The sequence below is a fragment of the Acinetobacter sp. MYb10 genome, assembly GCF_002980175.2.
GTDB lineage: Bacteria > Pseudomonadota > Gammaproteobacteria > Pseudomonadales > Moraxellaceae > Acinetobacter > Acinetobacter guillouiae.
Map to the genome: position 1 here is coordinate 115343 of NZ_CP058272.1, position 57552 is coordinate 172894.

Sequence of the window (57552 nt, forward strand, 5' to 3'; positions counted from 1 at the left end):
CGCATCTTGCTTCTGAGCCTGAACGAGCTTTGGTTGCTGAGCAGCATGGTTTGGCGGATATTGAACATATTGTTCAGCAAGGTAAAAAATGGTTGGCGATTCAAGGTTGGATCGTACTTGAGCATGGTTATGATCAAGCTGAAGCGGTACAAAACATTTTTAAAGGTGCTGGTTTTAAACAGGTCAGAACTGTTAAAGACTATGGCGGTAATGATCGTGTCACGTTAGGTCAGTGGCCAAATTAGTTTTGCATTGCTATATCTAAAAAGACTTTGTTCGATGGCGGTGGTTGCGCTTATCCAACAAAGTCTTTTTTATTGGCGAATAAATAGTATTAAAAGAATTTGACCTATTCAAAATTTTAAAGATTGGGTTGAAATATAGCCTTTAGAAAAACCAGCTAAGTCAAATTACTTTTCACCAATTGAATCGGCTCTAAGAGTTTTTCACCCAGGGAGCTGTGCATTTCTCTTTCAATTAAACGGGTAATTGAATCTAATGGTAAATCATTTTCTTGTAGGCCAAATGGTTCTTCAAGCTGAGCACTCAAAGCATCTAGTCCCAAAAATAAATAAGCAATTAAACTGACGATGACGGGTGTCCAAATCCCTAAACTTGCTTCTAAACTAAACGGCAAAATCAAACAAAAGCAATATACTGTGCGATGTAATAAGACTGAATAAGAATAAGGCAATGGGGTGGTTAGAATGCGATCACAGCCAGCCTGAATATTACCCATTGCAACAATATGATGATTTAAACCTTGATAGATAATGTCAGAAATTTCACCTGATTTAAGTGATTGCACTAAAGATTTTTGGATTTCTTCTAAAACAAATTGTGCAGCATTAATGTGGTTTGCCAGTTGGCTAAAGCTTAATTCATCTAAATCAACTTTATTTTTATAAAATTCAATGGACTGATTTTGATTGCGTAAACGATTTCTTAATAAACGGGTAAATAGCATCACACGATACATTAAAACTTTACGCTGGTTTTCTTGCAAAACATGCGTGTCACGAGAAAGATGGCGTGAGGTTGCAATCAAAGCACCCCAGAGTTTACGACCCTCCCACCAACGATCATAACATGCAGTATTTCTAAAGCTTAAGAAAATAGAAAGGATAATCCCGAACACGGTAAACCCAATTGCAGGTACAGCAGGAATTGTAAAATAGTGATGTGATGATAGGTAAACCAGAACTGTCGAGATCAGCACAACAAAAGTTAATGCGGGTAAGACTTTGGGAAGAATGGTGCCGTGCCAAGCAAAGAGAAGTGCGAAGCTGTTACTTTTATCACGAATGATCATACTGTCTACCTTACTATTACTGTGACAGTGTTTCATAGAGAAAAGCAGAAATGCAAGTTGCAAATAAGCAATTTAAAAAATACGGCTGATCAAAAGCCGTATTTTGAGCGGTTTATGTTCTCCAACGTAAAAACCAGTTTTCAATCAATTTCATCAGATTGTCAGTGAGTTTACCAAGGACAGCCAGCAAGATAATCGCAATAATCACAATATCGGGCCTTGAGGTTTCTCGACCATCACTGAGTAGATAACCGATACCTTGTGTCGCTGCAATCAGTTCTGCTGCAATCATAAACATCCACGCTAGGCTTAAACTGTTTCTTAGTCCAACGAGAATTCCAGGAGATGCAGCAGGCAGAACAATTTGGAAGATACTTTGTAGATAGGTCAGACGGTATACTTTTGCCACTTCTAACAACTTTGAATCAACACCATGTATGGCAGATACGCTATTGGTATAGGTGGGAAAGAATGCACCAATCGCGATTAAGGTAATTTTTGAGGCTTCATCAATGCCTAACCACAAAAGCAATAACGGAATCCAAGCAAGGCTTGGAATAGACTTGATCGCTGAAAATGTGGGTTCTAAAAAATCTTCAATGTGTTTGTTTAAACCCACTGCAATTGCAAAAATGAGTCCCAATAGGCTACCAATAAAAAATCCTAAAAATACACGCCAAGTACTGGTATAGATATGGGTAAATAAATCACCTGCGGCAAGCTCCTTGAATGAGTCAACTAAGCTACTTGGGGCAGGGAGCAGATAAGACTCAATCCATCCAAAACGAACTAAATACTCACATAATAAAATGAGCAACAACGGAATCGTAATTCCTTTTACCCATTTTAAAACATTGGCCTTAAAGGCAGGTTTGTTTAAACCCGCCTGCGTTATACGTACATTTGATTCGCTTTGCGTCGATTGAGCATGTGTAGACTTTGTCATTACTTCTCAGCAACCTTGCCAATGACCTTTTGCGCATATTTGCTGTCAAATAGTTGATCCACAACTTGATTTACATTGGTGCCTTTTCGAACCAGTTCTTCTTCAGTCAAAATAGTCCCTGCTTTCTTTAGCGCATTAAGATGTTTCGCGGTTGGAATGTTTTGATCTAGATTGGTTCGGCTCAATTGCAACTTCGCCACTTCAAGTGGTAACTTTGCTTCACGTGCTAATAATTCTGCAAGTTTATCTGGATTGGCTTTTGCCCATTTACGTGCTTGTTCATAAGCTTTAATTACAGCCTCAACTGCTTCTGGACTTTGAGTGCTAAATTGATCTTTTACACTTAACACACTGTAACTATTAAAAGCGATATTGCGATAGAGCAGTTTTGCACCTGATTGCAATTGTGCAGATGCCATCAGTGGGTCAAGCCCAGCCCAAGCATCTACCTGACCACGTTCTAAAGCTGTTTTTCCATCTGGATGTTGTAGATGTACCAATTGCACATCGCGTTTATTTAAGCCAACGGTTTCAAGTGCTTGAAGTGTAAATAAGAATGGGTCTGTCCCTTTGGTTGCAGCAATTTTTTTCCCTTTGAGATCTTTTAAGGATTTGATTGCTGAGTTTTTTGCAACGACTAATGCAGTCCATTCTGGCTGGCTTTGGATATAAACCGTTTTAATCGGACTGCCATTGGCACGACTTAATACTGCTGCTAAACCTGCGGTAGAGGCGAAATCGATACTGCCACTGTTTAAATATTCAAGTGAACGGTTACTGCCTTGGCTAAACACCCATTTGACCTCTGTTTTGGGTAATGCTTTTTCTAACAGCTTTTGTTCTTTAACCACTAAACTTGTTGGGGCGTAATAGGCATAGTCTAATTTCAATGTTGTTGGGATGGCTGCAAAAGAAGACATTGCGGTTAAGCTTAAGGCTAAGGTGGAAACTAAGCGCGTCATTTTTTTGCTAAAAACTTTCATACATACCCCATAAAATTCAAAGAGAAACACAGAGCTAGATATGTATATTTTTTAGGGTGAAAGTACAAAAAAGAAAAACAGATATTCACTTCTTAAAATATGAAATGTAAAAAATATTAGTTTAACTATATGAATAAATTTATGTTTTTAAAGTATGCATATTTGCTTGTTGAATAGATGATTATTGAAATGAGTTATAAAAAAATATCCTAATTAAATTTTAGTCATTAGACATAAAAAATGCCTCTATACAGAGGCATTTTTGGATTGGGCAAATTAAACTGGATAATCTTCCAGACTGTCTGCAATTTCAACTTGGTCTAATGCATTGGTTTCAAGTGCCAGACAAAGCGCAACAATTTTTGCAGTATCAGCAATGTTTTCTTTTTTCATTGCTAAGCCTGATTGAATTGCATCTAATCGCTCTTGGTGAATATCAAGCGCTTGTGCGACTTCTGCAGCATCATTGGTTTTGAAAAAATCATTCATGGCATGTTCAAAGTCATGATCTGAAGCTTTTAAAATACCTTCGATAAGCTCATCTAAATGTTCAGTTTGAGCCGAAAGGGAATGGATAAAGTTTTGAACTAGATTTTGCTCTAGTACATCAATCATCTTAATCATGTTAGTGACCTAAAAGTGATTAAAGGGGAGGAGGGTACCACAGGAAATAAGCAGAAAACCTGCTTTAAATTGGGTAATAAATATACCATTATTGATTAATTTGCAACCTTATTCAGATAAGCTGTAAATATCGAGCTTGCATTTATATTGACATGTTTTTTATTATAATTTTGATTTTAAATAAATTTTCCTAAAGACTGAGATTTTGTTTAACGATGTTATCAAGGTTGTTTGGGTTCTCTATAAGCACCTGGACTTACCCCAGTCCACTTTTTAAATGCGCGATGAAATGCACTGGCATCCTGAAAGTTCAACAGCTCACTGATGTCTTGTAAGGTATGTGAGGTTTTGCCAAGCAGTTCAATCGCCATATCTCGCCGTATATCATTTTTGAGTTGTTGGTAACTGCTGCCTTCATTTTTTAAACGGCGTTGTATAGTGGCTTCTGAAATATTGAGCTGTGCTGATAGTTCACCGAGTTCTAACCATTCAGCAGGAGCAATAGAAAGTAATTGCTTACGAATCATTGAACTTAAAGCCAAAGGATTCTTAAATCTTAATAGTAGATTTTCAGGGGTATTTTTAATAAAACCATACCAAGACTTTTGATCGCGTTTGATTTGAATGTTTAAGTAGTTTGCATCGAATTGCAGATAATTTTCATCTGTTTGGTAAGTAATATTTTCACAGAATCGCACGCGATAATCGCTGTCATCTTCAGGGGGCGTGCATTTTAATTGTAATTGATTGAGTAAAATTCTTTGATCTGCTAACCAACAGATTAAACTGTGAATCAACATAATATAAGTGGCATAGCAGAACATATGCTTGGTTTGTAATTTGTCTGTAATGACAATGTATGCATAATTTTCATCTATAATTAGCTTGCTGGAGAAGTCATCCAAGACAAAATTAAAATATTGCAAAATTTGTTCAATTGCTGTGTGTAGCGTATCCGATTGCATGACCATTTTAGACAATAATTTATAACAACCGCGTCGCATCTGATGTGAGTCCATGCCAAAGAACTCATCATTCATATGGTCTGCTATTTTAGTCCACAGTTTTGCATAAGCTGAAACAGCAATACGTGATTTGGCTGCATGAAATATTTCCAGTGGTATTTCTGCATCATGCAAAATCTGCTGTATATCATAGCCCTTATCTTGGGCACGGCTCAGCGCTTCATGTACCAGCGCAATTGAAATTGTGCCTTTGCTTTCACTGAATTGTTGATTGTTCACAGTGTATTCCATTATCTTGTGATACGTGTTTTGTGACTAAAGTTTTCCAAAAAGATGTTTAAATTGTCCAAATACATCATACAGGATGCAACTTTTGGAAATTGTACTCAAGCTTGACTATGTTTACTCTGCATCTTAAGTCGAAAGTGGGTTTAATTCATCATTTAAACTGCTCTATTCAAACAATGAACTAGGAAAATAAAATGAAAATTGAAGGAAAAGTTTTTGTTGTGACTGGTGGTGCATCTGGATTAGGTGCCGCGACAGCCACACATTTGATTGGTCAAGGTGCGAAAGTGATCATGGTGGATATGAATCACCAGCTTGGCGAAGAAATGCAGAAGCGCTTAGGTGAAAAGTCCAAATTTGTTCAACTTGATGTGACCGATGATGTTGCTGTTGAACAATTCTTTAAAAATGTGGAGCAGGATTATGCTCAATTAAATGGCTTAATTAATTGTGCAGGGATTGGCCCATCCGCCAAAGTACTAGGTAAAAATGGCATCCATGCTTTAGACGCATTTCAAAAAGTATTGAATATTAATGTCGCAGGAACATTTAACATGCTACGTTTTGCCGCAGATGTCATTTCTCGTTATGCGTTACCAGCAGGTGAAGAAGATCGTGGTGTGATTATTAACACTGCTTCAGTGGCTGCGTTTGATGGTCAAATTGGTCAATCCGCTTATGCTGCATCTAAAGGTGCTGTTGTTGCAATGACATTACCTTTGGCGCGAGAACTTGCGCAACATGCCATCCGTGTGATGACCATTGCACCAGGGATTATGGAAACCCCAATGTTGAAATCATTACCACAAAATGTTCAAGATGCGCTGGGTGAAATGGTGCCTTTTCCTAAACGCCTTGCGAAGCCTGAAGAGTTTGCACAGCTTGTTGGTCATATTTGTGAAAATAGCTATTTAAATGGTGAAACAATTCGATTAGACGGCGCAATCCGTATGCAGCCAAAGTAACCTGGTCTAATCCATCTGCTTATTTCTAACTTTGCTTTAACACAAGCAATAGCAAACTTTTAAAAAATTGAATACTGCCTGACATGATCTAAACCATCATGTTAGGCAGACTTTAGCCTAAATTTATACAAACAACGAGATTTTGATTGGTCGCTGATCATGATTGCAGTGATTTAAAATTTAAAAGTGCTGAGAGGGATGCTCAAATGATTCTCAATGATGAACAAAAAATGGTTCAGGAAATGATGCGAAATTATTCGCAGAATAAACTTAAACCCACAGCTGCTGAACGTGATAAAACTGCAAAATTTCCTCAGCAAGAACTCAAAGAGTTGGGTGAACTGGGTGCATTAGGCATGACTGTGTCTGATCAATGGGGTGGCGCAGGTTTGGACTATATCTCCTTGGTGACGGCAATTGAAGAAATTGCTGCAGGAGATGGTGCAATTTCAACCATTGTCAGCGTACAAAATTCTTTGCCTTGTGGAATTATCCAAAAATATGGGACAGACCGACAAAAACAAGACTACTTAATGCCATTGGCAACAGGTCAATGGCTTGGTTGTTTCTGTTTAACGGAACCACAGGCGGGTTCAGACGCAGGTGCTTTGCTATGTAAAGCAGAACGTGATGGCGATTCGTGGGTAATTAATGGAACCAAACAATTCATTACTTCTGGACAGCATGCACAAGTGGCGATTGTGTTTGCAGTTACGGATAAATCCGCAGCAAAGAAAGGCATTTCTTGTTTTATCGTTCCAACCAATATAGAAGGTTATATCGTTTCTCGAATTGAAGATAAAATGGGACAACATTGCTCAGATACCGCAACAATTGTTTTTGAGAATTGTCGGATTCCTGCTGAGAACATATTAGGAAATGAGGGTGAAGGATATAAAATCGCCTTGTCGAATTTAGAGTCAGGTCGTATTGGTATTGCCGCTCAATGTGTGGGAATGGCACGAGCAGCGTTGGATGCTGCGGTTGAATATGCCAATCAGCGTAAAGCTTTTGGAGTGGAGTTGGTACAACATCAGGCTGTGGCATTTCGCTTAGCCGATATGGCCACTCAAATCGAAGCAGCACGGCAGTTGATTTACCATGCCGCAAGTTTAAAAGATGCAGGTTTAGCTTGTCTAAAAGAAGCATCAATGGCGAAGTTATTTGCATCTGAAATTGCTGAAAAAGTCTGTTCAGATGCGATACAAATTCATGGTGGTTATGGCTATGTCGCAGATTTTCCAGTAGAGCGAATCTATCGAGATGTTCGAGTCAGCCAGATTTATGAAGGCGCTTCCGATATTCAACGTTTAGTTATCGCAAGAGCGGTGATTCAGTAAGTTCAATTGTAGATTAGCGTATCAAAACTCTATCTCAAGACCAGCTTCGCACTGGTCTTTTTTATTTTAAAGCCTTACACCATGACAGGAAAAGCAGATGTTCAAAAACCGCAATATAATTGAGGTATTTGGAAATTGTGTGTGATTTCTAATCATGGTTATCTATAAGCATAGAAACACATGTTGAATGATTCAACATTTTTAGAAAAGCTAGAAAGCAAAATATGGAACTGCACATCGAGATGATTTGTGCTGAAAATACAAGGATATTGCCATGAAAACATTGGAACAAGCCTATCAAGAATTCGATTATGAAAAACTAATCAATGAGCAACTGGTTGGCAACCCACAGTCAATCAATGCCTATATCGAGTGCTGCGAGCGTTTTGTCGGTTTAAATAAAGTGGCTTTGATCTGGGAAGGCAAAAACGGTGAGTCTTCACAATGGACCTTTGAACAACTGGCACAAGCATCAGGAAAATTAGCCAATTATTTACACTCGTTAGGCTTAAAAACAGGTGATTGTATTGCTGGCTTATTACCACGGACTCCAGAATTATTGATCACCATATTGGCAACTTGGCGTATCGGAGCAATTTATCAGCCCTTATTTACCGCCTTTGAATCAAAAGCGATTGAGCATCGCGTAGCAACAGCCAATACACAACTGATCATCACCAACACTGAACAACGTGCCAAACTAAACGGGATTGAACTTCCGCATATTCTCACTGTTCATCCACAAGATTTTGCAACAACAAAAGATGCAGATTTTTGGCAAGAACTAGCAGGTCAATCAGCTGAATGTGCACCCGTCATGTTGAGTTTTGCTGATGATTTTTTAATGATGTTTACCTCTGGAACAACAGGTTTGGCAAAATCCGTTCCAGTGCCATTAAAAGCAATTTTGGCCTTTAAAGAATATATGCGTCACGCTGTTGATTTACGTGAAGATGATTCATTTTGGAACCTTGCGGATCCAGGTTGGGCATATGGTCTATATTATGGTATTGCTGGCCCATTGGGATTGGGACACAGTATTATCATGGATGAACGTGCATTTAGTGTCGACAATGCTTTGGAAATTATTCAAGAATACCAGGTCAGTAATCTTACGGGTTCACCCACAGCATTTCGTATGTTCTTCGGCTTTAAAGAAAAATTTAATATTTCGATCAAAGCACATTTACGTGCAGTCAGCAGTGCAGGTGAACCTTTAACACCTGAAGTGATTCACTGGTTTAATCATGACTTGAATGTCAATATTTATGACCAATATGGGCAAACAGAATTAGGTATGGTGATTGGTAACCATCATGCTTTAGCACATGCAATAAAAGTCGGCTCAGCAGGTTTTGCTAATCCTGGTCATCGTTTTGCAGTGTTAAATCAAGACAACCAAGAAGTTGAACGAGGTGAGATTGGAACGCTAGCAATTGACTTCTCTCAATCGCCACTCACATGGTTTAAAGGTTATGGTGGAAATAATCGTAAATCCTTTGTTGGTCATTATTACTTAACTGGGGATACGGTTCGTTTGAATGAATTAGGTGGGGTTGATTTTATTGGTCGTGCAGACGATGTCATTACAACTTCAGGTTATCGTGTTGGGCCATTTGATGTAGAAAGTACACTTTTGGAGTGTGTTGAAGTTTTAGAATCTGCCGTGATTGGTAAACCTGATCCAGAAAGAACAGAGATCGTAAAAGCTTTTGTTGTGCTCAAGCCTCAGTTCACGGGTTGTCACCAATTGAATGCTAAATTACAAGAATATGTACGTTCACGATTATCTAAGCATTCTTACCCACGTGAAATTGAGTTTGTTGAAAGCTTACCCAAAACATCGAGTGGCAAAATTCAACGTAATTTATTGAAGCAACAAGAAGTGGCTAAATTACAGCAAATGCAATTGCAGGCTTAATATTTTAATATCTTTTAAAGTTCCATGCTTTGCACCCGAAAGGGTGCTTTTTTTATGCTCAGCATAAGATCTCGTATTTCTAAGGTCCTTATAACAATTTTAGTCCACTTTGCCTGTGATATATTTTGTCTAAACAATAAATGGATTAAATAGAATGATTCAAATTCACGATATTGTCATTAATAAAAATTAATCTGCTTTAAATTTCAACAAACGTTAAAAATTATGCAAAATTTAAAACCACATACACTTTGTTTAAGCCTTGCATTATTGGGCTGTTCATTTCCAAGCTATGCACAATTGATGTTTAGCCAATACATCGATGGCACAGTAAATAGAAAAGGATTAGAAATTTATAATCCAGATGGCAGCACTGTAAATCTTGCAGATTATCAAATTGAACAATATACCAATGGGGCAACGAGTAAAACAGCAACTTACACCTTAGAGGGAAATTTAGCCAGTAAGGCAAAATTTATTATAGGTCGTACCGAATTACAGGCAGAACTTGGCACTAAAGTGAATCAGGTTGCTGGTTTGTCATTTAATGGCGATGATGCCTTGGTCCTTGTGTATAAAGGAACAGCTGTAGATCGTTTTGGGCGGATTGGGGAAAGACCTGCAAATGGCGGTTGGGGAACCACAATCACCAGTGCTGGAAATAGCCTAAGCAGAATAAAAAATAAAAATGATGTCAGCGCTGTAGATCCAAATAGTGCCTTTGATTTGGACAGTGAGTGGAGCAAATGGTCAGATCGTAATGCATTCAGTAGCTATTTAGGTACTGGTACAACGACACCGCCAATCACTGCAATCAGTTGTAGTACTGCTGATACTGCGATTGCAGATTTACAATCTGCGGCACAAAACCAGCAATATGTGGTTCGAGGTGTCATTACAGCGGATTATCGCTATCAAAATGGTTTTTCAGGTTTCTATATTCAAACTCCTGACAGTAAAGCTAAAGCAAATTTAAGCAATGCGATCTTTGTCTATCTCCCTGCTGCAAGCACAATCACTGGCGGTAAAGTGGGTGAAGAAGTGATTCTGAAAGGGCGTTTAACCAATTATGAAAATCAATTGCAAATTGATCAACTGAGCAGCAATATTCAAACCTGTAATAATCAAGCCGCAAGTTTGGTGAGTTCTACTCCGATTCAACTGCCATTTTCAAGTTTAACCGATGCTACAGGCAATGCACCTAAGCGCTATCAAGGCATGTTGGTGAAAATTCCTCAAACCCTAACGGTTAGCGAGAATTATGATTATGGTCGATATGGTCAATTATCTTTAAGTTTGGGACGCTTATATATCCCAACCAATTTATATCCTGCGAAATCCAATGAAGCGGTTGCTTTAGCAAAACAAAATTTATTGTCTAAGATTATCTTGGATGATGGTTATAACAATCAAAACAGAACACCATGGTTGCCACAAACATTTAATGCGGCAAACACTTTACGTACAGGCTATCAGCTTAAAAATGTTGAAGGGATTTTGGAATACCGTTTTAATGCTTGGCGTATTCAACCGATTCAAAACAAAGCTTTGCCTGAGGTTGTCAAAGACAGTAATCTGCGGAATTCAACCGTCTTGGCAAAAGAGAGTAAACAGGTTCGTGTTGCCGCATTTAACGTCTTAAATTATGACAATTCGCCGCTGATTGGTGTTAAACCAGATCGTGGTGCAAACACCGAGACAGAATTTAATCGTCAACATGCCAAAATAGTCAGTGCGATTAAAACCATTGATGCAGATGTTTATGGCTTAATGGAAATTGCCAACAATGGTTATGGCGAAAAAAGTGCTGTGAATTACTTAACCAAAGCTTTAGGTGCAGATTGGAAATATGTCATCCCACCGAATATGGATAAGTTAGGTACTGACGTGATTGCAGTTGCGATTATTTATAATAGCAAACGTGTAAAAACTGTTGGTAATCCTGTGGTATATGATGATTTGACACAGAAAAACCGAGTCACGATGGCACAAAGCTTCCAAGCGGTAACGGGAGGAAAAACCTTTACTGTTGTACCAAATCACTTAAAGTCTAAAGGTAGTTGTCCTGAGGATAAAACCTCACCAGAAGCAAACCAAGGTGATGGTCAAGGCTGTTGGAATCCGACTCGTGTCACTGCAGTACAAAAATTGATTCAGTGGATTGCAACCAACCCAACCAAAGCTGAAAAGCCAAATTATTTATTGGTCGGGGATATGAACAGTTATGCCAAAGAAGATCCAATCTTGGCATTTGAAAAAGCCAACTACAAAATATTGCTAAATGATGAAAAAGTAGGGCAAGGTAAAGCTGCATATAGCTATGTGTTTGGTGTGGCCAGTGATGCAACCGGGAATGGTGGTGCGGGTAATTTAGATCACGCAATTGCAGATGCAAACTTATACCCAATGGTTAAACGTACTTTTGCATGGCATATCAATGCTGATGAACCAACAGCATTAGACTACAATGAAGAATATAAGACTGAAGAACAAATTGCTTCTTTCTATGCGCCAGATGCTTTCCGTTCTTCTGATCACGATCCAGTTATTGTTGATTTAGATTTAAATGAATCAAGTGCTACTACAGGTGGGCATAAGAGCAGTGGGGGCAGTACGGGACTGTGGTCTTTATTTGGACTGATGTTGCTTACAGCGAGCTCAGTATTAGCGCGTTCTAAAAAGAAATCCTAATACGCTGATATCTTTTTTAAAGAGAGACTAGTGATCTAGTTTCTCTTTTTTTATGCTTTTATAAAACTATAGAACATAAAAAATTGCACCAACTGATTTAAGACTGAATCTCTCCATAGATCAAGCGAATGATATTGGTCGGAATTCTATATCATCCATCCAAATCATTCAGTTTTATCTTTCAGCGGTACAGTGGCACGGATCACGGTAAAACCATGCTGAGAATGGATTTCAAAACTACCTCCAATTCTTTTTACTCGCACTTGCATACTCTGCAAACCCACATGCAAACCAGCTTGAACCTGATCTACTTCAAAGCCAATGCCATTGTCTTGAATCGTTAAAACGAGTTGTTGTCGTTCATCTTCAACCAACGAAACTTCGACATCAGTTGCATGACTATGTTTTACAATATTGGTTAAGGCTTCTTCTGCGACACGAGAAAAGGTTAAACAAATCAATGCAAGAGGTTTATGTTTCCATTTTTCTGCAAAAATCCAAGTCGATTCAATCTCCATTTCTTCGAAAATTTGTATAAAACGATGACGCAATGGCGCAACCCACATCACTGGGCTTTCTGGTATTTTTGCCCCAGCACTGCTTCCTGAGTCAATCACTTGGCGTAAGTCATTTCTTAACAGTTTAAACATAGAGATCACTTGCTGTTTTTCAATATGCTCACTGTGATCCAGTATAATCATCGAGCGAACAATTGAACCACCCAGTCCATCATGTAATTCATGAGACAGGTTTAGACGCTCTTGCAACCGCATATTATCAATTTCGAGTTGGTACTTTTTATCTAAAGATTGCTCTAAGTCAAACGTGACTTTTTCAATAGTTTCTTCAAGTGTCTGATTAAATTTTTCAATACGTCCGACATTCTGTGAAATACGATAAGCCAAGATAAACGAGATTGCTAAGCTAGTAATTGGTGCGGCCAATGGCGTCCAATAGAGCGTCTGATCCAGATGATGGATCATGCTATAAAAATCATGAACAATAATAAGTAAATAGATGAGGAAAATAAACGCAAGCAGGAGAATGTCTATCTTTCTACGTTTAAAAGCAATCCATTGAAAAAACAAGCAATTAAAAATAAATACCATGCCAGAATAGAAAAAGACAGAGGATAAGCTACGTTCTAGATAATTGATCGGTGTCAACAGTAATGCCGCAATCGCGATTGTAGACGTCAATAAAAGTAAACGTTCTAAATACGGATAATGGCGATTGGCAAAACGCCAAGCAAATAAACAGAGGCAATAGGTATATCCAACTAAAAACACGAGATTTAGACGTGCTGTTACGATACTGTCGGTAAAAGGAATAGGGATGGTCGAAATAATATTATAAGCAAACAATGCCCATAAAAATGAAGTTAAACCAAACCAACCAAAGGCTTTTTCTTGGCGTCGAAATAGCCAAATGGTAAAACCTGTAGTTCCCACCACAAAGGTAATAATAATATTGATAAAAAATAAAGTTCGCCGTTCAAAAACCAACTGATCTTGCTGATTGGCGATATCTTCGGCCTGACCAAATTTAATTTTTCCTAGACCTGAATGTTGTGATGCAACCCCTACAACACGGACTAAAATTTCATTTTGCTGGTTTTGAATAGATGTAGCAGGAAGCACCCAATATCTTGGCATATTCCAACTTCTAGACAATGGCTCTACTAAGGATTTGTCTTTCCATAACAGTTCATTATTGCTATAGACAGTCCCTGCAATATTGATTCGTTCAATCAGTAAGGCGACAGGTTGATTTTCCTGATCACACTGATATTGCCATTTGATTTTATACCAAGCAGTGCCTGTGTAGTTTTTCCAGCGCGTTTCCCAGTCATCTGGCAACGTGACTGTTTCCCATCCCTGTTGGGGAACCTGTTCAAGATTTGCAAGCGCTTGAGCAACTTGTATGCTTTGGATTTGAAAATGGCAGGCTGCATCTGTTGTATTGGACTGACCTGTTAAGGCTGCACCAGCAAAAGCAAAATGCTGGGTCAAACTTAGCATAAGACCGAACAACCCGATTAATTTTAGAATTAGTCGAGTAATCCTAAGTTGCGTGCTGTATCGATGGCTTTGGCTCTGTTGCATACCGCAAGTTTCCGATAAATATGTTTAATATGAGATTCAACGGTATAACGGGATAAATTGAGTTGATCTGCAATTTCCTTATTGCTTAAGCCTTGAGAAACCAGTTCTAAAATTCCCAATTCTCTTTTGGATAATACACTGTCCTGATCAGGGAATTTCTGACAGGGTGCAGTTTTATTTGAATTATTTTTTTCATTAAAATGTAGTTGTTTTAAAATTTTTTGGGCAATAAATGGATCAATCGGCGCTCCACCGCGTAAGACACTTTTGATCGAAAGAGAAACTTCTAAGTCATCTCTTTCTTTGAGCACATAGCCTGTTGCACCTGCACTTAGTGCATTGAGGATCGCATCTTCAGTGCTCCATGCAGAGATCACTAAAATCATGATGGTTGGATCATAGCTTTTTAAAATTTCAATAAACTCAATTCCATTTCCATCAGGCAAGCCTAAATCAACCAATGCAAAAGAGGCTGAGTGTATACTGAGTTGTTCTTTGGCTTGAGCTAAACTTTGGGCAAAACGTAAATCTGCAATTGAGTATCCTAGATTAATTAATATGTCAGTCAGTCTTTTTTGTATAAGCGGCTCATCTTCTACGATGATGACTGGAACAGGTAAACTTAACTCATTGTTCATGATGTAAAAAACTCGCCCATGTCTATTGGACTTAGTTTTTCAGATATTGATGGCTTAATCTATACCTGATAATAGGTATTTTTAGTATTTAATTCAGTGATTAGGAATGAATATTCAGTTTATTACAATCGAGTTTTAATGCACTTACTGAGTATCAAATGATGCCTAAAGTCAATTTATTGAGACTAAGTTAACTTTTTGAGATAAGGTTATTGAGACAAGTTAAGTAAATATTCAAATTTTAGTAGATAAAAATCACAATTTAACAGCAAAATATCGGTTATATTCGCTGAATAATGGATTATTTTTATAATGGATGTAGCTTACGATGATTAAATTCCTTAGAAATTTGGCAGTGATACAATGTATTGCGATTACCATTTTGGCTATTGCTCTTTACCTGTATTAAACGCTTATCATCACTGCCTTAAGAAAAATAAAGCTGTTTATTTTACCGCACTATATTGATCAACTAAGCTACGACTTGCTTCATTCATCCCTATAATTTCAACCTGAATGTTATTTTGCAGAAACTTGTTTTGTACCTGATTGAGCATACTGACAGAGGTAATATCCCAAATATGGGCATGGGTTAAATCGATAATGACATGATCAACAGATTCATTAAAATCAAAAAACTGAAAGAATTTTTCTGAACTGCTAAAGAAAATTTGCCCAAAAATTTCATATTTACGGGTCGTGCTGTTCAAAAGATGAGATTGGACACGTACTGCATTTTCTAATTTATTGACTAAGAAAAGTGCAGATAAAAGTACACCAATCAACACGCCTAAAGCTAAGTTATGCGTCATCAGTACAATGACCACCACCGCAAGCATCACGCTATTGCTTTGTTTGGGATGTTTTGAAAAGTTTTTGACTGAGTCCCAGTTGAATGTAGTAAAAGCCACCATAATCATAATTGCCACAAGTGCAGCCATTGGAATATAAGACAGCCATTCTTTTAAAAAGACTACTAAACACAGTAAAAAAACACCAGCAACCAAGGTCGATAAGCGAGTTCGTGCACCAGAAGACACATTGATAATCGATTGCCCAATCATGGCACAACCTGCCATACCCCCCATAAACCCACTGACCATATTGGCGATGCCTTGTCCACGACATTCTTTGTGACGATCGCCTTCTGTTTGCGTCACTTCATTAACAATCGTAGTTGTCATCATGGTTTCGAGTAAACCTACGGTGGCCAAGGCGATGGCATAAGGAAAAATAATTTTTAAGGTATCGAGGTTAAGTGGAATGTCTGGAATTAAAAACAGCGGTAAAGTGTCTGGAAATTTTCCTAAATCACTGACTGTACGCATATCTGCACCCAAAAATAAGGTAGCTAAACTCAGTACAATAATGCATACCAAAGGTGAGGGAATGAGTTGACCAATTTTGGGAATATAGGGGAAAAGATAAACCACCCCTAAGCCAAAGGCAACAAATAGATAAGCCGTCAGATCCATACGTTGTAATTCAGGAATCTGTGCCACAAAGATAAGAATAGCCAATGCATTGACAAAACCATAGACGACAGACTGTGAAACAAAGCGCATCAGTTTTGCAACTTTAAAATAGCCAGCAAGAATCTGAAGAATTCCAGTCAAAATTGTGGTGGCAAATAAATACTGTAAACCATGATCTTTGACGAGAGTAACCATCAGCAACGCCATTGCGCCTGTGGCTGCGGAAATCATTGCGGTACGTCCACCGAAGAAAGCAATGCTCACTGCAATACAAAATGATGCATACAGGCCGACTTGTGGATCTACGCCTGCAATTGCAGAAAAAGCGATTGATTCAGGAATAAGTGCTAAGCCAACGACCATTCCAGCAAGTACATCTGTACGAATATTGGAAAACCATTCTGCTTTTTTTAGACTAATCACTATAAACCTTTCATCATTCTTTAAAGATGCGTATGTTAAAACATCTCTTAGTGAAAAAGCAGTTAACTTTGACTTGAAAAAGTCTTCATTTTGTTGAATATTCAAGTTATAGCTGATTTTATAAATTTATGCTTTTTGCAATTTTATGTTTTACGACTTGAAATTGTGATCTGAGCCATTTACAACTTAAACAGTCATATAACAAGGATTAGATATGAAATTATATTATTCACCAGGTGCATGTTCTTTAGCTGCCCATATTTTACTCAACGAAATTAATGTTGATTTTGATTTAGAACGTGTTGATTTAAAAACGCATAAAACAGAAAAGGGCGCAGATTATTACGAAATCAATCCAAAAGGCTATGTACCCGCATTAGAAATCAATCCAGGTTTGCTTTTAACTGAAAATGTTGCAGTACTGCCTTTTATTGCACAACACGATCCTAAACAGGATTTGATCCCACCATCAGGTTTGGGACGTGCTAAAGTTTTAGAATGGTTGGGTTATTTAAACTCAGAGTTGCATGATGAATATGCCGTCTTCTTTGACCCAGCGATCACTGAAGATGAAAAAGTACGTGGCTATGCAACTATAGATAAAATGTTGAAATATATAGATGACTATCTTGCAGAGTCGGAATACGATTATTTGGTCAATGACCGCTTTGGTCCTGCTGATGCGTATTTGTTTGTACTGACAAATTGGTCGAATTCGATTCATCATGATTTAACCCCATTTACCAATATTGTGGCATTACGCAATAAAGTCGCTGAACGTCAATCTGTACAGATTGCAATGCGTGATGAAGGTTTAATTCCTTAAATATGCTTGAATCGATATACAAAGCACCTACGGGTGCTTTTTATTGAATTGATTAAAGTGAAATGGACAGAAAGAGGCAAAGATATTTATTGTTGATTTTTAGTCAATAATGTTTTGCTTATTTTTGCGTTTTTTGCGATAAAAATAAGCTCTATAGTTGCGCCATAAATCAAGCGTATTGGCAAAACATAGGTAAACAATGAGTAATATCTTAATCGTAAATGGTGCTAAACAGTTTGCACATTCAAATGGTGAATTAAACGATACCCTAACTGCTTTGGGTGAAGACGTGCTTAGCGATTTGGGACACAGTGTAAAAGTGACACGTACCGATGCAAATTACGATGCTCAAGAAGAAGTAGAGAAATATCTCTGGGCGGATGTTGTGATCTATCAAATGCCAGGTTGGTGGATGGGTGCACCGTGGACCATGAAAAAATATATTGATGATGTTTTTACCACTGGTCATGGCAGTTTATATGCCAACGATGGTCGTAGTCGTTCTGATGCTGCCAAGAAATATGGCTCAGGTGGTTTGATTCAGGGGAAAAAGTATATGTTGTCGTTAACTTGGAATGCACCTTTGCAAGCTTTTGATGATCCTGAGCAATTTTTCCATGGTGTTGGTGTAGATGGTGTGTATTTACCTTTTCATAAAGCCAATCAATTCTTAGGAATGCAAAGTTTAGAAACGTTTATTGTCAATGATGTGATTAAAGCACCACAAATTGCGCAATATGAACAGGCATATCGCCAGCATTTACAGCAGCTTTTTGCTTAAGCAAATTGGAATATCTCGTTTAAAAAATTTAAGGAGTCTAATATGTTGACTATTGTGGCTGAAATCCGTGCATATCCAAATGGATTACACAAAGATAAAATTATCCAAGCATTTAAGAAAATTACCCCGACAGTATTACAAGAGCAAGGCTGTCATGGTTATCAGCTATTGGTCGACGCTGGTGTTGATGTAAGTTATCAAAGCAAGGATTCTGATTTGATCGTGATGCTTGAAAAATGGGAAAGTATTGAGCATCTCAATGCACACTTGCAAACTGTGCATATGCAAGCGTATCAACTTGAAGTAAAAGAGCATGTTGCTGATGTTAAAATCCGTATTTTAGAACAAGGATTTTAAAGTTAATTCACCATTAAGAGGTTCATTCTCGCTTTGGGAGAAGGCTAGGGTGAGGGATTCTTTTATGTTGAATTATTGTTTTTAAAAAATAATTTATAAAAGACATCCATTATTGAACATAACGCTCAAAGTTGATTTGCTCAAGTTTGGGCAAAGGTACTTTCTTTAATTTTGACCAGGATATTTTTGGTGTATTTTTGCGATCAAGTTCTTGCGTACTGGTGACATTTTTGATTTTCCCTGTTAAAAAATTAGTACTTTCAGTTCGACTGTCACCTGATGGTATATCGAAATAATGTAAATCATAGCCGATCAGATCGAATGATGGGTTTTGATAGCGGAAAGTATAAATATTATTAAAGACCTCCCATGAATCACAACGAAACGAGTAATTTAATGTGATCTTAAGTTGTCCATTCTGGATGATTGGTGAATTGTCCACAATCAATGGATCGATAAGGCAAGGGCGTTCATTGTTGCTTTCTCTAGGGAGTGAAGAATTACTTGCGATAAGGCGGTAAGTTTGAGCGTCTTTAAATAGAACTAATAATTTTCGCTCATTTTGGTTAAGTAGAAGATTTGCTGGCTTTTTATGATTGAATTTATTTTTAACAATATTTATGGGATCCGTATTTTCAATAATCAGCACCATATCCGCTTGTTGATCACCATTTAAGTCACCTTGAACTTTGCTTAGTATTTTCCAATCTTTAGGAATGAAAGCTTGAACATCAGCTTCAGTATCGGTTTCTGCCAACACTAAGCTTGAGCAGACTGTTAATGTAAAAAATAGAAGTAATAGATTGTTATTCTTCATGGTGTTCTTCCAATTCACTGAATTGTAAATTTGTTGTTAAATTTATGCCTATTTTTAGGCATGTCTCCAAGCTATCACTTTTGATTAACTTGTCTTAGCTAATTTTTATGGCAAATGTCGAGTCCTCTTCGACACATTTATTCTCAGAATAATATGGCATATTATGAATCGTTGGTAGATACGAAACGTGTTTTATTCAAACTCGCCATAGTCTTTAAAATTGATCTGCTCAAGTTTAAGAGAATAACTGTTCTTTAATTTGGACCAAGAAACTTGCTTAGCTTGATCCTGATTTTCAAACGCACTACCACCTGTAGTGTTTTTAATTTTACCTGTTAGAAAATTGATACTTTTCGCACTGGTTTCACCAGATGCACGATGGAAGTAATCTGTATCGTAACCAATCAGCTTAAAAGACTGGTTTTGATAACGGAAAGTAAAAGCGTTGTTATAGACAGACCATGAACCGCAACTGAGCCAATAATGTAAATTAATTTTAACTAATCCATTTTTGATGGTGAGTGGGTCTCCTTCGCCTAGAGGATCGGTAAGGCAAGGGGATTCTTGATCACCTTCAGTGGGAAGCTTGGAATTACTTGCAACAAGATGATAGCCCTGAGGGGCTTTAAATAAAATTAATAACTTTCGATTGTTTAAATTCAGCTGAGGATTACCTAAGCTTTCATTTGTCACAATATTTTTTGGATCCGTATTTTCAATAATCAAAGCAAGATCTGTTTGCTTATCACCATTTAAATCACCTTGTACTTTACTCAGCACTTTCCAGTTTTTAGGGATAAATGATTGATAGTCAGCTTTGGTGTTGGTGTCTGCCCAAACCAAAGCTGAGCATGTTGTTAATGCACAAAATAAAAGTAATTCAGTTTTGTTTTTCATTATTTTTCTCCAATAAATTTAACGCTAAAGTTATGAATAAATTGTTCGTTATCCCAAGGAATATTATCCAAGGTATAGCTTGTCGAGGTTCTCAGTGTTTTCCAAACAATTTTGGCTGGCGTTTCAACTTCTGCAAAGATATTTGGAGTAGTGGTCACTTTGGCTTTGTTGCTTAGAAAGTTAAGGCTGGTTTCTTTTTGTTTGCCACTAATTTTATCTAAATCATAAGCATCAAATCCAATCAGGTGGAATTGATTGTTTTTTAGTTTAAACCCATAGGTATACATCAAGCCATACGTATTGCTACAGGATGACATGGTATTGAATAACACATCTAAGCGTTGATTTTCGATCGTCAATGTGGAGTCATCTAGAGCATCTTCAATACAGAGTTCTTCTGAACGATAGGTCCAGTTAGGAATTTGTCGACTTAGCTTGAGTTGTAATTGCTGACCTTTATGAAAAAGTACTAAAAGCTTTCGATTGTGTTGGTTTTTATTTTTAGGTTGGATGATGAGGGCAATATCTTTTTTACCATCTTGATTCAAATCACCTTCAGCTTGAGCAAGAATTTCCCAATTGTTTGGGACAAATTTTTGTAAGGATGAGGTGGCTGGGTTTGCTAAACACATGGATGAACATGTTGCCAATAAAAGGGTGGAAAATATTGTTTTAATCATCATATATCCTGATCAAGTTTTTATCACTTTAACCTATAACGAGATTTTGAAGAATCTTTTAAGCAAGTTAAAACTTTTAAAATGAATCATTTAATAATTGGTGACAACAATTAAATCTTATTGTAAATTGTGAATTAATTATTCTTAATCTATTATATTGATAATTAAATCACATATAAGAATACTTGGTTCATGAAAACCGAACTGATATGAATTAAAGCAAAGTTATGGACTAAATGCTCAAAATAGAGTGTCACGATAAAAAAGGAGAACAGATGAACATAAAGATTTATTTGATCATAGGTGTGGTTGCTGGTGTATTTATCATTTATATGCTTTTCTTGCACACCATGATGAAAAAAAGAAAACAGAAACAATTGGATGGCTTTAATCATCATAATTCAGGGACGCCTTTGACTAGGCAACAAGAGAGATTACTGACCTTTGGTGCAATTCTTTTTTATCACAGAGGTGAAAAAATTTTAGGTATTTATCCCGAAGATGATTTAAATCAATACATTTATGGATTGAAACAGCAATGGGAGATATCCAATGCTGAGGAAGCAAAAGAAGTATTGGGTGATTTACTCGAATTACAGCGGAGTAGTGAATTTGAACCCTTTGTGCAGCTTCCTTCTTCAGACTTAGCGAAAGTTCAAAAAAGTATAGCAAAAGGCCTAGGGATTGATATTTCTCTTGTGGAGCAAACCAAATCAGCTTATGCCTGGGATGTCGGACGCGCAGTTTCTTTAGCTAAATGGTGTTATTGGTGTGGTTATTTATCTGAAAGTGAGACTTGGAGTATTATGGAACAAGCCGCAAAACAAGCCACGCAACATGGAAAAAGCTGGACAGACTATACTGTATCTTTTTTACTTGGAAGAGCAATTAATGGATTTGATTTAGATGATATTATCATTGAAGCTAAACAAATATTGCACAGTCAGAATCCTGCACTACGTAAAATACAAGATGTGGATGTTTATCAGCGTTATCAATTTCAGTAAATTTGTATAGTTGTTCAGGAATAATCGACATCATTTTGAGTTAAAAACAGGTTGTTTAAAACAGCCTGTTATTGCCATTGTAATTCTTCTAATTGCAGTTACTAAGTATCGTGATGGTGTTGTTAGCATTGAATAGCTCGGTAAGTAAAAATGAATAAAAAATAGAATTTTATCTATTATTACCTGTTGCAATAGATGTAATCGTTCCTTGTTTGGAAAATAGCAGGGTTATTTTGTGCTCATTAAGAAACAAACCATTCAGATCAACTTGTTCAAATACACAGTTTTTGAATCTCACATCAGATAGATCAGATGTGTCAAATTTTACGTTTAAGAAAGAGCAAGAATCAAATAATGATTCATTAAAACCTCCTTTTATAAAATGTAAATTCAAAAAGGTACAGTCCCTAAAAGTACGCTTTAGAAACTCTACTTTCTTCATTAAAGTCGAATCAAAAATGCAATTGCTTATTGTGTTTTCGATCCAAAGGCATTTATATAGATTTTGATTAGAATAAATTGATAAATCAAGAAATTTTGAAAAGGCGATAACTTTTCCAGTAAGATCAATATATTTAAATAACATTGTTATTAAATTAATAGATTAAATTTAAAAATTAAACCCTTAGCTTATAAATATGCTAAGGGTTTTTTTATTGTATAAACAATTACATTTTCACGAGGCAAATTTTATCGTCTTCATTTATCGCATTGAAAACTTAGCTTAAAGTAGGTGCATTTGAAATGGCTTATTTAAAGAAATAACCTGTTTCTGGTGAACTCGCATTTGCCATTCGTTTACGTGGCATACGACCCGCCAAATAGGCTTCACGTCCAGCTTCAACCGCTTTTTTCATTGCTGACGCCATTAAAATTGGATGATGTGCAGCGGCAATCGCGGTATTCATCAATACGCCATCGCAACCTAATTCCATTGCAATTGCGGCATCGCTTGCAGTACCTACACCAGCATCAACCAAAACTGGCACTTTGGCATTTTCTTTAATAATTGAAATAGTATGCGGATTTAAAATGCCTAGGCCAGAACCAATTAAGCTACCTAAAGGCATGATCGCAACACAACCCATGCTTTCAAGTTCTTGAGCCACAATAGGGTCATCCGATGTATACACCATCACTTCAAAACCATCTTCAATCAATGTGCGAGCAGCATCAAGTGTCGCTGTTACATTTGGATAAAGGGTTTTCTCATCACCTAATACTTCCAATTTGACCAGGTTATGGCCATCTAAAAGTTCACGTGCAAGCATACAGGTACGTACTGCGCTATTGGCGTCAAAACAACCCGCTGTGTTCGGTAAGATGGTGTATTTTTCAGGTGGAAGGATTGACAGTAAGTTGGGCTGATCTGGATTTTGCCCAATGTTTACTCGGCGAATCGCCACTGTCACAATTTCAGCGCCACTGGCTTGAATTGCTAAATCAGTTTCTTGCATGTCTTTGTATTTACCCGTACCCACGAGAAGACGAGATTGAAAAGTACGAGAACCGATAATAAGAGGGGAGTTTTCAGTAGGAAAATCTAGCATGGGAGAGCTCCAAATTAGCCGCCACCGACAGCGTGAATGATTTCAATACGGTCTTTTTCAGCAATAGGGGTAAGTTCAAGTTTACTTTTGGAAATGATCATTTCATTCATTTCTACGGCAAAGCGTTTACCTTCGAGTGAAAGTTCCTGAACCAGTTGTAAAAGATTTTGGCAAGCGGTCTCTTGAGGCTCACCATTTAAGAAAATTTGCATATACATTCCATTCGATTGCGCAAATTGTGATATCTAAATTCAAAATAATTTTATTTAGCGTATTTCAATGCATTCCATGCGAGGACTAACCAACCTGCAATCATCAGTGCTCCACCAATGGGTGTAATTGCACCTAAACCTCGTGGTAAACCCAGCGCCATGACATAAAGCGAACCGCAGAAAAATAAAATACCGATTTGGATGAGTAAGAAGCTGGCTTTGATTGGAAGTTGTGGGATGACTTTACTGAGAATTGACAGTGCCAACAGGCCCAGTGCGTGGTAGAAAAAATAATCGGTTGCTGTTTGCCACCATGCCAACTGTGCTTCAGTTGCATGAGCTTTTAAACCATGTGCGCCAAATGCACCTAAGATTACTGCAAGCGCTAAATTCAGTGCTGAAATTGCAATCCACATAAGCCAGTCATCTGCATAAATTTGCGCATAACATTAACACAATTTCGAAGCGGGATTAAAGGCAAAATCTATTAAGAATAAAGATTTGACAAAAATATCAGGCAAAATAAAAGGGCATGTCGCCCTTTTATTGAAAATATAAATATTGGTCTGGTATGCAGACAGTTTTGAAGATTTAGTTGGATGACATGGCAACTTTGATTTTGTCCATGGCATTTTTTTCTAACTGACGAATACGCTCAGCAGAGACATTGTACTCTGCAGCCAGTTCATGCAAGGTCGATTTATCATCATCTAACCAACGGCGCTGTAAGATGTTGCGTGAGCGATCATCTAACTGTTCCATAGCATTATGCAAAGCTGAAGTACTTTGTTCTTCGTAATCTTCTTCTTCGACTAAACGAGCAGGATCATAGCGGTTATCTTCGAGATAAAGCGCTGGAGCAACATGAGTTGAACCTTCGTCATCGTCATCACCTTGAGCTTCAAAAGCAGCATCATAAGCGGTTAAACGACCTTCCATTTCCAAGACTTGTTCTGCTGTTACATTTAAGTCATTGGCAATTGATTGTGCTTCTTCAAGTGTAAGTTTTTTACTTGATTTTTTTAGGCTACGTAAATTAAAAAACAATTTACGTTGCGCTTTAGTGGTCGCAATTTTGACAATACGCCAATTGCGAATCACATATTCATGAATTTCAGCCTTAATCCAGTGCACAGCAAAAGACACCAAACGCACGCCCATATTTGGGTCAAAGCGTTTAACTGCTTTCATTAAACCGAGATTACCTTCTTGAATTAAATCACCTTGTGGCAAACCATAGCCCGCATAACTGCGCGCAATATGCACCACAAAACGTAAGTGAGACATCACTAACATTTTCGCAGCATCTAAATCTTGATCGTAAAAATAGCGATCAGCTAACTCTTTTTCTTGTTCAGCTGTCAAGATTGGAATCTGATTTACGGTGCTGATATAAGCACCTAAGTTAACACCTGGTGCAGATAAGGACAGGGGCATCAACTGATTGCTGCTGTCACTCATGGGTTCTCCTTATAGGAATTTCGTTGTATAGCTAATGCATTCATCTTAATTCGAATATTGTACATAAGTAAGGAAATTTGGGTATCGAAATGTAAAAATATATGCAAATTTGCAAAAAATAATTTGAATTGAAAATAATTAAGATTCAATTAAGTAATGAAATTCATGCTCTGATCGTTTAGTCAATTGGCAAGAAATCTTGTTGATCTCGCAATAACGCGTAATATCAATTTCACTGTGCGGATCAGAGGACATTAAAAGAAATATTTGATGAGGCAATGCTCTTTTTAATTCACGCTTTAACATTAATAGAGGCATTGGACAGGGTTTACCCATACAATTTATTTCAATTGCTGTCTGACCTAAAGGTTCATTCATTTTTTGGCAAGGTAACAACAGGGTTATGGAACGCATATTTTACCAAGTTTATTGAAACACCCCAACAAAAATTGGAAGATTCTTCAACAAATAAAAAATAATCGTGAAGCTGTTTAAAAAACACGCTTGATATCGAAAATAATTATCAAAAAAAATTCTATTAATTGTCATAAACCCATGTTAAGCTCGTTGCGTATTTAGGATTTATCAGAAACAATTCTTGTTTTGAAACCCTATTACAAGATGGATGTAACCGGGATTTTGTTAATAGTTTTACAGAATGATTACAAGCTTTGAAATTAGAAAATATTTTAAAACTTTGTTTGCTCTGCTGTTTGCAACACCGGGTGGTCCCTTTTTCTTAATAACTGAGGATTAACTTATGACAGCTCGTGAACAAGGCGTAGTTAAATGGTTCAACGACACTAAAGGCTTCGGCTTTATCCAACGCGCAGGCGGTGATGACGTATTCGTTCATTTCCGTGCTATTCAAGGTGACGGTCATCGTTCACTTCGTGACGGTCAACGCGTTGAATTCAGTGTTGTGCAAGGTCAAAAAGGTTTTCAAGCTGAAGAAGTTCAGCCTTTAGACTAATCTTAAATTTTTAAAATTTAAGTGGCGCTCCAATTTCTTATAAATTGGGGCGTTTTTTGTTTATAATGGGCGCAATTAAAAGTGTCTACAGTTAGAGCTCGTATTTATGTCATCAGGTTTCGAAACCCTTAATTTACATCCGCAACTTAAACAAGCGATTGATGCTTTAGGGTTTAAAGAAATGACCCCAATTCAGCAAAAAGTATTGAAATATACTTTAGCAGGTCATGATGCAATTGGTCGTGCTCAAACCGGCACAGGTAAAACAGCGGCATTTTTAGTCAGTATTATTAATGATTTGCTCACGAACCCAATTAAAGAACAACGTTTCCGTGGTGAACCACGTGCATTGATTCTTGCGCCAACACGTGAACTTGCAATTCAAATTGAAAATGATGCAAAAGATTTGGTCAAATATACCAATCTAAATGTCGTGACTTTGGTTGGCGGCGTAGATTTTGATAAGCAAAGAAAACAACTGGATCAAGGTTTTGTTGATATTTTAGTGGCAACGCCTGGTCGTTTAATTGATTTCACAGAACAAAAAGAAGTTTGGTTAGATCAAATTGAATTTTTAGTGATTGATGAAGCTGACCGTTTATTAGACATGGGCTTTATCCCATCAGTTAAACGGATTGTGCGTTTTTCGCCACGTAAAGAGCAACGTCAAACCTTAATGTTCTCAGCAACATTTAGCTATGATGTTCTCAATCTTGCCCAACAATGGTTATGTGAGCCAGTTACAGTAGAAATCGAGCCTGAAAAGAAAACCAATGCTGATGTTGAACAGCGTGTGTATGTGGTCGAAAAGAAAGATAAATATCGCTTATTGCGCGAAATTTTGGCAGATGAACCCATTGAAAAAGTGATGATCTTTGCCAATCGCCGTGATCAAGTACGCAAACTTTATGATCATTTAAAAGCAGATGGTTATAAGGTGGTGATGCTATCAGGTGAAATAGCGCAAGATAAACGTTTGAAAATGTTAGATCAATTTAAAAATGGTCAACATAATATTATGATTGCAACTGATGTTGCGGGTCGTGGTATTCATGTTGATGGCGTATCTCATGTGGTGAATTTCACTTTACCTGAACAGTCAGATGATTATGTACATCGTATTGGTCGTACAGGTCGTGCAGGTACACAGGGTGTAAGTATTAGTTTCTTGTCTGAAGATGATGCATTTAATTTACCGACTATTGAGAAAGCGATTGGGCAAAAATTGCCTTTAACGCGACTAGATGGTTATTGCTAAGTTTTTTGTTTCTTTATCGAATTGTGTTTAAAAAACCCACTTATTTAAAGTGGGTTTTTTATTGGCTATTTTTAGTTTAGAAGGCTAAACGGATTAACTTGCTTTACAGCTAAAGGTTAGTGTTGTTTGATAGTCCGTATCTTTTTCAATACCGTAGTTTTTGCCCATTACTGAACCTAATACACCGGCTGCTGCAGTGATCATTTTTCCAGTCTGTTCATCGACCACACCTTTTAAACTGCCATGGTATTCAGTTTTTTCATCTACTAACACTGGCGCACCTTTTTTACCGCAAGCCTTGTTTGCTGCAGTAATGGCATTATTTTTTGCGGTAATTTGGTCTTTACCTAAGCCAGTGACTTCATACTGGTTATCTGCTTTTTGAATCGCTAAAGTTTGTGTTGGATTTGATGCACACGCAGTGAAGAGTAACGCTGAACTAGCAAGTAAAGTGATCGTTGTTAATTTATTCATATTGATTCTCAAATTCCTGTACTAAAAATTAAAAAGATACTGCTTTTAAATTAGTTATAATTTGAGCATAGAATGTGGGCTAAATATTGAGAAACATGTATAAATTTTGCAGTTTTTTTTAAGTTTATTGATGATTTTGCTTTATTTTCGAAGCCAAAAGGTTTTCAAGGCATTTTTTGTGAGCAATCATGCTCATTGATAACCTAACAATAAGTTGTATGTAATATTGACAGATGCCAAGTAAATTTTGTCGGAGATAGCTTAATGATTTTAGATTATGCTAATCTTGAAACAAGTGAAATTAACCAGATAATAGATAGGTCAATGTCAGATTTAAACTTCAAAGCAGTACATGACAATATTCATCAACGTCAATCGATTGGTCATTTGGTTGAACCTGCACCTTCACACGCACAACTGAATATTGCATTTAAAGCCGCTTTAACAGCACCCGATCATCATCGTTTAAAACCCACACAATTTATTGTCGTGGATGTTGAGCAACGTGAAGCATTTGGTGCATTACTGGCACAATCTATTGCTGACTTAGGTGAATTAGATCCAGCCCAAGTTGAACGGGTAAAACTTCATCCTTTTAGAGCACCTATATTAGTGCTTGCCGTGACTAAATTTCAGGATCATCCTAAAGTACCTTTTTTTGAACAAACACTGAGTTCGGGGGCTGCAATTGAAAACTTTTTATTGTCGATGCAGGCACAAGGTTTCGCAACCATGTGGCGGAGTGGGGCGGTTGTTGAATCTAAATTATTAAAATCAGCACTGGGTTTAGCTGAACGAGATTTAATTTCAGGCATTATTTATATTGGCACAGCGGCAAAAGCAATTGCCCCACGTGCAGAGATTGAAACAACACAATATGTTCATTTTTGGCAAGCTTGAATCAAAAAGTTATTGATATTTTCAGGTTGAAAAGCATCGGGTTATTAGGATAAGCATTTTAGGATAACAATAAATGTCGGATTTACAATTTAAAGATTTAGTTGAACCTATTGTATTGGGTCAGAAAACAGCGTTGCGTGTGACTGTACTGGGTGGTGGTAGTTTCGGTACAGCAATGGCAAATACAGCAGTACGTAATGGTTGTGACACCATGATTTGGATTCGCGATGAAAGTATCGCAGCTGAAATTAATGCGACTCATGTCAATAAACGCTATTTACCTGATTTTCAATTGGAGACGGGTTTACGTGCTGAGTCAAATTTAGAAGATGCAGTGCGTGATCGCGATATTATTCTGGTGGCAATCCCAAGCCATTCTTTTCGTGATGTTTTACGTCAAATTAAACCGTTTATTAGTGCACAAGCTGTTGTTTCATTAACCAAAGGCATCGAAGCAAAAACCTTTAGCTTTATGAGTGACATCATTCGTGAAGAGCTTCCTGAAGTTCCTTATGGTGTTCTTTCAGGACCTAACTTAGCCAAAGAAATTGTTGCAGGACAACCAGCAGGTACAGTGATTGCCAGTGATAGTGAATTAGTACGTTATGCCGTACAACAAGCACTACATAGTGCATTGTTTCGAGTGTTTGGCAGTGACGATGTACATGGTGTTGAGCTGGGTGGAGCACTTAAAAATATTTATGCTGTTGCAATGGGAATGGCTGCTGCTTATAAAGTTGGTGAAAATACCAAGAGTATGATTTTAACCCGTGCCTTGGCTGAAATGAGCCGCTTTGCAGTTAAGTTGGGGGCAAATCCTTTAACATTCTTAGGTTTGTCTGGTGTGGGTGATCTTTTCGCAACCTGTAACAGCCCGTTGAGCCGAAATTATCAAGTTGGTTTTGCCTTAGGTTCTGGAAAGACACTGGAACAAGCAACCTCTGAATTGGGGCAAACTGCTGAAGGGATCAACACTATTGTACAAGTCAATGCACGTGCAAAGGAGTTGGATGTCTATATGCCAATTACCACTGCATTGTATGAAGTTATTTTTGAAGGTGCGCCGCCACTGAATATTGCCGTTTCTTTGATGAAGAATGGGCATCGTAGTGATGTAGAGTTTGTGCTTCCGCATAACGAAGTTTAATCGTGAGTTGTTGGCACAATATTCAAAACTTTAGAGATGGATTTGTAACAAAGCCTCGTTATAATCAGTGCAGTATTAAAAAGGAAATCTTATGCAACTGACTTTGGTGCGTCATGGTGAAGCAGCTCCACCCGTCAATGGGGTGGACAGTAAACGGCCTTTAACACAACGTGGGCATTTACAAGCACAACAAACGGCTAATTTTTTAAAAGAAATCGTACAGCCGGATGTATTTGTTGTCAGCACTTTATTGAGAGCACAAGAAACATTGGCGCACATACAGACTCACTTCCCGAATGTATCTGTATTGGTCTGTGACAAAATAAAGCCAGATGATGATGCAAAATTAGCAATCGAATGGTTGTCACAATTGCCATTTGAACGTATTGTGGTGGTATGTCATATGAATGTTGTGGCACATATTGCAGAACAACTGACACATGAGCATTTTAATCCTTTTGCCTTGGCAGAGGCTCGTATTTATGAGCAAACTGTGATTGCAAATGGTCTATCTACACAAGATAAAGCCTTTATTCCAACTGTATAAAAGCATTGTTAAAAGAACTTAACGGCAGAAAACGATAAATGTTGTACTTATGGATGCCTGAAGCCAATGGGGTTTGGCAGTGGTCTCGAGGAAGTGATTGGACTAAATCTTCGAGCCTAGAACAATTAATACAAGATATTAAACTTTACCAAGGTGAAGAAGCTGTGGTTTTCTTCCCAAGTCGTGAAGTGCAAATTCTTCAACAGAAATTCAGTAAAACTCAATATAAACAATTGGGTGTAGATGGTGTCAAATATTTATTAGAAGAATATGTGATTTTGCCGATTGATCAGATGAAAGTGTTTTCACACTTTCAACAACCCGATCAGGTTTCAATATTGGGGATTCATCAATATGCTGTCACCACAATGCAGCATTCCTTGTCATTGATTCCGTTAAAAATTGTCTCTTTATTACCTGACTTTTTGATGCTGCCTGTACCAGAAGTCGGACAGACGATTTTGGCCAATGTTAACGGGCAATTATTGGTTCGAGAAAGTGAGTTTCTGGGTAATTCGATTGATGATCTGAATGTATATTTGGATTTCGCTGATCGTGAGAAAAGCTATTTATATAGCGGATTGACAGATGAGCAAGCTGTCAGCTTATTTGCCATTGCTGCAGCGGATCAGCGAGAGCCTTTTGATTATCAATTTAGTGAAATCAAAAAACCGAAACTACATCCTTATAATGTATTGCCAAAAGCCAAGCAAGCCAATCAAGGTGTTTCTCGTTATTGGCAAGCCTGTGCAGTTTTGGTGGTTGTTTTGATCATTGCGCAATTGAGTTACGATGCTTTGCGTTGGATTAAACTGAAGAAAGTTGCAGATCAAACTGCTTTGATTGCAGTGGATCAGTACAAAAAATGGTTTCCAAATGAGCAGCGGATTACAGAAGAGTCTGTAGAACGTCAGTTTAAAAATAAATTGGCACTGAGTCAGAGTGCAAATACCCAAGCTTTACAATTACTCAGTCGTGTTGGGCCAATTTTAATGCAGCATCAGATTATTGCCAGTCGTGTAAATTATGATACAGCAGTGTTAAATATGGATCTGGTGGCGAAAAATGCTGAAGGCTTACAAACCTTGGTGACGCAACTGAATCAACAAGGCTTTAAAGCAGAATTAGGCAATGTTCAGACGCAAGGTGCATCTGTCGTTGGTTTGGTGAAGATACAATAATGAAAACAATGGAAAATGTGCAAAATCGACTGGATGTATGGTCTGAGAAAATCGCAGAGAATTTAGAAAAAATATCTCCACGTGAACGTGTCATGGTTATTTTCACCACGATTTTTGTCATTGTGGCAATTGTGGGTGCGGCGTTGTGGTACACCCATAAAGCTGCCGAAAAACAGCAAGCACGTTTAAATCAGATGAAAGATCTTGTGGTGTGGATGCAGAGTAATGTAGTGACCATGAAGCCCGCAGATGATTTGGCCTTAACCACTGCAGATAAAATTCAGCGTGTGGCACAACAACAAGGGCTTTCGGTTGCCTCGCAGCAAGTGGGTGAGCAATTTCAGATTATTGCACAACATCAAAACTATGCGGTTTTAGCTAACTTTTTAACCCAAATTGCCCAAATGGGGGTGAGTTTGGAAAAGATGGAGTTAGCCAAAGAAGGTGGGCAGATTAAATTAACAGCGACGGTACAGTAGTAGTGAAAATAAACACAGTTCAAGCATAGCCTTTTCAACATACTGTGCCTATAATATGGCAACTTAAAAAGCAGTAGACTTTTGTAGCTATGATGTATTCACTTGCTCGCCCTTTGTTGTTTTCTTTAGCACCAGAGCGTGCACATGAACTCACATTATCCATGCTTAAATCTGCCCATAAAATGGGGGCGATTCGTCAAACTGTTGCTGCCAAACCAGTCACTTGCATGGGAATTGAGTTTCCAAATCCAGTTGGTTTAGCAGCGGGACTGGATAAAAATGGCGCTTATATCGATGCCTTAGCGGGTTTAGGATTTGGTTTTATTGAAATTGGAACCATTACGCCTAAGCCACAAGAGGGCAATCCCAAGCCACGCCTTTTCCGTATTCCTCAAGCCAAAGCAATTATTAACCGTATGGGGTTTAATAATGATGGTGTGGATCAATTGGTTGAGAATGTTAAAGCCGCAAAATTTAAAGGCATTCTTGGTATCAATATTGGTAAAAATGCCACAACACCAGTTGAAGATGCAGTTTCTGATTATTTAGTTTGTCTTGAAAAAGTTTATAACTACGCATCTTATATTACTGTTAATATCTCATCTCCAAATACCAAGAATTTACGTTCTTTACAAAGTGGTCATGCGCTCACTGAACTTTTGGAAACACTCAAAAAACGTCAGTTAGAGTTGGCAGAAGAATTGCAGCACTATGTTCCTTTAGTGTTGAAAGTTGCACCAGATCTAGAAGCTTCAGATATCGAATTTATTGCATCACAATTGTTGCAGTTTAAAATTGATGGATTGATCGTGACCAATACAACATTATCCCGTGAGGGTGTTGACGGTTTACCATTTGGTGATGAAGCGGGTGGTTTATCAGGTGCGCCCGTATTTGAAAAGAGCACGGCATGTTTGGCGGCTTTTTCAAAAATTTTACAAGGTAAAATTCCTTTGATTGGTGTTGGTGGAATTTTATCTGGTGAACAAGCTGTTGCAAAACAACAAGCCGGTGCAAGCTTAGTCCAAATTTATAGTGGTATGATCTATACAGGTCCTACACTCATTAAAGACTGTGTTGACGCTATGATTTAAAATATGAATACCTTAGACATTATTATTCTGATTCTATTGCTCATTGGAGGGCTAAACGGTTTGCGACAAGGATTCGTGAAAGCCTTTGCGAACTTGATAGGATGGATTTTTGCACTGATTGTCGGTGCTAAATATGCCAATATCATCGCACCTTCAATGTCTGCACTCAGTCAGGATCCTGTAGTGCAGAAAATTGCTGCATTTGCTTTTATTGTCTTGGTCATTATTGTTTTAACATGGATTGTCACCGCCTTACTCAATCAGATTTTAAAAACTTTAAAACTCGGGCCGTTAAATCGTTTAGCTGGAAGTGCTTTAGGGACCTTGAAAGGTTTGTTCATCGTCCTCATTACTATGCAAGGTTTGGGACCGTGGGTTGAAAGTTCTCCAACGTGGAAACAATCCAAATTCATTCAGACGCTGTTACCATTTGCACCTTTGGCATCTGAAATCTCTAAAGATGCTGCAAATGAAGCATTACATCATATACATTCAGAAGATCGTTCCGATGATACTTCTGTAACTAAGGCTGATCGATCATCGGATACTCAAAGCGATGAAAAATCAGCACATTCGACAAAGAATCCGTTTTATTAGTCCTAGCTGGTCTGCGAGGTAGTTATGTGTGGAGTCGTTGGTATAGCAGGTAAAGCACCTGTAAACCAAATGTTATTTGATGCGTTGACGATGTTACAACATCGTGGGCAAGATGCGGCTGGGATTGTGACTTGTCATAATGGACGTCTTTTTCTAAGAAAAGATAATGGTATGGTACGTGATGTATTTCATACTCGCCACATGCGCGCATTACTCGGTAACTATGGTATTGGTCACGTGCGTTATCCAACTGCTGGTTCTTCAAGTAGTGCGGAAGCGCAGCCTTTCTATGTAAACTCACCTTATGGGATTACATTGGCGCATAATGGTAACTTAACCAATGCGGCTGATATTCACGATGACTTATTCAAAACTGACTTACGTCATATGAATACGGACTCAGACTCAGAAGTATTGCTAAACGTTTTTGCTCATGAATTGCAAAAATGTGCATCATTAACGCCAATGCCTGAAGATATTTTTCATACAGTTAAACGTGTACATGAGCGTTGTAAAGGTGCTTATGGTGTCGTTGCAATGATCACAGGGCATGGTATCGTAGGTTTTCGTGATCCGAATGGTATTCGTCCACTGATCTATGGTTCACGTTTAACTGAAAATGGTGAAACAGAATATATTATCGCTTCTGAATCTGTTGCGATTACCGCGTTAGGTTTTAAAGTAGAACGTGATATTGAGCCTGGTGAAGCGATCTTTATCAATTCAAAAGGTGAGTTCTTTTCACAACAGTGTGCGGCAAATTCGCGTTACCGCCCATGTATTTTTGAATATGTGTACTTTGCGCGTCCTGATGCAACCATCGATGGTATTTCGGTATATAAAGCACGCTTGAAAATGGGTGAAACCCTTGCGAAGAAAATTCTTCGTGAATGGGGTGATATGCATGACATCGATGTGGTAATTCCAATTCCAGATACGAGCCGTACTTCTGCTTTAGAATTGGCGAATATGTTGGGTGTGAAATTCCGTGAAGGTTTCATGAAAAACCGTTATATCGGTCGTACCTTTATTATGCCGGGTCAGCAACAACGTACCAAATCTGTTCGTCAAAAACTCAACCCTGTAGAGCTTGAGTTTAAAGGTAAGAACGTTTTGTTGGTTGATGATTCGATTGTACGTGGTACCACTTGTAATGAAATCATTCAAATGGCACGTGATGCGGGTGCGAAAAAAGTCTATTTTGCTTCTGCTGCACCAATGGTGAAATATCCAAATGTGTACGGTATTGATATGCCAGCAAAAGCAGAGTTGATTGCTTCACATCGTAGTGTTGAGGAAATTCAGGACATTATTGGTGCTGATCGTTTAATCTTCCAAGACTTGGATGATTTAAAAGCGGCAGTAAGAACCAGTAAAGTACCTGTCATTCAAGATTTTGATTGTTCAGTATTCGACGGTGTTTATGTTACAGGCGATATTGATGAGCAATATTTAACTGATCTTGAGCAAAGTCGTAGTGATACTGCGAAAAAAGAAAAAGATGGTTATATTGATGTCAATATCGATGCAGCATCTGTGGATTTAAGCGGTATCAAAGAAGAAATGTAAGCAACTTTGATTTACATTGAGAAAAAGCGGGAAGTTCCCGCTTTTTTCATTTATAGTATTTTGCAATGTAATGAGGAATTTTACATTGAAAGATGTCAGCCATTATTTGATAAAAAACAAGAATATGTTGTGGTCTGCAAGTATTTGCTTACTTGCGGTCATTTTGACCATTTTTATTCTAAATACTGTTTTAGGATTGCTGGTTCACTATGTGGATCCAGATCAAGAGATCTGGTGGAATATCCTCAGTCCTTACTGTGTCGGTTTGATCATTGTCATCATCGGTTGGTCAATCGCATATGAATTTTATGTGTTCCGTACAGGTGGTCACTCACTTGCAAAGCAATTAAAAGCCCGTCGTTTAAGTCAAATTGAAAGCACTCCGGAAGAAAGTGTGGCCTTAAAACTCGCAGATAAATTTGCAGAGACTTTTGAGATTGATGCTCCTACATTGTATGTATTGCCAGATGAAGTTGGGGTTAATGCTTTAACTGCTGGGTTTCATCCAAGAGATACGGTGATTATCTTGACCTGGGGCGCATTACAGAATCTGGATGAATTAGAACTTTATGGTTTATTGGGGCATGAGTTTAATCAAATTCTATCCGGTGAAGCACGAGAAAATACCCGACTTAAAATTTTATATAGTGGTTTAATTACCTTTAGCCAGCTGGGAAGTAAAATCGCAAAACAGGGCTTTAATCGTTATAACGCCAAGGGAAATCAGCATAAATTTGAAACCAGTTTTGTCGCAGTGGGGGGGGTGATTTGGCTACTCGGCAGTATGGGGATTTTAATTAATCGTTTGATTAAATATTTCACTTTAGGTGGGCGTACTTTTTATAACGATTATAAAACTAAAAAATTATTGCTCAATAATGCCAATGTACAAACCTTATTACGTATCTATGTCCATCATGCAGGCTCACAAATTCATAGTGAGTTTTCCGAAGCCATTGCGCATATGTGTTTTGCCAATTCCTTAAGTCCGCAAAGTTGGTTAAATATCCATCCAAGTATTGAAGACCGTATTTATGAGTTAAATCCGACACTGTTACAGGATCTACAGCTGGAAAATTTAAAAAAATTACGTAGTCAGCCTTTATTTAGTTTGTTACGCCCTTTGGAAGAATCAACAGGGGACGTTTATAACCCGTGGGTATCTCCACAGCCTTTACCTTTATTACGCTTATCCCCAATTAGTTTTGCCTTAAACGATGCAATTAAACCTTTAAATCCAGAAGTACGCCGTCAAATTGAGCGTTCAGACTTGATTCAGCGTGCTATGCAAACGGCAACGGGTTCTCGTGAGGTAATGGTCGCCATCTTAATGATTCGACAGTATCGCGAGTTTATTCCGTCTGATGCGGAGGTAAGTCGTGCCATTATTGACTCACTTTTAAATTTAGATGGTCGGGTACATATTCAAATTTTCCATGATGCCTGTGAAAACCTTGGTAATATGCCTGCGACCAGTGCACGTCAATTTGTCACCAAGCTTGCGAAAATTATTCAAGAAGATGGTGAGATTGGTTTGTTGGATGCATTGCTGATTGAGCGTGTAAAAGCTGAATTGCATTTGTTGCCGATGCATACACCGTCATCCTTGGAAACGGTGAAGCCACAAATTGTGCGCTTGATTGATGCCTTGCTGCATGTACAGCAAATTAACAGTGCCAATCAGCTTGATGTGCGCTATGAGATTTTAGAACGAGTTTTGTCTAAGGATGAGTTAGAACTGTTTGAAGAAATCTCAGATGAACCTATTGATTTGGGTGAAATATTAAATGATATCGCAGGATTATTATTACGTGATCGCCTCAGTATTTTGGGTGTGGCTGAAATTTGTTTGTGGAATGATCGAATTATTACCCAAGATGAATTAGATGTACTGCAATTGCTGTATTGGCGACTTGGCTTTGCCACAGATGATATCGTAGATCAAATGCAGAAAAAGAACAGTGTGATGATTATTTAACAAGGGTAAAGTGAGTCGTAGAAAAAGTAATCATAGAAATGATAATAAAAAGAATTAGCTGGGAAGTGCTAACACCACTTGATCTCAAGTGGTGTTAGAAAAAACGCTAAATTAACTCGCCATCGCATCGACAGAAAGCTCAGCCACGGTTGGCTTGGCTTTTTCTGCTTTTAGACCTAGCTTATTAAACAATTGTTTGTCTTTGCCTTCACCAGCATTTGGTGTGGTTAATAATTTTTCACCACTAAATAGCGAGTTTGCACCGGCCATAAAGGCTAAAGCTTGATCTGAGTCTGTGAGAGATTCACGTCCAGCAGAAAGACGGATATAGCTGTGTGGCATGATAATACGCGCAACCGCAATCGTACGAATCCATTCTGTTACATCAAGTTTTTCAACATCTGCAAGTGGCGTACCTTCGATTGGGACAAGCATGTTGATAGGTACAGATTCAGGATGAACAGGCAAGGTTGCTAATTCATGTAATAAACCAATACGATCATTACGATTTTCACCCAATCCAACAATACCGCCACTACAGACTTTCATCCCCGCATTACGGACATGATCCAAGGTGTCTAAGCGATCATCAAAAGTACGGGTGCTGATGATATGTGAATAGTATTCACGAGATGTATCTAAGTTATGATTGTAATAATCTAGACCTGCTGCATGTAAACGTTCAGCTTGTGATTGGTTAAGCATACCCAGTGTCATACAGGTTTCTAAACCTAATGCTTTAACTTCGCGCACCATTTCGAGGACATAAGGCATATCACGCTCATGTGGGTTTCGCCATGCTGCACCCATACAAAAACGTGAAGAGCCTGATTCAATGGCTTCTTTTGCTTCACTGATCACTTTATCAACTGCAATACGTTTTTCAGCTTCTAATTTTGAATCATAGCGTGCAGATTGCGAACAATATTTGCAATCTTCAGGACACTTACCAGTTTTAATTGAAAGTAAAGTACTGACTTGAATGGTATTGGCATCAAAGTGTTCACGATGAGTTTGCTGTGCTTTGAAAACTAAGTCTAAAAAAGGCTGTTCATATAAAGCTTGAATTTCTTCACGAGCCCAGTCATTACGTACTGTCATTAATTAAATCCATGATAATCATTATCTATCTCTGTATATAATACATAATTCATGCCAATTCCATAGGGCAAAAAAGTCCAAATACGATGGTATCTTACGATTAAAAAGATCAAGAGTATAGAAAACTAAAATTATAAATATAGTTGCAAAGTTAACCACATTCCTTGTGATTTACTCACAAAATTTTAACTTTAGTTTTTATTAACTTCAGTGTATTGGTCATTAAAATATTCAAAAATTACGAACTTTGCAACGATCTGAAAATTATCACTTGGAACAATTTAAGGGCATCAATGGGCTGAAATTTGGTGTTGTTTAGCGTTTTGCTCGGTAATAGCCCAATCAATATGGACTTGCACAACTTCATCATGTAAGGCTCTATTTTGGGTCAATGCTGCAATAATTTGAGCTGAATACGGTGCATTACCTAAGCCAATTGCAATATTGCGCATAAAGCTTTGAAAGCCTGTACGTCGGATGGGGCTACCTTCAGTACAATTGAGGAAGGTTTGTTCATCCCATTGCCATAAATCCAATAAGTTAATATGGTCTAAGCTATGACGTGGGTTAAAGTCTTCAATCGAAGCTTTTTTGGCAAAACTGTTCCAAGGACAAATCAGTTGACAGTCATCACAGCCAAAAACACGGTTACCAATACCACGTCTTAACTCTTCAGGAATGATTCCTTTATATTCGATGGTTAAATAGGCGATACATCTGCGCGCATCCAGCATATACGGCTCAACAATCGCTTGAGTTGGGCAAATATCGATACAGGCTGAGCATGAACCACAATGATGCGTTGCTGGTTCATCAAAGGGCAAATCAAGTGAAGTAAATAATTCACCTAAAACAAAAAAAGAACCCGATTTTTTATGAATCAATAAAGTATGTTTACCGGTCCATCCCATCCCCGCACTTTCTGCCAGTGATTTTTCAAACACCGGCGCTGAGTCGGCAAAGGGGCGGGATTCAAACGGACCAACTTTTTCTTTAATGAGGGTTGCCAAGGTTTTTAGCCGACCACGCATGATTTTATGATAGTCACGTCCACGTGCATAACGGGCAATAATTGCTGCATTGGGCTCATCTGGTACATAACGCGGTTTTGGTGTTTCCACCAAATAATTCATTCGTACACAGATGATACTTTTTGTGCCTGGAACCAGTAGTGTAGGATCCGCTCTTTTTTCTAAATTTTCTTCTAAAAACTTCATATCGCCATGGTATCCGCGTTTTAAATATTCTTTAAATCGTGGTAATTCAGCTTGAGCATCAGGACGAGCAATGACACAATCAGCAAAGCCTAGTTGCAAAGCCTGTTGTTTGATCCAAGATTTTAGTTCTTGAAGATCAAGCTGTTGCAAGGGAATGGATTGCGAAGTTAAAGTTGCCGACATAATGAATCAATGCGCTATAAAATAGTGAGAAGAAAAGGACAGAATGATGCATCAGCAAGTTTATCACAGCCGTGAAATACAAGCATGGGAAGCGCGTTGGTTTGCTCAGCAAAATAGCGTTTTTGGTTTAATGCAACAGGTGGCTTGGTCGATTGCGCAACGCTTAAATATTTTGTTTCAACAAGCTTCTCCCCCAATTACCACTGTTGCGCTGTGGTGCGGTGCCGGAAATAACGCAGGTGATGGCTATTGTGTTGCCCATTATTTGCATCAATACGGTTATCAAGTCGAAATATTTGCAACTGAAGCAGGGCATTCTCAGCAGTTAAAGGCGGCAATTGAGTTAGTACAGAAAGATAAAATTAAAATCCACCCACATTTTAATATCGAAAAGCGCTTTGATTGTCATATTGATGCACTGTTTGGTATTGGTTTAAACCGTGATTTGGACGGTGCATTACAAGCGATTATTCAACACTATAATGCCCAATCAGGTTTAAAAGTAGCCATTGATATTCCAAGTGGTTTAAATGCCAATACAGGACAACCTTTACCTGTAGCAGTAAAAGCAGATCAAACATTGACTGTTTTAGGCCTTAAAGCAGGCTTGTTTACTGGACAGGGTCGTGAATATGCGGGGCAAATTGAGCTCATTTCAATTGTTCCTATAGACCCACAATTAAAAGCGGTCGCACAGTTGTCACCCACCCAGATTCAATTACCACAACGCCAAGCGTTCGGTCATAAAGGCAGTTATGGGCATGTTTTGGTGGTCGGTGGGCATGCAGAGATGGGCGGTGCAGTCATGTTAGCTGCTGAATCTGCATTTAGTGCGGGTGCTGGAAAAGTTACGGTAGTGTGTCATGCCAAACATCACACTGCAATTCTGGCACGCTCTCCTAACATCATGCTGAGAGATATCAACGCTTTAACTGATGTGGATATTCAAAATTTATTAAGCCATGTGGATGCTGTCAGTTTTGGAATGGGTTTAGGGCGTGGTGCTTGGGCGAAACAACAATTTTCAAAATGGTTTTCACCCATTCATTTAACCCCACAGCTGCAAGTGGTTTTAGATGCTGATGCTTTGTGGTTTTTAGCTGAACAAGTTGTTCAACTCAATCAACGAACTTACCTGACGCCTCATCCAGGTGAGGCTGCTAAATTATTAAATTGCTCAGTGGCAGAGATTGAAAATGATCGTATTGCTGCGATTCAAAAACTTCAGCAAAAATATTCAGGACAATGGGTACTTAAAGGTTCTGGAAGTTTGATTTTAGAAAAGCATCTATGGATCTGTACTGCGGGGAATGCAGGCATGGGCACTGGTGGGATGGGAGATGTTCTTGCAGGAATGATTGCCAGTTTAAAAGCACAATTTGATGAAAATATTCACTTACATGAAATTGTCACCTTACATGCTTTGGCAGGTGATAGGCTCGCAAAAAACGGTATGCGTGGTTTACAGGCCCAGCAAATGCGTGATGCTGTGTATTATGTGGTCAATCATTCATTGTCAGGAGTGAGTATGTGATGAAAGCGGTAAAATTGTTAATTCGTGGTAAAGTTCAAGCTGTAGGCTATCGTCGTTGGTTTGAAAAAGAAGCCTTACAATTGAATTTAAAAGGCTATGTGAAAAATCTAACTACAGGCGAGGTTGAAGCTGTTGTGGTCGGAGATGAACAAGCGATTTTAAGTTTGATTCGTCATTGCTATGTTGGGCCTTTACGTGCTGATGTTACTAGTATTGAACAACAAAACCTGAATCATGATTTAGACTATACTGATTTTAAGATGATCCGTTAAAGAGATCATTTAGAATAGCAACCACATACTGATATAAATCAATATTACCCATGATGATCAACAAAATTTTATTAAGCTGTATTTTGATGTGCGGTATTCATACTGAGCTTGTCGCACAACCAGTAGACGCTGTGACGAATAAGAATAAGATTGTTTTAAAAGATTTGGACTTTAAAACTGTGATGAAATCTTTTTATCAAAAACAGATCCAATATGTCAAAATCCCTCAATTAGATCAGAGCAATATACAGTATGTCGGGATTAAAAATGCCGAATATACCCATGTCTTTGATCGTGATGATGCTGTGATTGTATTTAGTCCTGCGAGTGCTTATCAAAATGCTCAAAATGAGTTGCGCTATCTTATAAGTACAACAGAAGTTTCGATAGATAAAAATAATGAATTACTAAACTTTTGTGGTGTATGCGCAACATTTACTAAAATCTACCTATTTAAGAAAAATGCTTTAGGTCAATTTGAGTTAGTGAGCCAGAGTCAGGATGAAAATAGTTGGATGAATGCAGATTTTAATTATTTGCCTTATCCGACTGAAAATATAGTTAAAAATATTCGAAAAATTGGTCCGCGAATAAAAGGCTATGTCGAAGAACAAGCGTATAGTCGACAAGGCTATTCAACTAGCACGCTTTATATCGTCCCATTTGATGAAAACCCTGTAATGGTCAAATTGGAAGTTGCAGAAATTGGGAATGACAATGAAGTGACAGGAAGTGATAAAATCTACAATACACAAGCTGATTATCGTTTTTTAAGCACTGAGCATGATGGTTTGTATGATATTGAAATTCACTATTCTGGTACGCAACAAATTTATGTTGGTGATATTGCTAAAATTGTGCCTATAAATGAAACCCATGTTTATCAGTATAATGAAAAACAGCAGAAGTATATTCGAGTGAAATTACATGATTGATAAATATTTAGTTGTTGGAATTGTATTTGCTGCGTGTTTGGTATTGATTATTTATACCCAACTCGATAGTGGGAAAAAAGAAGATAAGTCTTTGTCATTCAAAGCAAAGTTACAAAAGGAATTTCCAAACTATACCATTCTTGAACGGAATCAAAATTTCATAATTTGTCGAGAAGGGAGTAATCCACGTATCCCTGAAGAGTTGGTGTTGATTCGTGTTGATTCAGAACAGAAGAAAAATCTAAGAACTTCTGGGAAAATGTTAATTGCAACCTATACAAAGCAGCCCAGTATTCGTGAGATTCGAAAAGATACTTTGCCTTATTTAACTTGAGATGGGCTCTACCATCTCAATAAATAAAAAACCTTTCAGATCACCTTGGTAATTGCGATAGCTTTTTTATGATTGCAATAGCTTGGACTTTGACATGGGTAGAGCGAGGCGTTTTGGTGGTGTATATAAATTAACGTCGACGACTACTATTGCGACTCCGCCCACGAGCCATACCGCCTAAAGCATTCAGTACAGCTAATTTGCTCATACTGCCAGAAGCATGGGCATGGCAAATTGCTGCAGCGAGTGCATCGGCAGCATCTTGTTGGGGTTGGATTGATAAGTTAAGTAACTTCATCACCATCATCTGAACTTGTTCTTTGTCTGCAGCACCATAGCCCACAACAGATTGTTTAATTTGACGAGCCGTATATTCTGCAACTTGTAAGTCTAAATTGACCAACGCTGCAATTGCCGCGCCACGCGCTTGTCCAAGTTTTAAAGCAGAATCAGGGTTTTGTGCCATAAATACTTGCTCTACAGCAGCTTCTGTAGGGCCATGAAACTGAACAATACGTTCAACTCCAGCAAAAATTCGTTTGAGTCGCTCAGGCATTTCTGTTGTTTCAGTGCGAATTGTACCAGCATCAACAAAAGTAAGTTTTTGACCATCTTTTTCAATGATGCCATAACCTGTTAAGCGTGAACCGGGGTCAATTCCAATAATTAAAGGCATAATACTGCTTATCGTAAGTCTTGCTTCAATTATATGATTCTAAAAATGAATTGTAAGTAAAATTTTAACTTAGTTGTATAATCAAAGTACACAACAGTATTATTTCCCTTAAGCACAGCGCTAAGGTGCTCATTATTTATAAAACCTCAGTCAATAAATCGCACAAATAAATAAAATCGCTGTCAGAACACAAAATTACCCTTTAAAAATTTTTAACTGCCCATATAAATGATAGAAGCAACGAAATTCATTGTTTTTATATGTGAATTTTCAAGCTCACTTTTAATTTATCTTTGAGATGCCTTGTTTCGATGAAACTTTTTCCTATTATTTTAATTGGTACGATTGTTGAAATTGCTGTTTGGATTGGTGTAGCCCAGTTCATTAGCGGTTGGTACGTATTTTTCTGGTTTATCATTGCTTTTATAATTGGTTTAAACTTGTTGCGTTCAAGTACCGCAACAATTATGCCGCAATTACAACAAATGCAAATGACAGGAATGATGGGGAATGATCCTGCAATTGCCAAAAAAATGGCGACAGCATTTGCGGGTATTTTGTTGATGATTCCAGGTTTAATCACCGATGTCTTGGCGCTACTGGTTATTCTTCCACCTGTACAGAATGCAATTAAAAATGCAGGTATGAAATATATGGCGAAAAAGCAACAAGCCATGATGAACAATATGATGGGTGGAATGGGGGACATGGGTGGTGCTCAAGGTCAAAACCCATTTGCAGATTTGATGCGTCAAATGCAGGATATGCAAAACCAGCAATCTGGTGGGCAACATCGTGATTCAACCATTATTGATGGTGAAGCGCATGAAGTTGAACCGCAGCATAAACAAATTGAATTGAAAGATGTAAATAAAAAGTAAAATACATTCTACGATGTTGAATAGAACGCCGAATCAATGATTCGGCTTTTTTATACCTGAAATCATAGGGTCTGTTGACAATTCGTCTACGTTTGCGACTACGTGTGTTTTTTAGGCGATACTAGGCACGAAATACGAAATTTAGTCATTCTAAATAAGTAGTTCGTAACAAAGTAGCGGCAAAAAACACGCTAGTCCCGAAGGGTTGTGGCTAAAATTATCTCAGCCTTCGTTATGAAACTCGAAAATAGTCTCACTATTCTCTTCGTTTCCTGCCTTGCCTGCTCAATTTTAACCTACAACGCAAGCCATTTATGAAATGTCAACAAACCCTAAAGCAAGCATAATTTCTTAAACATATTTTTGATCAAACGATATAATCACTGAGTCACAATTTCTAAGATTTTATTATGTCGATGTTATTGACCATTTGTGCACTACACTTTGTTGCACAGTTGAGTCCTGGTCCAGATGTATTACTTGTCGCTAAAAGCTCAGCATCGACAACACGTGCCAATACTTTAAAAATTATTCTAGGCATCTCTGCTGGTGTGGTGGTATGGGTTGCTTTAACTTTGCTTGGTTTTACGGTTTTATTGGAACAATGGCCGTGGATTCAACAAGTCTTGATGCTGATCGGAGGCCTGTTCCTTGCCAAAATGGGCTATGCAATGTTGAGAGGCGGCATTGCAACACTTAAACAAAATACCAATTTAGATGGCGTGATCGAGCAGCCCCCTAAAAACTATTTTCTATTGGGGCTTTATACCAATTTAGCTAATCCTAAGATTGTGATTTATTTCAGTAGTGTTTTTTCATTGGCATTGAGTTCAACAGCAGGTGCAAATTTAAAGCCGCAATTGGCAGTGATTATTCCCATTCAAACATTTTTAGTTTTCAGCCTGTTGATGATGATCATGTCAATTCCTAAAATTAAGCGCATTTATCAAAAATCAGGAAGTTATATCGATATTGTTTCAGGAAGCTTTTTCTTATTATTTGCCATTTTCCTTTGGGTCGATGTCTTGAAGATGTTTTAGTGGTCAGGATGTTGTTGAGGAATTAAAGGCTGTTCTTGTGACTGTTGATCATTGCGACTGTGGTTTTGATCTTGGGTGGTATAGCGATGTGGATCTAAGGTTTTAATATTATTTTCAGATTGCGTGTATTTACGACTGCGATTTGCACGTTCTCTTAAACCGCCTTTTTTAATCAGCTGTACCAAAATAATCTCCAAAACAATATCTTTCACTTTACAGATTATAGCTTGAATCAATGTAATACAGAATATTGAATGAATGATCCACAATTTGATAGGTGTTGATTTATAATCAATTATTTTTAGTATATGGAGTTAAGTTATTGAATTTATATGAGAATATATTGAAACAAATTTGTCTTGTCAAAAGATACGAATCATGTACACTAAAAAAAGAAACAGATTTTTTGCATTACATATATGGATATAATTGTAGTGTAATAATTAAAAACAATAATAGCGCCATAAAAGGAGATCTGAATATGATTCTACAATATCATTGTGCTTGTTGTGATGAAGCGGTCAGTTCAACACAAAAAGTTTGTCCAAAATGTGGCTCTCAACATATTAAAAGCCCATATGGATTATGGACGTTTTGTCTGGCTGCTTGTTTGATTGCAGCAGTAACGTTTAAAGTGGGACATATTTATTTGCAAAATCACAATACAGAAACGCCAGCGCAAGTTTCTTTATTGAGTGTGTTACAGCCAGATGCTAAATCAGGTGGTCAATAAGTGCTGTAAATGATTGGTTGAATTGTGTAAAGGTTTGATTGGGCTTTGAAGAACAATAAAATTAGATCATGCTAATGATTAAAATAAACAAACCATTAGATGTGTTTTAAAGCTATAAATATCGATAAGATGTTTAAGATATAGATATTCAGTGGAGTAGAGGAGGAAAAATTTTGAGGTATTCATCCCGATAACATTAATTCAATAAAAAAGCTCGCATATGCGAGCTTTTTTTCAAATTTAGATCTTAGGCTAGAATTACAAATTTGCAGAAGCTTTAAGCGCTTCAACTTTATCTGTTTTTTCCCAAGTAAATGCAGTATCTGAACCTTCACGACCAAAATGACCATAAGCAGCAGTTTGCTTATACATTGGTTGAATTAGGTCAAGCATACGAGTGATACCGTATGGACGTAAGTCAAAATGCTCACGAACCAATTGGATAATCAATTCATCAGATACTTTGCCTGTATTAAATGTGTTGATCGAAATCGAAGTCGGCTCAGCAACACCAATTGCATAAGACACTTGAATTTCACATTTATCCGCCAAACCTGCTGCAACAATATTTTTTGCAACATAACGGCCAGCATAAGCAGCAGAACGGTCAACTTTTGATGGGTCTTTACCCGAGAAAGCACCGCCACCATGACGCGCCATACCACCGTAAGTATCTACAATGATTTTACGACCGGTTAAACCACAGTCACCCACTGGACCACCAATCACAAATAACCCAGTTGGGTTGATGTGAAATTTAGTACCCGCATGGAACATTTCAGCAGGGATGATTTTTTTCACGATTTCTTCAATCACAGCTTCTTTCAGATTGGCTTGTGAAATTTCAGGATCGTGCTGAGTTGAAAGAACAACTGCATCTAGGCGAACAGGTTTACCATTTTCATAGGCAAATGTTACTTGGCTTTTTGCATCTGGGCGTAACCACGGTAGTGCGCCGTTACGACGTAATTCAGCTTGTTTTTCCATTAAGCGATGCGCATATGAAATCGGTGCTGGCATCAACACATCAGTTTCGCGGCTTGCATAACCAAACATTAAACCTTGGTCACCTGCACCTTGGTCTTCTGGTTTTTGACGGTCTACACCTTGTGCAATTTCAGGTGATTGTTTACCCACCATGTTAATCACAGCACAAGTTGAACCATCAAAACCTAAATCGGTATGGTGATAGCCAATTCCATTTACGGTATTGCGGACAATAGTTTCAAAATCGACATTTGCAGTCGTTGTAATTTCACCTGCAAGAACGACTGCACCAGTTTTTACTAATGTTTCGCATGCAACCCTAGCGTATGGGTCTTCTTTTAAGATTGCATCCAAGATAGCGTCACTGATTTGGTCAGCCATTTTATCTGGATGGCCTTCGCTCACAGATTCCGAAGTAAAAACAGCATACTCGCGCATGAAAGTCCTATCACAGTAATTTATAAAGACGCAATATGTTACATCGACTTCAGCCTGAGGACTAGCATTACCTGACTAAAATGCATGAATTAAATTCATTTTCATGTGTTTTTAATTGATATGCTCATTAGAAAAATTGATAAAAGATTACGATTGAGTCCTGTTTCTTGGAAAATTTGCAAAAGCAGGGCGATTTGCATTCAAGTTATCATGACTTTTTATCGCGTGAAACGCTTTAGCAAGATCTTGTTCTATTGAATATTGATCAGCATGAAATTTTCAATATTTAGACTGAATAGGGTGGTGAAAGAATATCCGAATGTAAATGCATCGCTTAAACATAATCAAATTTGTTTTGCTGATGTTGAGATGTTCGATGTGAATAAGAAAAAAGACCGTTTTTAACGTTGATTTAAGACTATTCGGTATATTTTTTAATTAATTTGCAACCTAAGCGGATAAATATAGACTTAAGTCTTTACCCTGATCGCTTTTTTTAAGACAATACATCCCAGTTTTTGAATTTTCTATTCATCTTCCTATATTTTAATTTATTGGACTCTGATTTATGACAACCCCGCTGAATGAACGTCGTATAGCTAACGCAATTCGTGTATTGGCTATGGATGCTGTGCAAAAAGCTAATTCTGGACATCCAGGTGCTCCAATGGGGATGGCAGATATCGCTGATGTCGTATGGCGTGAATTTTTAAACCATAATCCAAGCAATCCACAATGGGCAAACCGTGACCGTTTTGTATTGTCAAATGGCCATGGTTCAATGTTGCAATATGCTTTGCTTCATTTAACTGGTTATGATCTTTCTATTGAAGATATTAAACAATTCCGCCAATTACATTCTAAAACTCCTGGTCACCCAGAATTAGGTTATGCACCAGGGATTGAAACGACAACAGGTCCACTTGGTCAAGGTGTTGCCAATGCTGTAGGTTTTGCACTTGCTGAGAAAACTTTAGCGGCACAATTCAATAAAGAAGATATTCAAGTTGTAGATCATTTCACTTACTGTTTCTTGGGTGATGGTTGCTTAATGGAAGGTATTTCCCATGAAGCATGTTCACTTGCTGGAACATTAGGTCTTGGAAAACTCGTTGTTTATTATGATGACAACGGTATTTCTATTGATGGTGAAGTAGAAGGCTGGTTCTCTGACGATACAGAAGAACGCTTTAAAGCTTATGGTTGGCAAGTACTTCGTGCAGACGGTCATGATGCAGATGCAATTCGTGCTGCAACAGTTGCTGCGCGTGCAGAAAGCTCGAAACCTACTTTGATTATCTGTAAAACGATTATTGGTTTAGGTTCGCCAAACAAACAAGGTAAAGAAGATTGCCACGGTGCGCCACTAGGTAATGATGAAATTACATTAACTCGTGAAGCATTGGGTTGGAAAGAAGAGCCGTTTGTTATTCCTGCTGATGTTTATACAGCTTGGGATGCAAAAGCAAAAGGTTCAGCTTCTGAAGCTGCTTGGAATGACATTTTTGCAACCTATGCTGCAAAATACCCAACAGAAGCGGCTGAGTTAAAACGCCGTGTGAATGGTGACTTGCCTGCAGAATTTTTGGCACAAGCAGATGCTTATATTGCTGAAGTGAATGCTAAAGGTGAAACCATTGCAACACGTAAAGCAAGCCAAAATGCGATTCAAGCATTTGCACCTTTACTACCTGAAATTTTAGGTGGTTCTGCTGACTTGGCGGGTTCAAACCTTACACTTTGGAAAGGTGCGAAAGGGGTTGAGTCTGATCCTGCGGGTAACTACGTACATTATGGTGTGCGTGAGTTTGGTATGACTGCAATTGCCAATGGTGTAGCATTGCATGGTGGTTTCATTCCTTATGTAGCAACCTTCCTTATGTTTATGGAATATGCTCGTAATGCAGTTCGTATGTCTGCATTGATGAAACAACGTGTGATCCATGTTTATACTCATGACTCAATTGGTCTAGGTGAAGATGGTCCAACGCATCAACCTGTTGAGCAAATTGCTTCTTTACGCGGTACACCAAATTTAAATACATGGCGTCCATGTGACACAGTTGAAGCGTCTATTTCTTGGAAATCTGCTTTAACACGTAACGAAGGTCCTACAGCGTTAATTTTCTCTCGTCAAAACTTACCATTCCAAATACGTACTCAAGCTCAGATTGAGAATGTCGTGAAAGGTGGTTATGTATTGGCTGAAGAAAAAGGCGAATTAAAAGCGATCATCATCGCGACTGGTTCAGAAGTTTCATTGGCGATGGAAGCATATGCACAACTTGATGGTGTACGTGTAGTGTCTATGCCATGTGCGGAAGAATTTGTGAAGCAAGATGCTGCATATCGTGAAGCGGTATTACCATCAAATATCCGTGCACGTGTTGCAGTTGAAGCTGGACATGTAGATTACTGGTGGAAATTTGTAGGTTTAGACGGCAAAGTTATTGGTATGTCGACTTATGGTGAGTCTGCACCAGCCAAAGATTTATTCCAATTCTTTGGTATTACTACTGAAGCTGTTGTTGGCGCTGTAAAAGAATTAACTGCTTAATTCTTGCATCGTTTTAAATATGGAAACGCTCCGCTAGGGGCGTTTTTTATTGCTCTGCATTCACTTTTTAAAAATAAAAAATAGAAACCATGTGTTTAAAGTTATTTTTCTTCTAAGAAATATGAAGGTTTACCTTAAGCCATCTAAAATAGATCAGCATTTTTTAGATGAATGGAAAGAGCATTGATTAAAAACACCATCATCGATAACTGTTAGGCGGTGTTTATTTTGCTTACTGGTTTTTTTACGTGGTGTGCTGAAACTAAATTATGATGATCATCACGAATAGTAAAAGATATATAGCTCCTTAGTGAAAGTGATCTTAGGGAAAGCGTGATAAGTCAGTTTGAGCTTGATAAACTAACTCTTCAATTGAGTGATGAATTAAAAAAAAGGAATGTTTTTATAAATGATATTAATCAAAAATTAGAAACAGTGTGTCATTCATTTTAGCCTTGTTGACATGTGTCAACATGTGGTCGTATAATTTATTTAGAATAGGTGTAACCATGGATAAGCATCCTAATAAGCATATTCGTGAAGCAATCGAATATGCAATTGAAAATGGGTGGGATGTTGTGGAATCAGGTAAATCATCACATGCATTTTGTAGACTGCGTTGTATAGCAGGGCATACGGAGCATCAAATGAGTGTATGGAGTACGCCTAGAAATCCAGAGAATCATGCAAAGCAAATTATTCGTAATGTTAATCAATGCAATGGAGAGTGAACAATGAATACTTATCACTTTACAATTGTGATTCGTGATGCACGTCCAAATATAGAGAATTTAGAAGATAAATTATTTGAAGCTGGTTGTGATGATGCTTTGATCTGTAGTTCAAATAGTACTGTTTATTTGGAATTTGATCGCGAAGCGAGCAGTGCTGCTGAGGCGATTAATTCTGCATTTGAAAACATTCAATCGGCAGGGTTTAACCAATTAGTTTTGGAAGAGAATGGGGTTGCCTCATTATCTGAAATGGCTGAGCGTGCAGGATTAAGTCGCCAAGCTCTATCACTATATGCATTAAATAAACGAGGTGATGGTTTGTTTCCTACACCAATATATGGCGTATCTACTAAATCTCCTTTGTGGTCATGGCCAGAAGTAGCAACTTGGCTTTTTAAACAAGGCAAGCTTGCTAAAGATCAATATGATGTTGCCCAAGTAAAAGCTTTTTCATCTTGATCAAGGCATAGGCATATTCTTTTAGAGTGGACAACGTTATGGTAATCCACTAGATATTAAGTTCACTTTTTAGTGGGTTTTTTGCTTTTTTATCGTATAAAAATATCTCCAATAATAAGGAGCTAAAGTGTTTATAGATTTAAAAATAGTGTAAGTCTTGGCAATCAGTTTTATTTTAGCAGAATATATTAGGGTACAAAACTTCGCTCAACTCTAGAAGCAGGTAGGGATATTAAGTGCTACATTTAAATATAAGTTTCTGAATTATAAAGTATAAAAACTCCCTATTTAGCACATTTTTATTTTATGAAATTTGTTTGTAAATTAAGTAAATTTTAGTGGCAGTTTTTTGCAATAGGTATATAGTTGTGCCATTCATTGGGTATTCATGAAACATAGTGATACATATCCTAGAAGTGAGGAAAATATGAGCCTTTATGAACAAATTAGTGATGAAATTACCTTGATGGACGCAGGTGAGCAAAAGTGGATTGGGCAAGATTTGCCGCTTGAATCTATGGTTGCCGTTGAGTTGCTGTTACAAGATTTTCAAGAAGACAAGTTGATTAAGATCCGCCGTAAAAACCATGAAAAACAATCTGGTTTAAAGCAAGTCGATCGTGTCTTGGTTGAGAAGTTATAAGTTTAAAAGCCCCGAAAGGGGCTTTGATTTTTATCGTTTGTAATTTTAAGAATTAATCTTCATTTAAATTAACAGCTGAAAAAAATTATAATTATAGAATCTATTCTTGAAAATATAAAAGATCAGCAAATGAATACTGAACAAGAACAATATTCCATAAAACTAAAAGAATTGATTGCACAAGGTTATAAAATTTTTTCTGTATATAGTCTTGATAAAACGGAAGCTTTAGATGCCTGTATGTGTGGTGGTTGTTCTTTTGAGGAAGATCATATTTATTTGAAAAATACACCATTGCAACGAATTGAGATTGGTATTTTCAACAATTATGTAAATGCAGGATATTCAAATCAAACACCGCTATGCGAGTTCAAATATTTTTTACCATTGTTTTTAGATTTTTTAGTGCAAGGAACCAATAATTTTTTATCAGAAAATTATTTCTTTCAGCGCATAAGTGCTTATAGCTTAAGGGACTGGACTATTGGGGAATTAATCTTTTACAGCAATTTGCAGAAACTTATATTCATTATCATTTATATCAAGAAGAGAATGCTGAATTTAAATATATAGAAAATTTTTTGGATATGTTTCAGTCTTATTTGTTTGATACAGAAAAATTGTCAAATCTCTGTTTAAATCATCCCTCAGCATATAGCCTAATTGACTATGCAACGCAAAAAGTGAATAGCGGTTATGATGAATATGAACAAGCAGATGAATTAAGTCTTACTTCTGAACGTGTTAGAAAAATCTTATTGCACTGGAACAATGACCAGACTATTCGTCAGCATTTCATAGATTGTTATAATGCTTTTAAACATCAAGGTTATACTTTTGATCAAGGAAATGCTAACTGGGTCAGAATATGGATAGAGGGCATTGAGCAGGGTATTTATTAAGAAGCATACCTGATCCTCTTGTTATAAAACGGGGGAATTCTTATTCAATACCCAACTCTGTCTGAATTTGAATATTTGAAGTCAATAATTTATGAACAGGGCAGCTTTCTGCAACTTTTAGCAGTCGCTTATGTTGCTCCTCGCTGAAATCACCTTTAAGAATAATTTTCCTTGAAATATTATTTTGACCTGCTTCAGGATCACCCTCAGGATTTAAAGCTAAATCTAATTGTACATGTTCAATTTTAAGCCCTTTATGATTTGCATACATTTCTAAGGTGACCACAGTACAAGCACCTAGTGCTGATAATAAAATTTGAATTGGATTCGGTGCAGTATCTTGACCACCTTTATCGCTAGGTTCATCGGCATACCATGTATGTCCTTGGGGATTGGTGAGTGTCACACGATAAGCTGTTTGTGTACTTTGTGCTTGAGCAATATTTGCCATAAAACATTCATCAGATAAAAAAGACCAGTACCATAAATATAAAATTTCCCTAAAATGGTCTAGTGTAATTTATTGCTTTATAAATTTTAGCTTTGAATTTAACCTATGGTCTATGCTTTGCTTAATTAGATTCTAAAAAATTAAATAATTATAAAACAATGTTTTGTATTAATTTTTAAGGTTTTGATCAAGTTTTAAAAATGGTCATTATAGAATCGTTGCATATATGCAACATATCGTATTATCAATAACAATGAATTTATACGGGAAGTGTATAAACTAATATCCATTCGATAGCGAGAATATAAAGATGAACTTTAAAGCATTAACATTGGGTTTAGCCGTAGCATCAGTTGCAACTTTCAGCATGGCAAAGCCTGTAGATTACAAAATTGATCCAACACATACCGCAACAGTATTTACTTGGAATCATTTCGGTTTTTCAACACCTTCAGCAAACTTCAGTGACATCCAAGGTACGATTTCTGTTGATAATGCAAAACCAGCAGACTCATCTGTCAATGTAACTATTCCATTGTCTAGTTTAAATACCAATGTTGCAGCATTAGATGAACATTTAAAAAATGCAGATTTCTTTGATGCTGCAAAGTATCCAAACATCACTTTTAAAAGTACGAAAGTTCAAGCTTTAGGTAAAAACAAATACAAAATCACAGGTAACTTAACTGTGAAAGATGTGACTAAACCTGTTGTTTTAGATGCTGTTTTAAACAAACAAGGTGAGCATCCAATGACTAAAGCACAGTCAATTGGTTTCAATGCAACGACATCATTTAATCGTTCAGCATTTGGTGTTGGAGCATATGTGCCAAATGTAGGTGATAAAATCACTGTAAATATTACAACAGAAGCTTCTGTAGCGAAGTAATATTTAAATAGATTAAAGGCCTATAAAGTTAGTTTAACTTGCTTTATAGGCCTTTTTTATCGTCTATTCCTTATCCAATTTAAGATATTTAAATAATCATTACTCACTATGATTTGCTCTATAGGCAAAATCAGCTATTTTTCAGTCGTTGCAATTCTTTTATATTTTTAAATTTTTTCTAACATTATCATGATACTGCTTATATAAAATACTAGACAATTTCTTGCTATCGATATCTCGAGCATACAATATTAGTCATTAATAGCGAATATTTCCTGCTGGGAGACTAGCGACTATTTCGAACTGCTCTAGAAAAACTACCGTCGTCTGTGTAGTTAATGGTCGGTGCAAAAAAACCAGTCTTAAAGTTGACTTTCCATGCCTTATATTTGTAGCCTATAGGTTTCCATGGGGATAATGAACTTGACCAATATTTACCATTAGATGGGGTATTAGGAAAAATATGAGTATCTAATGTAGGGCTAGTTGAATCATCAGCACAGTTAGTCGGAGCATTTTGCCCATAAGGTAATTTTTTCATTTCAAGTTCATGATCTTGTCCATATTGTCTCCGCTCTTGTTCTGATAATTGTATTTGTCCTATTTTTCTCCAGCCAGTACTACATTTACGAATTGTTATTAATTCTTTTATTTTGGGAACACGCCAGTTATTTTTACCTTCAAATCCACCATTTTTATTCATTTTATTAAGATAATCTTGTGCATCTTCCCAGTTTTTAAATTCCAAAGGATCACCCTTACAAGTTGAGCCTGTCCATGATTGCCCAATTGAACAACGCATCCAGATTAGACCTGTTGCAGGGTCATGCCATTGCCCAGATTTGCTTAATTGCTCATCCGTTTCTGCGTAAACACTCATAGCGCTTGTTGAAAATATTAGTAGCAAGGATGCTGGAATTAAGCTTTTACGCTGCTCAATACAAAGTTTAAATTGGTTAAAGATATTCATTTTGTCTTAGTAATTAAGGAATAGTTCTTTTTAATTTACTTTTACTTCCCTCCAAAGTAAATGTAGAAAAACCGAATACCGTATTATCGTTGTCTTGATATATTTCAAAACTACATTGATGAATATCGAGTAATAGTAAAGTGGATGATGTATATATTTGTTTTAACTAGGCTTTTTATCACCTAGTTAAAAGTTGAATCGATCTAATCGGTACGGATATCTAAATATTCAATATAACCAGTACCTTCAACCGCACGACCCTTGAATGTACCTTTGTACTGATAGCTCCCTGCATAGCCTCCCGCCATACCATATTGAAAATCAGCATTTGTTAGACCATCAATATGTATTAACGGATTTCCATTATCATCATTCACGCTCCATGAGAAGGTACGAGGTAAACGCATTGATAAACCATTCGGGGTTATAACGCGCTGAGCTTCAAATGCATGGACATTAAAATTAAATCCATTTGAATGAATACTGCCATGATCATCTGTAGAACGAATATATACTCGACGTTGCAATACCAGATTTAATGGACCAAGAACTTCTACAAGTAGGACTTGAGTTTTCTCATCGATATTTAAAATATGATAAGTAAAATAATTGATATATAAGTTTACATCTACTGCACGAGCATATTCATAAGTACAAAGACCCTGAACCTTGTTTTTTTTACCTTGATATTCAAGAAATCCTTCATATGTACATAATAATGCCCAGTGATCATATAAACCCAATGACATTTGCGCAAAATGGGCAATTTTATCAGTCGCACGAATCTTTAAATCAAAATTGAAATCATGACCTTCACGATGCGCATGAAAATTTGGATATGCGCCTTCGAGTAACACGTCACGACCAAAGCTTAAAGATGAACCATTACTTTCCAATACACAGTCATTTTCTACACTATAGCCATTAAAGTGTTCTTTTGTACCTACTGCGGTACCGATTAATACATTTGCAGTATCAAGCGCAGTAGTTTGGATCAAATGTTGATTCCGAAAAATTTTTACACGAGGTTGGCCAACTACAATTAATAGATTCAAAAAATTAAATGGTGCTTCAAGATTCGGAATCATAACCCCATAATGAACGCAAGAATACTTTCCTTTTGGTGTATGCGTTGGCGTATTCACATCAAAAGGTCTTCCGTTGATTGTCTCTGAACGATCGATAAAATGATGTAAAAACTTTGGCGCAGCAATGTGTTTGGGCAATAATCGTTTCATCTAAATGATCCTTAATACTTTATTTGTTAAAATTTACAGTTCTAATGAGATGCCTTGACGAGCACTTTTTATATCCAATGCACTCTTAGAAGTAATTTTAAGATATGATTTTGCAAATATTTTCTGTGATGTCTTGTTTAGGATTATTTCAAAATTTTTAGGTAGATTTATTCCTAGAGGATTGCTTTCTTTAATCGAAAGCTCAGTAAAAACACGTGTTCCCATAATATAATCAAACCACGGACGTGTAACACACCAATTGGCATTTTGATTACTTGCCATATGATGATCATAGTGCCAAGGGATTCGTTTACGTGCATATTCAGGGTCTAGATGAGATTTTGCATGTACTCGCCAATAATTCCAAATCCCATAATATAAGCCAGCAGTAAAAAATGGTGCAATGGGTAAAAATACAGTTGAAACCGCGGCTAAACCTAACAATGCGGTTTTTTCATTATAAATTTCTGCATTTTTAAACATAGATTCACGATATCCTTCATCATGAAACACATCTGTTCTGGCACGTTTATGATGTGCTATATGTGTGAAGAAAGGGCTATTACGGTGTTTACTTGGAAACTCATGCAACCATACCTTATGTGCATACCATTCAAATCCATTCGCAACTAAAAGGCCAATTGGAAAACCTAACATCTCTGATCCTTTTCAATTAAGAAATAACCATCAGTGTAGAAAAGAACAGCTCATTTTTTTTGACCGAAAAGCTAACTCGTTAAATGTCATTAGAATCAAGTTATAGCTAAAAACTTATTTTTGCTTGCGCTGGCGATAATGGGATGGCGTTTCATTTGTCCAACGTTTAAAGGCACGTGAAAAGGCGGAAGGCTCAGAAAAACCAAGTAAATATACAACTTGATCTATGCTCATATTGGGATTCATCAACAGCTTTTTGG

General features: G+C 37.4%; 61 protein-coding genes (2 of these 61 only partly in view). 34 read left to right on the forward strand and 27 right to left on the reverse strand.

Features of this window, described 5'->3' with window-relative positions:
- Positions 1-245: the end of a peptide chain release factor N(5)-glutamine methyltransferase gene (prmC, locus tag CQZ96_RS00490; protein ID WP_105713735.1), read on the forward strand. Its footprint begins 574 nt before the window's first position; 245 of the gene's 819 nt are visible here — the last part of the coding sequence; its start codon lies off the left edge, out of view; it ends in the stop codon at positions 243-245.
- A 155-nt stretch (positions 246-400) separates the two neighbouring features.
- On the opposite strand, the gene CQZ96_RS00495 is transcribed toward prmC, so the two are convergent.
- The 5 genes from CQZ96_RS00495 to CQZ96_RS00515 form a co-directional block, all read right to left on the reverse strand.
- Positions 401-1312, reverse strand: coding sequence for a bestrophin family protein (locus tag CQZ96_RS00495; RefSeq protein WP_004822414.1), 912 nt, complete (start codon positions 1310-1312; stop codon positions 401-403).
- Positions 1313-1424: 112 nt separating this feature from the next.
- Positions 1425-2258: an ABC transporter permease gene (locus tag CQZ96_RS00500; RefSeq protein WP_105713734.1), complete on the reverse strand. Its 834-nt coding sequence runs from the start codon at positions 2256-2258 to the stop codon at positions 1425-1427.
- Positions 2258-3241, reverse strand: a complete 984-nt coding sequence (locus CQZ96_RS00505) for an aliphatic sulfonate ABC transporter substrate-binding protein (protein ID WP_105713733.1) — start codon at positions 3239-3241, stop codon at positions 2258-2260. Before CQZ96_RS00505 ends, CQZ96_RS00500 begins: the two co-directional genes overlap by 1 nt.
- Positions 3242-3517: 276 nt before the next feature.
- The gene (locus CQZ96_RS00510; protein WP_004719389.1) at positions 3518-3865 is read right to left on the reverse strand and encodes a hypothetical protein; all 348 of its coding nucleotides are present in this window, start codon (positions 3863-3865) and stop codon (positions 3518-3520) included.
- A 221-nt stretch (positions 3866-4086) separates the two neighbouring features.
- Positions 4087-5121 (reverse strand): AraC family transcriptional regulator, encoded by a 1035-nt coding sequence (locus CQZ96_RS00515; protein WP_105713732.1) that lies wholly within the window; start codon positions 5119-5121, stop codon positions 4087-4089.
- Positions 5122-5312: 191 nt separating this feature from the next.
- Between CQZ96_RS00515 and CQZ96_RS00520 the strand changes: the two genes are divergently transcribed.
- From CQZ96_RS00520 to CQZ96_RS00535, 4 genes are all read left to right on the forward strand, one after another.
- Complete coding sequence (locus CQZ96_RS00520; protein WP_105713731.1) at positions 5313-6083, forward strand: SDR family NAD(P)-dependent oxidoreductase; 771 nt, start codon at positions 5313-5315, stop codon at positions 6081-6083.
- A gap of 206 nt (positions 6084-6289) precedes the next feature.
- Positions 6290-7423 carry an acyl-CoA dehydrogenase family protein gene (locus CQZ96_RS00525; protein ID WP_105713730.1) on the forward strand — a complete coding sequence of 378 codons (1134 nt, stop codon included), beginning with the start codon at positions 6290-6292 and terminating at the stop codon, positions 7421-7423.
- Between the two features lie 274 nt (positions 7424-7697).
- On the forward strand, positions 7698-9344 hold the full coding sequence (locus tag CQZ96_RS00530) for an AMP-binding protein (RefSeq protein WP_105713729.1): 1647 nt from the start codon (positions 7698-7700) through the stop codon (positions 9342-9344).
- Between the two features lie 225 nt (positions 9345-9569).
- Positions 9570-12035 carry an ExeM/NucH family extracellular endonuclease gene (locus tag CQZ96_RS00535; RefSeq protein WP_105713728.1) on the forward strand — a complete coding sequence of 822 codons (2466 nt, stop codon included), beginning with the start codon at positions 9570-9572 and terminating at the stop codon, positions 12033-12035.
- Between the two features lie 164 nt (positions 12036-12199).
- Here CQZ96_RS00535 and CQZ96_RS00540 read toward each other — a convergent pair whose 3' ends face one another.
- The 3 genes from CQZ96_RS00540 to CQZ96_RS00550 form a co-directional block, all read right to left on the reverse strand.
- Positions 12200-14140: an ATP-binding protein gene (locus CQZ96_RS00540; protein ID WP_105713727.1), complete on the reverse strand. Its 1941-nt coding sequence runs from the start codon at positions 14138-14140 to the stop codon at positions 12200-12202.
- Entirely contained in the window at positions 14086-14778 is a 693-nt protein-coding gene (locus tag CQZ96_RS00545; RefSeq protein ID WP_105713777.1) for a LuxR C-terminal-related transcriptional regulator, read from the reverse strand. Before CQZ96_RS00545 ends, CQZ96_RS00540 begins: the two co-directional genes overlap by 55 nt.
- A 446-nt stretch (positions 14779-15224) precedes the next feature.
- Positions 15225-16676 (reverse strand): SulP family inorganic anion transporter, encoded by a 1452-nt coding sequence (locus CQZ96_RS00550; protein ID WP_105713726.1) that lies wholly within the window; start codon positions 16674-16676, stop codon positions 15225-15227.
- A gap of 214 nt (positions 16677-16890) precedes the next feature.
- Here CQZ96_RS00550 and CQZ96_RS00555 point away from each other — a divergent pair, with 214 nt between their 5' ends.
- The 3 genes from CQZ96_RS00555 to CQZ96_RS00565 all read left to right on the forward strand — a co-directional run bounded on the left by CQZ96_RS00555 (position 16891) and on the right by CQZ96_RS00565 (position 18640).
- On the forward strand, positions 16891-17502 hold the full coding sequence (locus tag CQZ96_RS00555; RefSeq protein WP_004719407.1) for a glutathione binding-like protein: 612 nt from the start codon (positions 16891-16893) through the stop codon (positions 17500-17502).
- 199 nt (positions 17503-17701) lie between these two features.
- A complete protein-coding gene (locus CQZ96_RS00560; RefSeq protein ID WP_004719408.1) occupies positions 17702-18283 on the forward strand; it encodes an NAD(P)H-dependent oxidoreductase in 582 nt (193 codons plus the stop codon).
- A gap of 42 nt (positions 18284-18325) precedes the next feature.
- The gene (locus CQZ96_RS00565) at positions 18326-18640 is read left to right on the forward strand and encodes a putative quinol monooxygenase (protein ID WP_105713725.1); all 315 of its coding nucleotides are present in this window, start codon (positions 18326-18328) and stop codon (positions 18638-18640) included.
- 109 nt (positions 18641-18749) lie between these two features.
- On the opposite strand, the gene CQZ96_RS00570 is transcribed toward CQZ96_RS00565, so the two are convergent.
- From CQZ96_RS00570 to CQZ96_RS00580, 3 genes are all read right to left on the reverse strand, one after another.
- Positions 18750-19457: a hypothetical protein gene (locus CQZ96_RS00570; protein WP_105713724.1), complete on the reverse strand. Its 708-nt coding sequence runs from the start codon at positions 19455-19457 to the stop codon at positions 18750-18752.
- A gap of 192 nt (positions 19458-19649) precedes the next feature.
- Positions 19650-20354 (reverse strand): hypothetical protein, encoded by a 705-nt coding sequence (locus CQZ96_RS00575; RefSeq protein WP_105713723.1) that lies wholly within the window; start codon positions 20352-20354, stop codon positions 19650-19652.
- Positions 20354-21034, reverse strand: coding sequence for a hypothetical protein (locus tag CQZ96_RS00580; protein WP_105713722.1), 681 nt, complete (start codon positions 21032-21034; stop codon positions 20354-20356). The genes CQZ96_RS00575 and CQZ96_RS00580 overlap by 1 nt, the downstream gene beginning before the upstream one ends.
- Before the next feature lie 236 nt (positions 21035-21270).
- Here CQZ96_RS00580 and CQZ96_RS00585 point away from each other — a divergent pair, with 236 nt between their 5' ends.
- Positions 21271-22041, forward strand: coding sequence for a DUF1266 domain-containing protein (locus CQZ96_RS00585; protein ID WP_228722758.1), 771 nt, complete (start codon positions 21271-21273; stop codon positions 22039-22041).
- A 749-nt stretch (positions 22042-22790) separates the two neighbouring features.
- On the opposite strand, the gene CQZ96_RS00595 is transcribed toward CQZ96_RS00585, so the two are convergent.
- From CQZ96_RS00595 to CQZ96_RS00615, 5 genes are all read right to left on the reverse strand, one after another.
- Positions 22791-23591 (reverse strand): thiazole synthase, encoded by an 801-nt coding sequence (locus CQZ96_RS00595; RefSeq protein WP_004719418.1) that lies wholly within the window; start codon positions 23589-23591, stop codon positions 22791-22793.
- A gap of 14 nt (positions 23592-23605) precedes the next feature.
- Entirely contained in the window at positions 23606-23803 is a 198-nt protein-coding gene (thiS, locus tag CQZ96_RS00600; protein ID WP_004719420.1) for a sulfur carrier protein ThiS, read from the reverse strand.
- A 50-nt stretch (positions 23804-23853) separates the two neighbouring features.
- Positions 23854-24219 carry a DUF423 domain-containing protein gene (locus CQZ96_RS00605; protein WP_105713719.1) on the reverse strand — a complete coding sequence of 122 codons (366 nt, stop codon included), beginning with the start codon at positions 24217-24219 and terminating at the stop codon, positions 23854-23856.
- Positions 24220-24394: 175 nt separating this feature from the next.
- Entirely contained in the window at positions 24395-25264 is an 870-nt protein-coding gene (gene rpoH / locus CQZ96_RS00610; RefSeq protein WP_004719424.1) for an RNA polymerase sigma factor RpoH, read from the reverse strand.
- Positions 25265-25402: 138 nt separating this feature from the next.
- Positions 25403-25642 (reverse strand): sulfurtransferase TusA family protein, encoded by a 240-nt coding sequence (locus tag CQZ96_RS00615; RefSeq protein ID WP_004822372.1) that lies wholly within the window; start codon positions 25640-25642, stop codon positions 25403-25405.
- A 382-nt stretch (positions 25643-26024) separates the two neighbouring features.
- Between CQZ96_RS00615 and CQZ96_RS00620 the strand changes: the two genes are divergently transcribed.
- The gene (locus CQZ96_RS00620) at positions 26025-26237 is read left to right on the forward strand and encodes a cold-shock protein (protein WP_004822370.1); all 213 of its coding nucleotides are present in this window, start codon (positions 26025-26027) and stop codon (positions 26235-26237) included.
- 106 nt (positions 26238-26343) lie between these two features.
- Positions 26344-27495: an ATP-dependent RNA helicase RhlB gene (rhlB, locus tag CQZ96_RS00625; RefSeq protein WP_004719428.1), complete on the forward strand. Its 1152-nt coding sequence runs from the start codon at positions 26344-26346 to the stop codon at positions 27493-27495.
- 93 nt (positions 27496-27588) lie between these two features.
- On the opposite strand, the gene CQZ96_RS00630 is transcribed toward rhlB, so the two are convergent.
- Positions 27589-27969 carry a hypothetical protein gene (locus CQZ96_RS00630; RefSeq protein WP_004719430.1) on the reverse strand — a complete coding sequence of 127 codons (381 nt, stop codon included), beginning with the start codon at positions 27967-27969 and terminating at the stop codon, positions 27589-27591.
- Positions 27970-28293: 324 nt separating this feature from the next.
- Here CQZ96_RS00630 and CQZ96_RS00635 point away from each other — a divergent pair, with 324 nt between their 5' ends.
- From CQZ96_RS00635 to CQZ96_RS00675, 9 genes are all read left to right on the forward strand, one after another.
- Positions 28294-28869: a nitroreductase family protein gene (locus tag CQZ96_RS00635; RefSeq protein ID WP_171287919.1), complete on the forward strand. Its 576-nt coding sequence runs from the start codon at positions 28294-28296 to the stop codon at positions 28867-28869.
- Positions 28870-28942: 73 nt separating this feature from the next.
- The gene (locus CQZ96_RS00640) at positions 28943-30016 is read left to right on the forward strand and encodes an NAD(P)H-dependent glycerol-3-phosphate dehydrogenase (RefSeq protein ID WP_105713717.1); all 1074 of its coding nucleotides are present in this window, start codon (positions 28943-28945) and stop codon (positions 30014-30016) included.
- Positions 30017-30107: 91 nt separating this feature from the next.
- A complete protein-coding gene (gene sixA, locus CQZ96_RS00645) occupies positions 30108-30563 on the forward strand; it encodes a phosphohistidine phosphatase SixA (protein ID WP_105713716.1) in 456 nt (151 codons plus the stop codon).
- A 38-nt stretch (positions 30564-30601) separates the two neighbouring features.
- On the forward strand, positions 30602-31744 hold the full coding sequence (gspL, locus tag CQZ96_RS00650) for a type II secretion system protein GspL (protein WP_056512716.1): 1143 nt from the start codon (positions 30602-30604) through the stop codon (positions 31742-31744).
- Positions 31744-32223: a type II secretion system protein GspM gene (gene gspM / locus CQZ96_RS00655; RefSeq protein ID WP_004719439.1), complete on the forward strand. Its 480-nt coding sequence runs from the start codon at positions 31744-31746 to the stop codon at positions 32221-32223. Before gspL ends, gspM begins: the two co-directional genes overlap by 1 nt.
- 89 nt (positions 32224-32312) lie before the next feature.
- Positions 32313-33317, forward strand: a complete 1005-nt coding sequence (locus CQZ96_RS00660) for a quinone-dependent dihydroorotate dehydrogenase (protein WP_105713715.1) — start codon at positions 32313-32315, stop codon at positions 33315-33317.
- A 3-nt stretch (positions 33318-33320) separates the two neighbouring features.
- Complete coding sequence (locus CQZ96_RS00665) at positions 33321-33914, forward strand: CvpA family protein (RefSeq protein ID WP_004719444.1); 594 nt, start codon at positions 33321-33323, stop codon at positions 33912-33914.
- Positions 33915-33938: 24 nt separating this feature from the next.
- Positions 33939-35483 carry an amidophosphoribosyltransferase gene (gene purF, locus CQZ96_RS00670; RefSeq protein ID WP_056512722.1) on the forward strand — a complete coding sequence of 515 codons (1545 nt, stop codon included), beginning with the start codon at positions 33939-33941 and terminating at the stop codon, positions 35481-35483.
- Positions 35484-35568: 85 nt separating this feature from the next.
- Positions 35569-37461: a M48 family metalloprotease gene (locus CQZ96_RS00675; RefSeq protein ID WP_004822360.1), complete on the forward strand. Its 1893-nt coding sequence runs from the start codon at positions 35569-35571 to the stop codon at positions 37459-37461.
- A gap of 111 nt (positions 37462-37572) precedes the next feature.
- Here CQZ96_RS00675 and bioB read toward each other — a convergent pair whose 3' ends face one another.
- Together bioB and queG are read right to left on the reverse strand one after the other, a co-directional pair.
- Entirely contained in the window at positions 37573-38562 is a 990-nt protein-coding gene (bioB, locus tag CQZ96_RS00680) for a biotin synthase BioB (RefSeq protein ID WP_004719449.1), read from the reverse strand.
- Between the two features lie 290 nt (positions 38563-38852).
- On the reverse strand, positions 38853-39962 hold the full coding sequence (gene queG, locus CQZ96_RS00685) for a tRNA epoxyqueuosine(34) reductase QueG (protein ID WP_105713714.1): 1110 nt from the start codon (positions 39960-39962) through the stop codon (positions 38853-38855).
- Positions 39963-40008: 46 nt separating this feature from the next.
- Here queG and CQZ96_RS00690 point away from each other — a divergent pair, with 46 nt between their 5' ends.
- From CQZ96_RS00690 to CQZ96_RS00705, 4 genes are read left to right on the forward strand one after another with little or no spacing between them, the layout of a single operon-like run.
- Positions 40009-41496 (forward strand): NAD(P)H-hydrate dehydratase, encoded by a 1488-nt coding sequence (locus CQZ96_RS00690; RefSeq protein ID WP_105713713.1) that lies wholly within the window; start codon positions 40009-40011, stop codon positions 41494-41496.
- On the forward strand, positions 41496-41768 hold the full coding sequence (locus CQZ96_RS00695) for an acylphosphatase (protein WP_004719454.1): 273 nt from the start codon (positions 41496-41498) through the stop codon (positions 41766-41768). The genes CQZ96_RS00690 and CQZ96_RS00695 overlap by 1 nt, the downstream gene beginning before the upstream one ends.
- 50 nt (positions 41769-41818) lie before the next feature.
- Positions 41819-42703, forward strand: a complete 885-nt coding sequence (locus CQZ96_RS00700; protein WP_105713712.1) for a hypothetical protein — start codon at positions 41819-41821, stop codon at positions 42701-42703.
- On the forward strand, positions 42696-43037 hold the full coding sequence (locus tag CQZ96_RS00705; RefSeq protein WP_004719458.1) for a hypothetical protein: 342 nt from the start codon (positions 42696-42698) through the stop codon (positions 43035-43037). Before CQZ96_RS00700 ends, CQZ96_RS00705 begins: the two co-directional genes overlap by 8 nt.
- A gap of 130 nt (positions 43038-43167) precedes the next feature.
- On the opposite strand, the gene ruvC is transcribed toward CQZ96_RS00705, so the two are convergent.
- A complete protein-coding gene (gene ruvC / locus CQZ96_RS00710; RefSeq protein ID WP_004719459.1) occupies positions 43168-43713 on the reverse strand; it encodes a crossover junction endodeoxyribonuclease RuvC in 546 nt (181 codons plus the stop codon).
- 311 nt (positions 43714-44024) lie between these two features.
- On the opposite strand from ruvC, the gene CQZ96_RS00715 reads away from it, so the two are divergent.
- Together CQZ96_RS00715 and CQZ96_RS00720 are read left to right on the forward strand one after the other, a co-directional pair.
- Entirely contained in the window at positions 44025-44594 is a 570-nt protein-coding gene (locus tag CQZ96_RS00715; RefSeq protein ID WP_105713711.1) for an FxsA family protein, read from the forward strand.
- A 410-nt stretch (positions 44595-45004) separates the two neighbouring features.
- Positions 45005-45634 (forward strand): LysE family transporter, encoded by a 630-nt coding sequence (locus CQZ96_RS00720; protein ID WP_056512737.1) that lies wholly within the window; start codon positions 45005-45007, stop codon positions 45632-45634.
- On the opposite strand, the gene CQZ96_RS00725 is transcribed toward CQZ96_RS00720, so the two are convergent.
- Positions 45631-45819 (reverse strand): hypothetical protein, encoded by a 189-nt coding sequence (locus CQZ96_RS00725; RefSeq protein ID WP_056512843.1) that lies wholly within the window; start codon positions 45817-45819, stop codon positions 45631-45633. The genes CQZ96_RS00720 and CQZ96_RS00725 overlap by 4 nt on opposite strands.
- Positions 45820-46115: 296 nt before the next feature.
- On the opposite strand from CQZ96_RS00725, the gene CQZ96_RS00730 reads away from it, so the two are divergent.
- Positions 46116-46367 (forward strand): hypothetical protein, encoded by a 252-nt coding sequence (locus CQZ96_RS00730; RefSeq protein WP_004719463.1) that lies wholly within the window; start codon positions 46116-46118, stop codon positions 46365-46367.
- Between the two features lie 258 nt (positions 46368-46625).
- Here CQZ96_RS00730 and metK read toward each other — a convergent pair whose 3' ends face one another.
- Entirely contained in the window at positions 46626-47792 is a 1167-nt protein-coding gene (gene metK, locus CQZ96_RS00735) for a methionine adenosyltransferase (RefSeq protein ID WP_004719464.1), read from the reverse strand.
- A 568-nt stretch (positions 47793-48360) separates the two neighbouring features.
- Between metK and tkt the strand changes: the two genes are divergently transcribed.
- From tkt to CQZ96_RS00765, 6 genes are all read left to right on the forward strand, one after another.
- Positions 48361-50349 carry a transketolase gene (gene tkt / locus CQZ96_RS00740; protein ID WP_105713710.1) on the forward strand — a complete coding sequence of 663 codons (1989 nt, stop codon included), beginning with the start codon at positions 48361-48363 and terminating at the stop codon, positions 50347-50349.
- A gap of 509 nt (positions 50350-50858) precedes the next feature.
- On the forward strand, positions 50859-51080 hold the full coding sequence (locus CQZ96_RS00745; RefSeq protein ID WP_004822338.1) for a hypothetical protein: 222 nt from the start codon (positions 50859-50861) through the stop codon (positions 51078-51080).
- Positions 51081-51083: 3 nt separating this feature from the next.
- A complete protein-coding gene (locus tag CQZ96_RS00750) occupies positions 51084-51542 on the forward strand; it encodes a transcriptional regulator (protein WP_105713709.1) in 459 nt (152 codons plus the stop codon).
- 427 nt (positions 51543-51969) lie between these two features.
- Positions 51970-52185 (forward strand): hypothetical protein, encoded by a 216-nt coding sequence (locus tag CQZ96_RS00755; RefSeq protein ID WP_004719469.1) that lies wholly within the window; start codon positions 51970-51972, stop codon positions 52183-52185.
- A gap of 129 nt (positions 52186-52314) precedes the next feature.
- Positions 52315-52758 carry a hypothetical protein gene (locus CQZ96_RS00760; RefSeq protein ID WP_105713708.1) on the forward strand — a complete coding sequence of 148 codons (444 nt, stop codon included), beginning with the start codon at positions 52315-52317 and terminating at the stop codon, positions 52756-52758.
- A 14-nt stretch (positions 52759-52772) separates the two neighbouring features.
- Positions 52773-53087 (forward strand): hypothetical protein, encoded by a 315-nt coding sequence (locus tag CQZ96_RS00765; RefSeq protein WP_105713707.1) that lies wholly within the window; start codon positions 52773-52775, stop codon positions 53085-53087.
- A gap of 40 nt (positions 53088-53127) precedes the next feature.
- Here the strand turns inward: CQZ96_RS00765 and CQZ96_RS00770 are convergent, their stop codons facing one another.
- Positions 53128-53538: an OsmC family protein gene (locus tag CQZ96_RS00770; RefSeq protein ID WP_105713706.1), complete on the reverse strand. Its 411-nt coding sequence runs from the start codon at positions 53536-53538 to the stop codon at positions 53128-53130.
- Between the two features lie 310 nt (positions 53539-53848).
- Between CQZ96_RS00770 and CQZ96_RS00775 the strand changes: the two genes are divergently transcribed.
- Positions 53849-54427, forward strand: coding sequence for a YceI family protein (locus tag CQZ96_RS00775; RefSeq protein ID WP_004719471.1), 579 nt, complete (start codon positions 53849-53851; stop codon positions 54425-54427).
- Between the two features lie 286 nt (positions 54428-54713).
- On the opposite strand, the gene CQZ96_RS00780 is transcribed toward CQZ96_RS00775, so the two are convergent.
- From CQZ96_RS00780 to CQZ96_RS00795, 4 genes are all read right to left on the reverse strand, one after another.
- The gene (locus CQZ96_RS00780) at positions 54714-55307 is read right to left on the reverse strand and encodes a DUF1566 domain-containing protein (protein ID WP_228722759.1); all 594 of its coding nucleotides are present in this window, start codon (positions 55305-55307) and stop codon (positions 54714-54716) included.
- A 293-nt stretch (positions 55308-55600) separates the two neighbouring features.
- The gene (locus CQZ96_RS00785; protein WP_105713704.1) at positions 55601-56635 is read right to left on the reverse strand and encodes a DUF6670 family protein; all 1035 of its coding nucleotides are present in this window, start codon (positions 56633-56635) and stop codon (positions 55601-55603) included.
- Between the two features lie 33 nt (positions 56636-56668).
- Positions 56669-57292 carry a sterol desaturase family protein gene (locus CQZ96_RS00790; protein WP_105713703.1) on the reverse strand — a complete coding sequence of 208 codons (624 nt, stop codon included), beginning with the start codon at positions 57290-57292 and terminating at the stop codon, positions 56669-56671.
- Between the two features lie 114 nt (positions 57293-57406).
- On the reverse strand, positions 57407-57552 hold the 3' end of the coding sequence (locus CQZ96_RS00795) for an AraC family transcriptional regulator (RefSeq protein ID WP_105713702.1). The gene runs 853 nt beyond the window's last position; 146 of the gene's 999 nt are visible here — the last part of the coding sequence; its start codon lies beyond the right edge, outside the window; it ends in the stop codon at positions 57407-57409.

Bases quoted from the DNA above. Each gene is read 5' to 3' on its own strand.
- CQZ96_RS00495 (WP_004822414.1), bottom strand. From the start codon at position 1,312: ATGATCATTCGTGATAAAAGTAACAGCTTCGCACTTCTCTTTGCTTGG.
- CQZ96_RS00500 (WP_105713734.1), bottom strand. From the start codon at position 2,258: ATGACAAAGTCTACACATGCTCAATCGACGCAAAGCGAATCAAATGTA.
- CQZ96_RS00505 (WP_105713733.1), bottom strand. From the start codon at position 3,241: ATGAAAGTTTTTAGCAAAAAAATGACGCGCTTAGTTTCCACCTTAGCC.
- CQZ96_RS00510 (WP_004719389.1), bottom strand. From the start codon at position 3,865: ATGATTAAGATGATTGATGTACTAGAGCAAAATCTAGTTCAAAACTTT.
- CQZ96_RS00515 (WP_105713732.1), bottom strand. From the start codon at position 5,121: ATGGAATACACTGTGAACAATCAACAATTCAGTGAAAGCAAAGGCACA.
- CQZ96_RS00520 (WP_105713731.1), top strand. From the start codon at position 5,313: ATGAAAATTGAAGGAAAAGTTTTTGTTGTGACTGGTGGTGCATCTGGA.
- CQZ96_RS00525 (WP_105713730.1), top strand. From the start codon at position 6,290: ATGATTCTCAATGATGAACAAAAAATGGTTCAGGAAATGATGCGAAAT.
- CQZ96_RS00530 (WP_105713729.1), top strand. From the start codon at position 7,698: ATGAAAACATTGGAACAAGCCTATCAAGAATTCGATTATGAAAAACTA.
- CQZ96_RS00535 (WP_105713728.1), top strand. From the start codon at position 9,570: ATGCAAAATTTAAAACCACATACACTTTGTTTAAGCCTTGCATTATTG.
- CQZ96_RS00540 (WP_105713727.1), bottom strand. From the start codon at position 14,140: ATGCAACAGAGCCAAAGCCATCGATACAGCACGCAACTTAGGATTACT.
- CQZ96_RS00545 (WP_105713777.1), bottom strand. From the start codon at position 14,778: ATGAACAATGAGTTAAGTTTACCTGTTCCAGTCATCATCGTAGAAGAT.
- CQZ96_RS00555 (WP_004719407.1), top strand. From the start codon at position 16,891: ATGAAATTATATTATTCACCAGGTGCATGTTCTTTAGCTGCCCATATT.
- CQZ96_RS00560 (WP_004719408.1), top strand. From the start codon at position 17,702: ATGAGTAATATCTTAATCGTAAATGGTGCTAAACAGTTTGCACATTCA.
- CQZ96_RS00565 (WP_105713725.1), top strand. From the start codon at position 18,326: ATGTTGACTATTGTGGCTGAAATCCGTGCATATCCAAATGGATTACAC.
- CQZ96_RS00570 (WP_105713724.1), bottom strand. From the start codon at position 19,457: ATGAAGAATAACAATCTATTACTTCTATTTTTTACATTAACAGTCTGC.
- CQZ96_RS00575 (WP_105713723.1), bottom strand. From the start codon at position 20,354: ATGAAAAACAAAACTGAATTACTTTTATTTTGTGCATTAACAACATGC.
- CQZ96_RS00580 (WP_105713722.1), bottom strand. From the start codon at position 21,034: ATGATTAAAACAATATTTTCCACCCTTTTATTGGCAACATGTTCATCC.
- CQZ96_RS00585 (WP_228722758.1), top strand. From the start codon at position 21,271: ATGCTCAAAATAGAGTGTCACGATAAAAAAGGAGAACAGATGAACATA.
- CQZ96_RS00595 (WP_004719418.1), bottom strand. From the start codon at position 23,591: ATGCTAGATTTTCCTACTGAAAACTCCCCTCTTATTATCGGTTCTCGT.
- thiS (WP_004719420.1), bottom strand. From the start codon at position 23,803: ATGCAAATTTTCTTAAATGGTGAGCCTCAAGAGACCGCTTGCCAAAAT.
- CQZ96_RS00605 (WP_105713719.1), bottom strand. From the start codon at position 24,219: ATGTGGATTGCAATTTCAGCACTGAATTTAGCGCTTGCAGTAATCTTA.
- rpoH (WP_004719424.1), bottom strand. From the start codon at position 25,264: ATGAGTGACAGCAGCAATCAGTTGATGCCCCTGTCCTTATCTGCACCA.
- CQZ96_RS00615 (WP_004822372.1), bottom strand. From the start codon at position 25,642: ATGAATGAACCTTTAGGTCAGACAGCAATTGAAATAAATTGTATGGGT.
- CQZ96_RS00620 (WP_004822370.1), top strand. From the start codon at position 26,025: ATGACAGCTCGTGAACAAGGCGTAGTTAAATGGTTCAACGACACTAAA.
- rhlB (WP_004719428.1), top strand. From the start codon at position 26,344: ATGTCATCAGGTTTCGAAACCCTTAATTTACATCCGCAACTTAAACAA.
- CQZ96_RS00630 (WP_004719430.1), bottom strand. From the start codon at position 27,969: ATGAATAAATTAACAACGATCACTTTACTTGCTAGTTCAGCGTTACTC.
- CQZ96_RS00635 (WP_171287919.1), top strand. From the start codon at position 28,294: ATGTCAGATTTAAACTTCAAAGCAGTACATGACAATATTCATCAACGT.
- CQZ96_RS00640 (WP_105713717.1), top strand. From the start codon at position 28,943: ATGTCGGATTTACAATTTAAAGATTTAGTTGAACCTATTGTATTGGGT.
- sixA (WP_105713716.1), top strand. From the start codon at position 30,108: ATGCAACTGACTTTGGTGCGTCATGGTGAAGCAGCTCCACCCGTCAAT.
- gspL (WP_056512716.1), top strand. From the start codon at position 30,602: ATGTTGTACTTATGGATGCCTGAAGCCAATGGGGTTTGGCAGTGGTCT.
- gspM (WP_004719439.1), top strand. From the start codon at position 31,744: ATGAAAACAATGGAAAATGTGCAAAATCGACTGGATGTATGGTCTGAG.
- CQZ96_RS00660 (WP_105713715.1), top strand. From the start codon at position 32,313: ATGATGTATTCACTTGCTCGCCCTTTGTTGTTTTCTTTAGCACCAGAG.
- CQZ96_RS00665 (WP_004719444.1), top strand. From the start codon at position 33,321: ATGAATACCTTAGACATTATTATTCTGATTCTATTGCTCATTGGAGGG.
- purF (WP_056512722.1), top strand. From the start codon at position 33,939: ATGTGTGGAGTCGTTGGTATAGCAGGTAAAGCACCTGTAAACCAAATG.
- bioB (WP_004719449.1), bottom strand. From the start codon at position 38,562: ATGACAGTACGTAATGACTGGGCTCGTGAAGAAATTCAAGCTTTATAT.
- queG (WP_105713714.1), bottom strand. From the start codon at position 39,962: ATGTCGGCAACTTTAACTTCGCAATCCATTCCCTTGCAACAGCTTGAT.
- CQZ96_RS00690 (WP_105713713.1), top strand. From the start codon at position 40,009: ATGCATCAGCAAGTTTATCACAGCCGTGAAATACAAGCATGGGAAGCG.
- CQZ96_RS00695 (WP_004719454.1), top strand. From the start codon at position 41,496: ATGAAAGCGGTAAAATTGTTAATTCGTGGTAAAGTTCAAGCTGTAGGC.
- CQZ96_RS00700 (WP_105713712.1), top strand. From the start codon at position 41,819: ATGATGATCAACAAAATTTTATTAAGCTGTATTTTGATGTGCGGTATT.
- CQZ96_RS00705 (WP_004719458.1), top strand. From the start codon at position 42,696: ATGATTGATAAATATTTAGTTGTTGGAATTGTATTTGCTGCGTGTTTG.
- ruvC (WP_004719459.1), bottom strand. From the start codon at position 43,713: ATGCCTTTAATTATTGGAATTGACCCCGGTTCACGCTTAACAGGTTAT.
- CQZ96_RS00715 (WP_105713711.1), top strand. From the start codon at position 44,025: ATGAAACTTTTTCCTATTATTTTAATTGGTACGATTGTTGAAATTGCT.
- CQZ96_RS00720 (WP_056512737.1), top strand. From the start codon at position 45,005: ATGTCGATGTTATTGACCATTTGTGCACTACACTTTGTTGCACAGTTG.
- CQZ96_RS00730 (WP_004719463.1), top strand. From the start codon at position 46,116: ATGATTCTACAATATCATTGTGCTTGTTGTGATGAAGCGGTCAGTTCA.
- metK (WP_004719464.1), bottom strand. From the start codon at position 47,792: ATGCGCGAGTATGCTGTTTTTACTTCGGAATCTGTGAGCGAAGGCCAT.
- tkt (WP_105713710.1), top strand. From the start codon at position 48,361: ATGACAACCCCGCTGAATGAACGTCGTATAGCTAACGCAATTCGTGTA.
- CQZ96_RS00745 (WP_004822338.1), top strand. From the start codon at position 50,859: ATGGATAAGCATCCTAATAAGCATATTCGTGAAGCAATCGAATATGCA.
- CQZ96_RS00750 (WP_105713709.1), top strand. From the start codon at position 51,084: ATGAATACTTATCACTTTACAATTGTGATTCGTGATGCACGTCCAAAT.
- CQZ96_RS00755 (WP_004719469.1), top strand. From the start codon at position 51,970: ATGAGCCTTTATGAACAAATTAGTGATGAAATTACCTTGATGGACGCA.
- CQZ96_RS00760 (WP_105713708.1), top strand. From the start codon at position 52,315: ATGAATACTGAACAAGAACAATATTCCATAAAACTAAAAGAATTGATT.
- CQZ96_RS00765 (WP_105713707.1), top strand. From the start codon at position 52,773: ATGTTTCAGTCTTATTTGTTTGATACAGAAAAATTGTCAAATCTCTGT.
- CQZ96_RS00770 (WP_105713706.1), bottom strand. From the start codon at position 53,538: ATGGCAAATATTGCTCAAGCACAAAGTACACAAACAGCTTATCGTGTG.
- CQZ96_RS00775 (WP_004719471.1), top strand. From the start codon at position 53,849: ATGAACTTTAAAGCATTAACATTGGGTTTAGCCGTAGCATCAGTTGCA.
- CQZ96_RS00780 (WP_228722759.1), bottom strand. From the start codon at position 55,307: ATGAGTGTTTACGCAGAAACGGATGAGCAATTAAGCAAATCTGGGCAA.
- CQZ96_RS00785 (WP_105713704.1), bottom strand. From the start codon at position 56,635: ATGAAACGATTATTGCCCAAACACATTGCTGCGCCAAAGTTTTTACAT.
- CQZ96_RS00790 (WP_105713703.1), bottom strand. From the start codon at position 57,292: ATGTTAGGTTTTCCAATTGGCCTTTTAGTTGCGAATGGATTTGAATGG.